The organism is Nonomuraea helvata (assembly GCF_039535785.1).
In the GTDB taxonomy this organism is placed as follows: domain Bacteria; phylum Actinomycetota; class Actinomycetes; order Streptosporangiales; family Streptosporangiaceae; genus Nonomuraea; species Nonomuraea helvata.
This window is the reverse complement of the sequence record NZ_BAAAXV010000008.1, coordinates 793060-849857: the sequence shown is the minus strand read 5'-3', so window position 1 is coordinate 849857 and position 56798 is coordinate 793060. Positions and strand designations below refer to the sequence as shown.

At 70.1% G+C, this 56798-nt stretch carries 52 protein-coding genes and 1 pseudogene (2 of these 53 only partly in view); 12 read left to right on the top strand and 41 right to left on the bottom strand.

Features of this window, described 5'->3' with window-relative positions; genetic code table 11:
• The 3 genes and pseudogenes from ABD830_RS31430 to ABD830_RS31420 form a co-directional block, all read left to right on the top strand.
• On the top strand, nucleotides 1-672 hold the 3' portion of the coding sequence (locus ABD830_RS31430; protein ID WP_344995323.1) for a PP2C family protein-serine/threonine phosphatase. 453 nt of this gene lie to the left of the window's left edge; the window shows 672 of its 1125 coding nt (coding positions 454-1125); its start codon lies beyond the left edge, outside the window; its stop codon occupies nucleotides 670-672.
• A 58-nt stretch (nucleotides 673-730) separates the two neighbouring features.
• Nucleotides 731-1894 carry a pyridoxal phosphate-dependent aminotransferase gene (locus ABD830_RS31425; RefSeq protein WP_344995320.1) on the top strand — a complete coding sequence of 388 codons (1164 nt, stop codon included), beginning with the start codon at nucleotides 731-733 and terminating at the stop codon, nucleotides 1892-1894.
• A gap of 86 nt (nucleotides 1895-1980) precedes the next feature.
• A pseudogene (locus ABD830_RS31420) lies at nucleotides 1981-4315 on the top strand (ATP-binding cassette domain-containing protein).
• 116 nt (nucleotides 4316-4431) lie between these two features.
• On the opposite strand, the gene ABD830_RS31415 reads toward ABD830_RS31420, so the two are convergent.
• Together ABD830_RS31415 and ABD830_RS31410 are read right to left on the bottom strand one after the other, a co-directional pair.
• Nucleotides 4432-5301 carry a hypothetical protein gene (locus tag ABD830_RS31415; protein WP_344995318.1) on the bottom strand — a complete coding sequence of 290 codons (870 nt, stop codon included), beginning with the start codon at nucleotides 5299-5301 and terminating at the stop codon, nucleotides 4432-4434.
• A 33-nt stretch (nucleotides 5302-5334) separates the two neighbouring features.
• Nucleotides 5335-6228, bottom strand: coding sequence for a S66 peptidase family protein (locus ABD830_RS31410; RefSeq protein ID WP_344995315.1), 894 nt, complete (start codon nucleotides 6226-6228; stop codon nucleotides 5335-5337).
• An 82-nt stretch (nucleotides 6229-6310) separates the two neighbouring features.
• Between ABD830_RS31410 and ABD830_RS31405 the strand changes: the two genes are divergently transcribed.
• Nucleotides 6311-7195, top strand: a complete 885-nt coding sequence (locus ABD830_RS31405; RefSeq protein WP_344995313.1) for a sulfotransferase family protein — start codon at nucleotides 6311-6313, stop codon at nucleotides 7193-7195.
• On the opposite strand, the gene ABD830_RS31400 is transcribed toward ABD830_RS31405, so the two are convergent.
• The 14 genes from ABD830_RS31400 to ABD830_RS31335 form a co-directional block, all read right to left on the bottom strand.
• On the bottom strand, nucleotides 7167-9053 hold the full coding sequence (locus tag ABD830_RS31400) for an ABC transporter ATP-binding protein (RefSeq protein ID WP_344995310.1): 1887 nt from the start codon (nucleotides 9051-9053) through the stop codon (nucleotides 7167-7169). The two genes, ABD830_RS31405 and ABD830_RS31400, sit on opposite strands and share 29 nt — an antisense overlap.
• Before the next feature lie 210 nt (nucleotides 9054-9263).
• Nucleotides 9264-10079 carry an enoyl-CoA hydratase/isomerase family protein gene (locus ABD830_RS31395; protein ID WP_344995307.1) on the bottom strand — a complete coding sequence of 272 codons (816 nt, stop codon included), beginning with the start codon at nucleotides 10077-10079 and terminating at the stop codon, nucleotides 9264-9266.
• A 150-nt stretch (nucleotides 10080-10229) separates the two neighbouring features.
• A complete protein-coding gene (locus ABD830_RS31390) occupies nucleotides 10230-10445 on the bottom strand; it encodes a helix-turn-helix domain-containing protein (protein ID WP_020547488.1) in 216 nt (71 codons plus the stop codon).
• 113 nt (nucleotides 10446-10558) lie between these two features.
• Nucleotides 10559-12157, bottom strand: coding sequence for an ABC-F family ATP-binding cassette domain-containing protein (locus ABD830_RS31385; RefSeq protein WP_344996044.1), 1599 nt, complete (start codon nucleotides 12155-12157; stop codon nucleotides 10559-10561).
• Nucleotides 12158-12272: 115 nt separating this feature from the next.
• A complete protein-coding gene (locus ABD830_RS31380) occupies nucleotides 12273-14855 on the bottom strand; it encodes an exo-rhamnogalacturonan lyase family protein (protein ID WP_344995304.1) in 2583 nt (860 codons plus the stop codon).
• Nucleotides 14852-15475, bottom strand: a complete 624-nt coding sequence (locus tag ABD830_RS31375; RefSeq protein ID WP_344995301.1) for a rhamnogalacturonan acetylesterase — start codon at nucleotides 15473-15475, stop codon at nucleotides 14852-14854. The genes ABD830_RS31380 and ABD830_RS31375 overlap by 4 nt, the downstream gene beginning before the upstream one ends.
• The gene (locus tag ABD830_RS31370) at nucleotides 15472-16371 is read right to left on the bottom strand and encodes a carbohydrate ABC transporter permease (protein ID WP_344995298.1); all 900 of its coding nucleotides are present in this window, start codon (nucleotides 16369-16371) and stop codon (nucleotides 15472-15474) included. Before ABD830_RS31370 ends, ABD830_RS31375 begins: the two co-directional genes overlap by 4 nt.
• Before the next feature lie 12 nt (nucleotides 16372-16383).
• A complete protein-coding gene (locus tag ABD830_RS31365; RefSeq protein ID WP_344995295.1) occupies nucleotides 16384-17355 on the bottom strand; it encodes an ABC transporter permease in 972 nt (323 codons plus the stop codon).
• 56 nt (nucleotides 17356-17411) lie between these two features.
• Nucleotides 17412-18845 (bottom strand): extracellular solute-binding protein, encoded by a 1434-nt coding sequence (locus ABD830_RS31360; protein ID WP_344995292.1) that lies wholly within the window; start codon nucleotides 18843-18845, stop codon nucleotides 17412-17414.
• Nucleotides 18846-18961: 116 nt separating this feature from the next.
• Nucleotides 18962-19591 (bottom strand): YesL family protein, encoded by a 630-nt coding sequence (locus ABD830_RS31355; RefSeq protein WP_344995288.1) that lies wholly within the window; start codon nucleotides 19589-19591, stop codon nucleotides 18962-18964.
• 124 nt (nucleotides 19592-19715) lie between these two features.
• Nucleotides 19716-20372, bottom strand: coding sequence for a DUF1961 family protein (locus ABD830_RS31350; RefSeq protein WP_344995284.1), 657 nt, complete (start codon nucleotides 20370-20372; stop codon nucleotides 19716-19718).
• 82 nt (nucleotides 20373-20454) lie between these two features.
• Entirely contained in the window at nucleotides 20455-21474 is a 1020-nt protein-coding gene (locus ABD830_RS31345; RefSeq protein WP_344995281.1) for a LacI family DNA-binding transcriptional regulator, read from the bottom strand.
• 189 nt (nucleotides 21475-21663) lie between these two features.
• Nucleotides 21664-22275 carry a Uma2 family endonuclease gene (locus ABD830_RS31340; RefSeq protein ID WP_344995278.1) on the bottom strand — a complete coding sequence of 204 codons (612 nt, stop codon included), beginning with the start codon at nucleotides 22273-22275 and terminating at the stop codon, nucleotides 21664-21666.
• A 105-nt stretch (nucleotides 22276-22380) separates the two neighbouring features.
• Entirely contained in the window at nucleotides 22381-23055 is a 675-nt protein-coding gene (locus tag ABD830_RS31335; protein ID WP_344995275.1) for an acVLRF1 family peptidyl-tRNA hydrolase, read from the bottom strand.
• 118 nt (nucleotides 23056-23173) lie between these two features.
• On the opposite strand from ABD830_RS31335, the gene ABD830_RS31330 reads away from it, so the two are divergent.
• Complete coding sequence (locus ABD830_RS31330; RefSeq protein ID WP_344995272.1) at nucleotides 23174-24199, top strand: EAL domain-containing protein; 1026 nt, start codon at nucleotides 23174-23176, stop codon at nucleotides 24197-24199.
• A gap of 3 nt (nucleotides 24200-24202) precedes the next feature.
• Here ABD830_RS31330 and ABD830_RS31325 read toward each other — a convergent pair whose 3' ends face one another.
• From ABD830_RS31325 to ABD830_RS31295, 7 genes are all read right to left on the bottom strand, one after another.
• The gene (locus tag ABD830_RS31325) at nucleotides 24203-24808 is read right to left on the bottom strand and encodes a response regulator transcription factor (protein ID WP_344995269.1); all 606 of its coding nucleotides are present in this window, start codon (nucleotides 24806-24808) and stop codon (nucleotides 24203-24205) included.
• On the bottom strand, nucleotides 24805-25947 hold the full coding sequence (locus tag ABD830_RS31320) for a sensor histidine kinase (protein WP_344995266.1): 1143 nt from the start codon (nucleotides 25945-25947) through the stop codon (nucleotides 24805-24807). Before ABD830_RS31320 ends, ABD830_RS31325 begins: the two co-directional genes overlap by 4 nt.
• Nucleotides 25944-26678, bottom strand: a complete 735-nt coding sequence (locus ABD830_RS31315; protein WP_344995263.1) for an ABC transporter permease — start codon at nucleotides 26676-26678, stop codon at nucleotides 25944-25946. The genes ABD830_RS31320 and ABD830_RS31315 overlap by 4 nt, the downstream gene beginning before the upstream one ends.
• Entirely contained in the window at nucleotides 26678-27562 is an 885-nt protein-coding gene (locus ABD830_RS31310) for an ABC transporter ATP-binding protein (RefSeq protein WP_344995260.1), read from the bottom strand. The genes ABD830_RS31315 and ABD830_RS31310 overlap by 1 nt, the downstream gene beginning before the upstream one ends.
• Nucleotides 27563-27657: 95 nt before the next feature.
• A complete protein-coding gene (gene hisG / locus ABD830_RS31305) occupies nucleotides 27658-28503 on the bottom strand; it encodes an ATP phosphoribosyltransferase (protein WP_344995257.1) in 846 nt (281 codons plus the stop codon).
• A gap of 63 nt (nucleotides 28504-28566) precedes the next feature.
• Nucleotides 28567-28830 carry a phosphoribosyl-ATP diphosphatase gene (locus tag ABD830_RS31300; protein ID WP_020547470.1) on the bottom strand — a complete coding sequence of 88 codons (264 nt, stop codon included), beginning with the start codon at nucleotides 28828-28830 and terminating at the stop codon, nucleotides 28567-28569.
• A 100-nt stretch (nucleotides 28831-28930) separates the two neighbouring features.
• Nucleotides 28931-29893: an acetylxylan esterase gene (locus tag ABD830_RS31295; protein WP_344995254.1), complete on the bottom strand. Its 963-nt coding sequence runs from the start codon at nucleotides 29891-29893 to the stop codon at nucleotides 28931-28933.
• A gap of 210 nt (nucleotides 29894-30103) precedes the next feature.
• Between ABD830_RS31295 and ABD830_RS31290 the strand changes: the two genes are divergently transcribed.
• The 4 genes from ABD830_RS31290 to ABD830_RS31275 all read left to right on the top strand — a co-directional run bounded on the left by ABD830_RS31290 (nucleotide 30104) and on the right by ABD830_RS31275 (nucleotide 34512).
• A complete protein-coding gene (locus tag ABD830_RS31290; RefSeq protein WP_344995251.1) occupies nucleotides 30104-31144 on the top strand; it encodes a LacI family DNA-binding transcriptional regulator in 1041 nt (346 codons plus the stop codon).
• A gap of 195 nt (nucleotides 31145-31339) precedes the next feature.
• The gene (locus ABD830_RS31285; protein ID WP_344995248.1) at nucleotides 31340-32596 is read left to right on the top strand and encodes an extracellular solute-binding protein; all 1257 of its coding nucleotides are present in this window, start codon (nucleotides 31340-31342) and stop codon (nucleotides 32594-32596) included.
• A 54-nt stretch (nucleotides 32597-32650) separates the two neighbouring features.
• The gene (locus ABD830_RS31280; protein ID WP_344995245.1) at nucleotides 32651-33559 is read left to right on the top strand and encodes a carbohydrate ABC transporter permease; all 909 of its coding nucleotides are present in this window, start codon (nucleotides 32651-32653) and stop codon (nucleotides 33557-33559) included.
• Nucleotides 33559-34512 carry a carbohydrate ABC transporter permease gene (locus tag ABD830_RS31275; RefSeq protein WP_344995242.1) on the top strand — a complete coding sequence of 318 codons (954 nt, stop codon included), beginning with the start codon at nucleotides 33559-33561 and terminating at the stop codon, nucleotides 34510-34512. Before ABD830_RS31280 ends, ABD830_RS31275 begins: the two co-directional genes overlap by 1 nt.
• A gap of 150 nt (nucleotides 34513-34662) precedes the next feature.
• Here the strand turns inward: ABD830_RS31275 and ABD830_RS31270 are convergent, their stop codons facing one another.
• The 12 genes from ABD830_RS31270 to ABD830_RS31215 form a co-directional block, all read right to left on the bottom strand.
• Nucleotides 34663-37050: a glycoside hydrolase family 2 protein gene (locus tag ABD830_RS31270; protein WP_344995238.1), complete on the bottom strand. Its 2388-nt coding sequence runs from the start codon at nucleotides 37048-37050 to the stop codon at nucleotides 34663-34665.
• A gap of 86 nt (nucleotides 37051-37136) precedes the next feature.
• Nucleotides 37137-38150, bottom strand: coding sequence for a LacI family DNA-binding transcriptional regulator (locus tag ABD830_RS31265; RefSeq protein ID WP_344995235.1), 1014 nt, complete (start codon nucleotides 38148-38150; stop codon nucleotides 37137-37139).
• A 191-nt stretch (nucleotides 38151-38341) separates the two neighbouring features.
• On the bottom strand, nucleotides 38342-40273 hold the full coding sequence (locus tag ABD830_RS31260) for a DEAD/DEAH box helicase (protein WP_344995232.1): 1932 nt from the start codon (nucleotides 40271-40273) through the stop codon (nucleotides 38342-38344).
• 305 nt (nucleotides 40274-40578) lie between these two features.
• Nucleotides 40579-40941 (bottom strand): metal-sulfur cluster assembly factor, encoded by a 363-nt coding sequence (locus tag ABD830_RS31255; protein WP_344995229.1) that lies wholly within the window; start codon nucleotides 40939-40941, stop codon nucleotides 40579-40581.
• Complete coding sequence (sufU, locus tag ABD830_RS31250) at nucleotides 40938-41375, bottom strand: Fe-S cluster assembly sulfur transfer protein SufU (RefSeq protein ID WP_344995226.1); 438 nt, start codon at nucleotides 41373-41375, stop codon at nucleotides 40938-40940. The genes ABD830_RS31255 and sufU overlap by 4 nt, the downstream gene beginning before the upstream one ends.
• A 2-nt stretch (nucleotides 41376-41377) precedes the next feature.
• The gene (locus tag ABD830_RS31245) at nucleotides 41378-42634 is read right to left on the bottom strand and encodes a cysteine desulfurase (protein ID WP_344995223.1); all 1257 of its coding nucleotides are present in this window, start codon (nucleotides 42632-42634) and stop codon (nucleotides 41378-41380) included.
• A complete protein-coding gene (gene sufC / locus ABD830_RS31240) occupies nucleotides 42631-43377 on the bottom strand; it encodes a Fe-S cluster assembly ATPase SufC (RefSeq protein WP_344995220.1) in 747 nt (248 codons plus the stop codon). The genes ABD830_RS31245 and sufC overlap by 4 nt, the downstream gene beginning before the upstream one ends.
• A gap of 5 nt (nucleotides 43378-43382) precedes the next feature.
• Nucleotides 43383-43703, bottom strand: coding sequence for a non-heme iron oxygenase ferredoxin subunit (locus ABD830_RS31235; protein ID WP_344995217.1), 321 nt, complete (start codon nucleotides 43701-43703; stop codon nucleotides 43383-43385).
• Nucleotides 43700-44821 (bottom strand): Fe-S cluster assembly protein SufD, encoded by a 1122-nt coding sequence (gene sufD / locus ABD830_RS31230; protein WP_344995214.1) that lies wholly within the window; start codon nucleotides 44819-44821, stop codon nucleotides 43700-43702. The genes ABD830_RS31235 and sufD overlap by 4 nt, the downstream gene beginning before the upstream one ends.
• Entirely contained in the window at nucleotides 44821-46233 is a 1413-nt protein-coding gene (sufB, locus tag ABD830_RS31225; protein ID WP_344995211.1) for a Fe-S cluster assembly protein SufB, read from the bottom strand. The genes sufD and sufB overlap by 1 nt, the downstream gene beginning before the upstream one ends.
• A complete protein-coding gene (locus tag ABD830_RS31220; protein ID WP_344996041.1) occupies nucleotides 46230-46928 on the bottom strand; it encodes a helix-turn-helix transcriptional regulator in 699 nt (232 codons plus the stop codon). Before ABD830_RS31220 ends, sufB begins: the two co-directional genes overlap by 4 nt.
• 91 nt (nucleotides 46929-47019) lie before the next feature.
• Nucleotides 47020-48240 (bottom strand): multidrug effflux MFS transporter, encoded by a 1221-nt coding sequence (locus ABD830_RS31215; protein ID WP_344995208.1) that lies wholly within the window; start codon nucleotides 48238-48240, stop codon nucleotides 47020-47022.
• Nucleotides 48241-48452: 212 nt separating this feature from the next.
• Between ABD830_RS31215 and ABD830_RS31210 the strand changes: the two genes are divergently transcribed.
• Both ABD830_RS31210 and ABD830_RS31205 read left to right on the top strand, forming a co-directional pair.
• Nucleotides 48453-49361, top strand: coding sequence for an ABC transporter ATP-binding protein (locus ABD830_RS31210; RefSeq protein WP_344995205.1), 909 nt, complete (start codon nucleotides 48453-48455; stop codon nucleotides 49359-49361).
• On the top strand, nucleotides 49358-50140 hold the full coding sequence (locus tag ABD830_RS31205; protein WP_344995202.1) for an ABC transporter permease: 783 nt from the start codon (nucleotides 49358-49360) through the stop codon (nucleotides 50138-50140). The genes ABD830_RS31210 and ABD830_RS31205 overlap by 4 nt, the downstream gene beginning before the upstream one ends.
• Before the next feature lies 1 nt (nucleotide 50141).
• Here ABD830_RS31205 and ABD830_RS31200 read toward each other — a convergent pair whose 3' ends face one another.
• Entirely contained in the window at nucleotides 50142-51344 is a 1203-nt protein-coding gene (locus ABD830_RS31200) for an MFS transporter (protein ID WP_344995198.1), read from the bottom strand.
• A gap of 112 nt (nucleotides 51345-51456) precedes the next feature.
• Between ABD830_RS31200 and ABD830_RS31195 the strand changes: the two genes are divergently transcribed.
• Nucleotides 51457-52371, top strand: coding sequence for an EamA family transporter (locus ABD830_RS31195; RefSeq protein WP_344995195.1), 915 nt, complete (start codon nucleotides 51457-51459; stop codon nucleotides 52369-52371).
• Nucleotides 52372-52659: 288 nt separating this feature from the next.
• Here ABD830_RS31195 and ABD830_RS31190 read toward each other — a convergent pair whose 3' ends face one another.
• From ABD830_RS31190 to ABD830_RS31170, 5 genes are all read right to left on the bottom strand, one after another.
• Complete coding sequence (locus tag ABD830_RS31190; RefSeq protein WP_344995192.1) at nucleotides 52660-53328, bottom strand: GntR family transcriptional regulator; 669 nt, start codon at nucleotides 53326-53328, stop codon at nucleotides 52660-52662.
• Nucleotides 53329-53372: 44 nt separating this feature from the next.
• Complete coding sequence (locus ABD830_RS31185) at nucleotides 53373-54299, bottom strand: ornithine cyclodeaminase family protein (protein WP_344995190.1); 927 nt, start codon at nucleotides 54297-54299, stop codon at nucleotides 53373-53375.
• Nucleotides 54300-54333: 34 nt separating this feature from the next.
• Entirely contained in the window at nucleotides 54334-55305 is a 972-nt protein-coding gene (locus tag ABD830_RS31180; RefSeq protein ID WP_344995187.1) for a proline racemase family protein, read from the bottom strand.
• A 64-nt stretch (nucleotides 55306-55369) separates the two neighbouring features.
• Nucleotides 55370-56371 (bottom strand): proline racemase family protein, encoded by a 1002-nt coding sequence (locus tag ABD830_RS31175; protein WP_344995184.1) that lies wholly within the window; start codon nucleotides 56369-56371, stop codon nucleotides 55370-55372.
• Nucleotides 56368-56798: the 3' end of a dihydrodipicolinate synthase family protein gene (locus ABD830_RS31170; RefSeq protein WP_344995180.1), read on the bottom strand. Its footprint extends 463 nt past the window's final position; only the last 431 of its 894 coding nucleotides appear in the window; the start codon falls outside the window, past its right edge — the gene reads right to left on this strand; it ends in the stop codon at nucleotides 56368-56370. Before ABD830_RS31170 ends, ABD830_RS31175 begins: the two co-directional genes overlap by 4 nt.

The following is a 56798-nucleotide window of genomic DNA, read 5'->3' as shown; positions in this document are numbered from 1 at the left end:
CCGATGGTGGGCGGCGACATGTACGAGGTGGCCGTCTCCCAGCACGGCACCCGCGTGCTCATCGCCGACGTGCAGGGCAAGGGACTGCCCGCGATCGGGACCGCGCTGGCGGTGCTGGGGTCGTTCAGGGAGGCCGCGTACCGCGAGGACACCCTGAACGGCGTCGTGGAGGCGCTGGAGAAGGCCGTGGTCAGGCAGAACACGTTCGCCGCCACCACCGGGGAGCCGGAGCGCCTGGTCACCGCCCTCGTGCTCGACATCGGCCCGGGACTGGGCGTCGAAGCGGTCAACTGCGGGCACATCGTCCCGTACATGATCCACTACGGCGTCGCGCGGCAGGTGTGCCTAGGGGAGCCGTCCGTGCCGCTCGGCGTGGCGGCGCTGACCACCGAGCCGCGGACGAGCGCGCGGTTCGCGTTCCCGCCGGGCGCGACGCTGGTGCTGTGCACCGACGGCGTCACCGAGGCCCGCGACCCAGGAGGCGCCTTCTACCCGCTGGCCGAACGCCTGCGCGCGTGGGCGCCCGACCCGCCCGACAGCCTCGCCCATGTGCTGGGCGCCGACGTGCGCGCCTTCACCAGGACGGACCCGCGCGACGACATCGCGATCGTCACCCTGCGCAGGCGGCGGGCGCGCGACGACCGGCCGCGGGGCGCCCGTACACCATCATGAACCGGCCACTCCGACGACGCGTACCTACACACATCCGGACATGTTCCATGGAGGTGTCGTGGAGCTCAGCCTCTTGCGGGCACAGGCCCACAGCCCGTCGTTCTTTTCACTGATGCGCGCCTCGTCGGGAGAGCGCGCGCCGGTCGACTTCTGCGTTCCGTGCAACCCGTACTTCCCGACCCCGGAGATCTTCGATCATCTTGGGAGGAACCTGGAGACGATCCTCAAGTTCTATCCGAGCGACGCGGGCACGATCACCGAGGAGCTCTGCGCCACGCTGGGGCTCCACCCCAAGACGGTCGCCATGGGCAACGGATCGACCGAGCTGATCACCTGGATCGACCATCTGCTGGTGCGCGAGAGCCTCGCGGTGCCCATCCCCACCTTCGGCCGGTGGACCGACCAGCCGCTGGAGACGGGCAAGCGGGTGGACATGTACCCGTTGATGGAGAGCCGCAACTTCACGCTGGACGTGAGCGACTACGTGTCGTTCATCCGCATGCGCGGCTCCCGGGTGGCGGTGATCTGCAACCCCAACAACCCCGACGGGGGCTACCTGCCCAGGCACGAGGTCCTGCGCCTGCTCGACGAGCTGATCGACCTGGATCTGGTGATCGTGGACGAGTCGTTCGGCGACTTCGTGGACGCCGAGCCGTACCCGGGGCTGGCGGCGGAGGCGGCGGTCCGGCCGAACGTGATCGTGCTGCGCAGCCTGGGCAAGAACTTCGGCCTGCACGGCATCCGCTGCGGCTACATGGTCGCGAACCCGGCGCTGGCCGCCCGCGTGCGCGACGCGCTGCCCAAGTGGAACCTGAACTCGTTCGCCGAGGTCGTGGTGTTCATGATGCGGCAGTTCATGCCCGAGTACCAGGACAGCCTCAAGCGGGTGAGCCACGACAGGCGGGCGATGTTCAAGCAGCTCAGCACCATGCCGGGGCTGTCGGTGTTCGCCTCGCAGGGCAACTTCCTGCTGATCAGGCTGCCGCCCGGGTACGACGGGGTGCCGCTCCGCGACCATCTGCTCAGCGAGCACGGCGTGTACGTCCGCGAGTGCGGCAACAAGCTGGGCACGACGAGCCGGTTCATCCGCCTGGTCGTGCGGCCGCAGGACGACGTGCGGCGGCTGCTCATCGGCATGACGCAGTTCCTGTACTCGGGCAGCCTCCACGAGGTCCCCGTGATCGGGCTGCACCACCGGCACGTCAACCCGCTGTCGGCCTAGGAGTCGTATAGCGTACGGTACAATGTACGGAACCCATGGAATGTCCGAGACGCGCTGTAGGCTGTCCCGGCTTTCCCCCGTACGGCATGAACATCAGACGATGGAAGGGTTCCGTGGCCGTCTCCAGCCGCCAGTCCAGCACCGCTCAGCACCGTGATCACAGCGCCGCCGACAGCCACGACCTCATCCAGGTCCGCGGCGCCAGGGAGAACAACCTCAAGGGCGTCTCACTCGACCTCCCCAAGCGCCGCCTCAGCGTCTTCACCGGCGTGTCCGGCTCCGGCAAGTCCTCGCTCGTCTTCGACACGATCGCCGCGGAGTCGCGGCGGCTGATCGACGAGACGTACACCGCGTTCATCCAGTCGTTCATGCCGAGCCTGGCCCGCCCCGACGTGGACGCGCTGCACAACCTCAGCGCGGCGATCATCGTCGACCAGGAGCGGATGGGCGCCAACCCCCGCTCGACGGTGGGCACCGCCACCGACGCGCACACCATGCTACGGCTCCTGTTCAGCCGGATCGGCGAGCCCTACGTCGGCCCCGCCTACGCCTTCAGCTTCAACCGGGCCGAGGGCATGTGCCCGCAGTGCGAGGGGCTGGGCAAGGCGTCGGAGATCGACGTGGACGCGCTGGTCGACAGGGAGCTGTCGCTGAACGAAGGGGCGATCAAGGTCCCCGGCTTCCCGGTGGACAGCTGGCAGTGGCAGGTCCTGGCCAACTCCGGCCTGTACGACCCCGCTGTCAAGCTGAAGGACTTCACCCCCGAGCAGTGGGAGGACTTCCTTCACAAGCCGCCCGTCAAGCTCAAGTACGGCACCAACAACTTCACCTACGAGGGGCTGGCCAGCAAGGTCAGGCGGACCTACCTCGGCAAGGACCTGGAGTCGATGCAGCCGGGGGGCGCGGGCGTTCGCCGAGCGGGCGATCAAGCTGACCGTCTGCCCCTCCTGCGGCGGCTCCCGGGTCAACGAGGCCGCCCGCTCGGCCAGGATCGACGGGCTGAACATCGCCGAGTGCGCGGCCATGCAGATCAACGACCTGTCCGGCTTCATCCGCGGCATCGGCAACGCCGCGGTCGGCCCGGTGCTGGACGGGCTGCACTCGACGCTGGACTCGCTGGTGGAGATCGGTCTCGGCTACCTGAGCCTGGACCGTGAGTCCGGCACGCTGTCGGGCGGCGAGGCGCAGCGGGTGAAGATGGTGCGGCATCTCAACTCCAGCCTCACCGACGTCACCTACGTCTTCGACGAGCCGACGGCCGGGCTGCACCCACACGACATCCAGCGGATGAACACCCTGCTGCTCCAGCTCCGCGACAAGGGCAACACGGTGCTCGTGGTCGAGCACAAGCCGGAGCTGATCGAGATCGCCGACCACGTGGTCGACCTGGGCCCGGGTGCGGGCACGGCCGGCGGGAGCATCTGCTACGCGGGCGACCTCGACGGGCTGCGCGCCTCCGGCACGCTCACCGGCCGCTATCTCGACCACCGGGTGAGCCTGCGGGACCGCTTCCGCGAGCCGGCCGGGCACCTGTCGATCGAGGGCGCCACCCTGCACAACCTGCGCGACGTGAGCGTGGACATCCCGCTCGGCGTGCTCACCGTGGTCACCGGCGTGGCCGGGTCGGGCAAGAGCTCGCTGATCCACGGCTACGTCGCGGGCCGCGAGGGCGTGGTCATGGCCGACCAGTCGCCGATCCGCGGCTCGCGCAGGAGCAACCCGGCCACCTACACCGGGCTGCTCGACCCGGTCCGCGCGGCGTTCGCCAAGGCCAACGGGGTCAAGCCGGGCCTGTTCAGCGCCAACTCCGAGGGCGCCTGCCCGGCCTGCAAGGGCATCGGCCTGATCTACACGGACCTGGCGATGATGGCCGGCGTGGCGTCGGTGTGCGAGGAGTGCGAGGGCAAGCGGTTCACGCCGAAGGTGCTGACGTACACGCTGCGCGGCAAGAACATCAGCGAGGTGCTCGCCATGCCGGTGGCCGAGGCCCGCGACTTCTTCACCGAACGGCAGGCCCGCACGATCCTCGACCGCATGGTCGCGGTCGGCCTCGGCTACCTGGGCCTGGGCCAGCCGCTCACCACGCTGTCGGGCGGCGAGCGGCAGCGGCTCAAGCTCGCCATCCACATGGCCAAGAACGGCACCACGTACGTGCTGGACGAGCCCACCACGGGCCTGCACCTGGCGGATGTGGACCAGCTCCTGGCGCTGCTCGACCGCCTGGTGGACGACGGCAACACGGTCATCGTGATCGAGCACCACCAGGCCGTCATGGCCCACGCCGACTGGATCATCGACCTGGGCCCGGGAGCCGGTCACGACGGCGGCCAGGTGGTCTTCTCCGGCACCCCCGGCGAGCTGGTCGCCACCGGCACCTCGCTCACGGCGATCCACCTGCGCGACTACGTGGCCAAGTCCTGACACCGTCCGGTCTCGCGCGCGGGGCTCCTCGTGCGAGACCGGAACCGCACCCCGCCGTTCCACCGGCCGGTTCCGCTCACCACGAGGGCGCGGCCGCCCAGGAACGGCGGGCGGTCTCAGACGGCCAGGCGGGCCAGGACGCGGGCGAACTCCGGCGGAGGCGCCACCACGAGCCGGGTCTGGCCGTCCTGCGCGACGATGTCGGCCCTGATGTGCGTCAGCCGCTGCCCGTGCCACCAGTACACCTGGGAGCTGAGCCCGTCCGTGCGTGCCGCGTGCACCCGCAACCGCTCGATCGCCCGTACCACCCCGATCCCGTCCACCGGGTGCACGAGGAGCGTGTACGGGTCGGGCAGCACCACGAGCACCCCGTCGGAGGGGACCGGCAGGTACTCGCCCAGCCACCGCAGATGGGTGGCGGCCGACGGCGTCATGGCGGTCAGCCGGGTCACCGGCGTGCCCGACAGCTCGATGGACTCGACCTCCAGCCGCTCCTCGCGGCGGACGTTCGCGACGGCCAGCTCGAGCGCCTGCGCGGTGGGCACGGGCCAGCACCCGGCCTGCTCGGGCCGTACGGCGCGCGAGCCCACGAAGAGCAGCTCCACCAGGTCGGCGTTGAGGTGGCGGCCCACCACGCGGGTCAGGTCGGCCACCTCGTCCACGGCCTCCACGCGGGTCCGGATCAGCGACCCGGCCTGCTCGAGGTCGCAGACGTCCAGCCGCTCCCCCGCCGTGGCCACGGCGTGCGACAGGTGCTCGGAGACCAGCGTGGGCCAGTCCTCCCTGGCCCGGCGCCCGGCCTCACGGCGCAGCCCCGTGAGCCTGACCACCAGCTCCATACCGCCACGGAGCGTCACGGAGCCGCCGTCAGGGGCGAACTCGAAGGAGAACCCGAGGGACTCGGCGACGAGCGCGAGCAGCGAGTCGAGATCGACGTCCTCGACCGGCCGGCGTGAGGGCTCTCGGTGTCGCCTGAACAAGCTCACGCGCCATGTCCCTTTCTGTCGGATTCGTCCCTTCTACCTTGCCTGCTCCCCATCACCGACAATGGCAGCTAGGGAGCACGATTCGGTATCGATAACCCCAAGTCTCCCCAGCCACACGCTCATCTGCGGTGACCCGTGCCCCACCGGAAGTCCCGCGAGGACGGGGACTCCGAGCCCGCAGAGCCGGTCCTCGAGCACCGGGTACGGGTCGCCGCAGTCGACCCACGAGCCGAGCGCGATCCCGCGCACCCCGTCGAGCGCCCCCGACTGCAGGAGCTGGGTGAGCATCCGGTCGATCCGGTACGGCTCCTCCCCGATGTCCTCCAGGAACGCGAGCTTGCCCGCGAACGACGGCTGCCACCGCGTGCCGCACATCGAGGCCAGCAGCGACAGGTTCCCCCCGGCCAGCACGCCCTCGGCCCGCCCCTGGACCAGCGCCCGCTCGCCCCGGACCGGCTCCTGCGCGCCGAACAGCGCCGCCTGCAGGCTCTGCCAGCTACGCGGCTCGGGCCCCTTCTCGCCGGCCACGATGTCGCAGGCCGGCATCGGCCCGTGCAACGTGGAGACGCCCAGCTCGGCGGCGAACGCGTTGTGCAGCGCTGTGATGTCGCTCGACCCGAGGAGGACCTTGGGCCCCGCCGCCCGCATGGCGTCCCAGTCGAGCAGGTCCAGGAGCCGGGCGGCGCCGTACCCGCCCCTGCAGCAGAACACCGCGGAGACGGCGGGGTCGCACCAGGCGGTCTGCAGGTCGGCGGCCCTGGCGGCGTCGTCGCCCGCCAGGTAGTCGAGCCGCTGGCGGTCGAGCGCGTGCGCGCCGACCACGACCTTCAGCCCGAGGCCCTCCAGGTGCTCGACGCCGCGCGTGAGCAGCGCCGCGTTGGGCGGGCCCGACGGCGAGACGACCGCGACGGTGTCACCGCGTCGCATCGATCAACTCCTCGATTGGCTCGTTCGCGTGGAAACGATTGGCTCATCCACGTGGAAAACGGTGTCACACTTGTGCTCCAGTATGCGACTTCCGCCCCACATACTCGTGGTCAACGGCATCAAGGTCCGCCGGCCGGTCTTCCTGGTCGGAGCGCCGCACTCCGGCACGGACCTGCTCGCCCGCGCCCTGAAAAGATCCCCCGGCTTCCACGTGACGATGGGCCGCGCGAGCGTGGCGCACGTGGTGTACGCCTTCGCCCGCAAGCCGTCCATCGGCCAGACCTCCGGCGCCGTACGCGTCATGCGCGACGCGCTCGCCGAGTCGTGGCAGGTGCTGCCCGGATCCTGCGGCTGGTGCGCCGAGCCGTGCAGGGACGCGGGCGGCGTCACCGGGACCGGCCCCTGCGTGTCCACGAGCGAGGTCACCAGGTTCGGGGACGGCAGCCCCGACCTGCTCTACAGCGCTCCCGTGCTGCTCCAGGCCTTCCCCGACGCGCGGTTCGTGCAGCTCATCCGCGACGGCAGGGACGTGGTGGCGGGCATGCTCGCCGATCCGGCGTGCCTGGCCTGGTTCAAGCCGGCGATGCTGTCGGAGCAGACCGAGTTCCCCAACGCGTTCCTCGGCGTCAACAAGGACGAGCACCTCGAGCGGTGGAAGGGCATGCCGGCGGCGGGCAAGAGCGCGCTGCGCTGGCGCAGCGCCGTCCGCCTGAGCGCCGAGCTGCGCAGGACGCTGCCCGAGGAGCAGCTCCTGACGCTGCGCTACGAGGAACTGCTGGAGAAGCCGGCGCAGTCGGTGGCCACGCTGGCGGAGTTCCTGGAGACGCGGGTGTCCAAGGTCGTCCTGTACGACACCGCCGTCCCCAAGGTCGGCGCCTGGCGCACCAAGCTCAGATCAGCCGACCTGGAGCTCGTGGAGAAGGTGGCCAGGGAGGAGCTCAAGCGCCTGGGCTACCTGAAGAGGTGAACTGGGTGCGGTAGAGCTCGGCGTAGAGGCCGCCGCGGGCCAGCAGCTCCTCGTGGCGCCCGCGCTCGGCGATGCGGCCCTCGTGGATCACGAGGATCTCGTCGGCCTCCCTGATCGTGGAGAGCCGGTGCGCGATCACCAGCGAGGTGCGGCCCTCCAGCGCGGTCTTCAGCGCCACCTGCACGGCCGCCTCCGACTCCGAGTCGAGGTGGGCGGTGGCCTCGTCGAGCACGACCACGCGGGGCGCCTTGAGCAGCAGTCTGGCCAGGGCGAGGCGCTGCTTCTCGCCTCCGGACAGCCGGTAGCCGCGGTCGCCGACGACCGTCTCGAGCCGGTCGGGCAGGCCCTCGATGAGGTCGCCGATCTGCGCGGCCCTGAGAGCCTCCCAGATCTCCTCGTCGCTCGCCTCCGGCCTGGCATAACGGAGGTTGGCTCCGATCGTGTCATGGAAGAGATGAGCGTCCTGCATGACCACTCCGACGGTGTCGCGCAGGGAGGCGAGGGTGGCGTCGCGCACGTCGAGCCCGTTGAGCCGGACCGCGCCCTCGTTGACGTCGTACAGGCGGGACACCAGTGACGTGATGGTCGTCTTGCCCGCGCCCGAGTGGCCGACCAGGGCGACGAGCCGCCCCGGCTCGGCGGTGAACGAGATGCCCTTGAGGACGGGGTACGACGGGCCGGTGTCCTGCCTGGCCACCGACTCCAGAGAGGCCAGCGAGACCTCCTCGGCGGCCGGGTAGCGGAAGCGCACGTCGTCGAACTCGATGGTCACGGGCCCGTCGGGAACGGCGGTCGCGCCGGGCCTCTCCGCCACCATGGGCTTGAGGTCGAGGATCTCGAAGACCCGGTCGAAGCTCACGAGGGCGGTCATCACGTCGACGTGCACGTTGGACAGGGACGTGAGCGGGCCGTACAGGCGCATCAGGAGCGCGGCCAGGGCCACCAGCGTGCCCAGCTCGAAGACGCCGGAGACCGACAGCACGCCGCCGATGCCGTACACGAGGGCCGTGGCGAGCGCGGCGACGAGCCCGAGCGCGACCCTGAACACCGTGCCGTACATGCCGACCGTCACGCCCACGTCGCGCACCCTGGCGGCCCGGTGGCCGAACACCTCGGCGTCGTCCTCCGGGCGGCCGTAGAGCTTGGCGACCATCGCGCCGGCCACGTTGAACCGCTCGGTGGTGACCGAGCTCATCTCGGCGTCGAGCTGCATCTGCTCGCGGGTCAGCGCCGACATGCGCCGCCCGACGAACTTCGCGGGCACGATGAAGATCGGCAGCAGCACCAGCGCCACCAGCGTCACCTGCCACGACAGCGCCAGCATCGCGCCCAGCACGAGCACCAGGCTGACCACGTTGGAGACCACGGACGACAGGGTGCTCGTCAGCGCCCGCTGCGCGCCGATCACGTCGGTGTTGAGCCTGCTGACCAGCGCGCCGGTCTGGGCCCGCATGAAGAACGCCACCGGCATGCGCTGCACGTGGTCGAACACCTCGGTGCGCAGGTCGTAGATCAGGCCCTCGCCGATGCGCGCGGAGAACCACCGCTGCACCAGCGTCAGCCCGGCGTCCACCAGGGCCAGAGCGCCGATCGTCACGGCCAGGCCGACCACGACGCCCGGCCGCCTGGCCAGGATGCCGTCGTCGATGATCGCCTTCATCAGCAGCGGGTTGGCGATCACGATCACCGCGCCGGCCACGACGAGCAGCAGGAACGCGGCGATGTGCGTGCGGTGCGGCTTGGCGTAGCGCATGATGCGGCGGACCGTGCCGGGCCGCAGCCGCTGCTTGGCCACCGAGCCGTCGCGCCGCAGGGACGCCATCATGTGGGGACCGAAGCCCCCTCCCATCATCGTCATTCGGGGGATCCTTCCTCCTCCCCCGGACTCAGCGCCGCCGTCGCGCCTGGCGATTCCCCCGTCCGCTCACCGCGAAACCCGCCCCTGGCCCACACAACGGACCCCACGCCACAAAGGCGGCAAACCCTCCGGCCCTCTTACCCCGTCAGGGACGGAAGCCACGCGACCGCCCCCGCCCCCGAGGAGGGACACGTGCCTGCGTCGACCGGGTCAGCCGAAGATGGCTTTGATGCGGGCCGCCTGTTCGAGCCCCTCGACGACGCTCTGCTCCTCCAGGGTGCGGCCCTGCGCCCCCTGGAGGAGTCGCTTCGTCGCGACCGCCGCGTCCCGGTTCACGGCTAGCAGCTGCGCGACCTTGTCTCGTACCGCTTGATGCAGGTCGCCCCCGGCGACCACTTGCTCGGCGAGGCCGATGCGCATGGCCTCGTCCGCGTGCACGGTCCTGGCGGTCAGGCAGATGTCGATCGCCTTGGCCAGGCCCACCAGCTCGACCAGGGGCTTGGTCCCCGTCAGGTCGGGCACCAGGCCCAGTGCGGGCTCCTTCATGCAGAAGGAGACATCGTCGGCCACGATCCGCAGATCACAGGAGAGCGCGAGCTGGAACCCCGCACCGATCGCGTGCCCCTGCACTGCGGCGATGGAAACGATCTCCGGGCGGCGCAGCCACAGGAATCCCGCCTGTGCCTGCCGGATGCGCTGCTCGAAGGTTGCGTCGTCGCTCTTGGCCGCCGAGCTGAACGAGCCCTGTCCGGGCACCCCCTCAGATGTGAACATTCGCAGGTCGATCCCTGCCGAGAAGGACGGTCCCTCACCTTTCACGACGACTACGCGCACCTGCTCGGGCAGGCTCTCGCCGATCCGAGCCAGCGCCGACCATGTCGCGAACGTCTGAGCGTTGCGCTTTTCCGGCCGGTCCAGCGTGATCGTCGCTATCTCACCGTCCACCTCGAAGCGGACTCCGCCCTCCGCCGCAACGGAGACCTCATCCGCATACCCCCCGCGCTGCCGCGCCTGCGCTCCCGCCATCGCCCGCTCCCTTCAGTCCTGGTCGCGCAAGGAGTGCGCGCCCAGTGGGCTGACCGTCGCGCCCGAGCCTACAGAATATCGTTCTGGCCCGGGCGCGACGGATGGCTGACTAGGGACGGGCGGCTGCGGTCGCACGTTCCGAGGCGGCCGTCAGCGCTTGGACTTGCCTCGGGTCGCCCCGCCGCGCCCGCGCAGAGTCACGCCGGACTCGCTCAGGATGCGGTGGATGAACCCGTAAGACCGACCGGTAGAAGCGGCCAGGGCGCGGATGCTCTCGCCCGCGGCGTAGCGCTTCTTGAGATCGCCGGCCAGTTTTTCCCGGTCGGCCCCGGTGACCCGGGTGCCCTTCTTCAGTGTCTCGGCCACGAGTACCTCCTGTAGTGCCGGACTTCCGCAGCGTTACTCCGCCATGATCAGTCATTTCAGCGGGATCGGCTACCTACTCCACGGGAAAAGATCCGTACCCACTCAAATTAAGATCAGGCAAGTGCCACAAGATCGGAAAATTCGTCGCTCCATGCGTCTTCAGTTCCGTCAGGTAGCAAGATCACCCTATCCGGTGACAGGGCGTCAACGGCACCCTCGTCATGTGTGACTAGGACGATTGCTCCTGAATACGACCTCAGAGCATTGAGAACCTGCTCGCGACTGACCGGATCGAGGTTGTTCGTGGGCTCGTCGAGAAGGAGGACATTGGCGCTCGAGAGCACCAGGATCGCCAGCGCCAGCCGGGTCTTCTCGCCACCCGACAGCACTCCGGCGGGCTTGTCGACGTCGTCGCCCGTGAACAGGAACGAGCCGAGCACCTTGCGCAGCTCGGTGTCGGTGAACTGGCCGCCGGCCGACTGCATGTTCTCCAGGAGAGTGCGGTTCGGGTCGAGGGTCTCGTGCTCCTGGGCGTAGTAGCCGATCTTGAGGCCGTGGCCGGGGCGGATCTCGCCCGTGTCGGGCGTCTCGATGCCGCCGAGCAGGCGCAGCAGCGTGGTCTTGCCGGCGCCGTTCAGGCCCAGGATGACGACCCGGTGACCTCGGTCGATGGCCACGCTGACGTCGGTGAAGACCTCCAGCGAGCCGTACGACTTGGACAGATCCTCGGCCGTGAGCGGGGTGCGCCCGCACGGCTGCGGCTCGGGGAAGCGCAGCCTGGCCACTTTGTCGCTCACACGCTCTTCCTCGGTGCCCGACAGCAACCGGTGCGCACGCCGCATCATGTCCTGGGCGGCCTTGGCCTTGGTGGCCTTGGCCCGCATCTTGTCGGCCTGCGCGAGCAGCGCACCCGCCTGTTTCTCGGCGTTGGCGCGCTCGCGCTTCCTGCGCTTCTCGTCGGTCTCGCGCTGGGCGAGGTACGCCTTCCAGCCGACGTTGTAGTGATCGATCACCGATCGGTTGGCGTCCAGGTGCAGGACCTTGTTGACCGTCGCTTCAAGAAGACCGACGTCGTGGCTGATGATCACCAACCCACCTTGATGGGATCGCAAAAAATCACGAAGCCACCCGATTGAGTCGGCATCTAGGTGGTTTGTCGGCTCGTCGAGAAGGAGAGTTTCCGCCCCGCTGAAAAGAATTCGCGCCAATTCCACGCGCCTGCGCTGGCCCCCGGAAAGCGTTTGCAACGGCTGCGACAGCACGCGGTCCGGCAGCCCGAGACTGGAGGCGATGGAGGCCGCCTCGGACTCGGCCGCGTATCCGCCCAGGACGTGCATCTGGTCCTCGAGCCTGCCGTACTGCCTGACCGCCTTCTCCCGGGTGCGGTCGTCGGCGGAGGACATGCCGAGCTCGGCCTGACGCAGCTTGCGCAGCACCTCGTCCAGGCCGCGCGCCGACAGGATGCGGTCGCGGGCGAGCACCTCCAGGTCACCGGTGCGCGGGTCCTGAGGGAGGTAGCCCACGTTGCCGGTGGTGGTGACGGTGCCCGCGGCCGGCAGGCCCTCGCCCGCCAGCACCTTGGTCAAGGTCGTCTTGCCGGCGCCGTTGCGGCCGACGAGCCCGATCTTGTCGCCCGGATTGACCCGGAACGAGGCTTTCTCGATGAGCAGCCGCGCACCTGCGCGCAGCTCGATGTCACTGGCGATGATCATATTGGCGGAACACTCCCGAGCTAGGAAAACGGAGGATTGGGGCGTGCGACGCCAGATCAATCGGGAGTATGCATAGACATCAGTGTAGGGCCCCGGCCGGGAGCCCCACCTCTGGTTACCGCCCTGCCAGGTGCTTGCCGATCAGGGCCAGGTTGTGGATGGCGGCCAGGCCGTACTGGCTGGCGTCGTTCGTGCTCACGAACGGCGCCTCCCGCACGGGAGAGAGCACGTGCGGCCCGTCCACCGGGGTCAGGCGCCAGTCCTTCTGCCGTTGCAACCCGTTGCGGTTGAGCTGGTCGCCCTCGTCCACGGAGAACTTCCGCCACGCCCAGGCCGCCAGCTCGGCGTCCCCGGTGCGGGCGGCCGCGTACGCGGTGAGCCTGCTGTGCGCCTGGATCAGCGAGATCCCGCTCAGCCGCTCCCCCACCTCAGCCTCCTGCAGCTCGGGTGTCGCGAGGTAGAGCCGGCAGTACTGCAGCCACGCCTGCTCGAACCCCGGCACGTCCAGGTCGAGCGCGATCAGCTCGGCGCACATCTCCGGCAGCCCGAACAGCGAAGACAGGTGCGAGACGGAGATCTTGTCGCGCGAGGTGTCGAACCGTCCGGTCGCCAGGTCGAGCCGGGCCTCGCCGGTCAGGAAGCCGTGCGGCAGCGCCCCGATGTCGGCCATCGTGCCCAGCAACCGGTCTCTGGCCCGCTCGTCGCCGTGCCGCTCCCAGCGCGTCAGCCACGCGGCGGCCAGCGACCCCCAGTCCGTCCCGAGGCCGACCGACAGCGCCGACGGGTCCGGGGTGTAGACGTCCTCGCGTACCTTGCGCGTGGGGTCGATCACCACGAACGTCTCCTCGGGCGTGCTCAGCTCGTCCAGCAGGTCGCCCGTGCGCTCGTCGGCCGTCAGGTAGTAGTAGAACCGGCGGTAGGCGGCGTTGGAGATGCGCAGCTGCTTGCAGCTGCACCCCCAGTGCTGCACGTTGTGCCTGGTGCCCAGGCCCTTCCACCTGCCGGCGTGGTAGACGTCGACCTCGCCGGTGTGGCGGGTCATCGACTCGGCGAAGCGGAAGACGTCCGATCGTCCCGTGCGCAGATACTGCAGCCACAGCCACAGGTCGGGCGAGAGCTCGGAGTTGTCCCAGGCGTAGCCGCCCACGTCGTAGCGCCAGGTGTGGCGGTCCGGGTCGTAGGTGTGCATCACGTCGCCGTAGTCCCAGAAGCCGTACCACCTGCGCTGCTCGCGTTCGCGCACGTACAGGTCGAACAGGAAGTCCAGGCGGTCCTCGATCTCGGCGTGCGCGGGCGTGGAGCGGTCGGGCAGCTCCCACACGCCGAACACGCCGGCCTCGCGCATGCGCGAGGGGCTGACAGCCAGCAGTCCCGGCCGGTCCATCGCGGCCGCGTGCTCCGCGATGGCCCGCGACGCCGGCGTGGCGTCGTGGGCGCGCAGGGTCAGCTCGTGCGTGCGGGCCACGCCGTGGGCGTCGCCGAAGCCGGGCTCGTAGTCCTCGTACGTGACCTCCAGGCCCTCGAGCTGCTCGGCGAACGTGTCCTGGCCCATGCCGTCGTGGTAGAAGCGCACGTCCATGGCCGGCGCGGACGGCGACCACATCCAGACGGTCACGGTGGCCAGGTCGGTGGCCGCGTTCCTGATGTCGAGGCGGGTGGGGTGCAGGCGCCAGAAGTCGCGCAGTCCGAAGCCGAGGCCGCCGCTGACACCGCCGACGTAGCCGTACCCGGCCGAGCGGGTCCCCGAGGGGATCGTCACCCAGGCGTGGCCCGGCGCGGTGCGCTTGCGCAGCGTGAAGCCGTCGGCGGAGCTCTGGTCGAGCGTGTAGTCGTTCCAGGCGGGGATGAGGTGCAGGCGGCCGGCCACCTCGGGGTCGATCTCGCCGGCCGGCCGGCCCTCGACCTGTGCCCGGCGTGCGGGCTCGCCGGGGTCGCGGCGCAGCCCGGTCAGGCCGCGTACGGCCTCGGTGAGGAAGCCGCCGCTGCCGGCCAGGCGTACGTGCCGGTCGTGGAGGTCGTCGCGCATGACCACGTCGGCGCGGAGCCCGAGCCCGGCCAGGAAGTCGCGCTCGGGGTCGCCGTCCCAGACGAACGTGTGCATGATCCGCACCTGTTCGGCGCCCGCGTGGAAGTACAGGCGCACGGTGAACGGCAGCCAGTCGCCGTGCCTGCCCTCCAGCCGGACCACGGCACGCAGCGGCCCGTCCTGCTCGACCGTGACCGCGGCGACCTGCCCGGTGCTCTCCGAGCGGGCGACCGCGCCGCCCTCGTCGGGGGTGGGCTCGCTCTGGCGGAGGCTGACCAGGCGGACGTCCCTCGCGATCTCGCGGCTCCCGCGCGAGATCGAGCGGGCCAGCGTGCCGCCGGACTCCTCGATCGCCCAGGTGACCACGCCGGTGCTCACGGTCAGCACCCCGCCCTCATGGGCCACGGTGACCGGGGTGGCCGCGGCGGCGGGCTCGCGTCCCGGCTCGACGCGGTACGAGTACGCGGCCGGCTGCGCGCCGATGGCGTGGGCCGACCACTTGACCGAGCCGTCCGGCCAGGTGGCGGTCACCCAGCTCTGCACGGGCACCTCGCGCCCGTCCGCGTCGGCCAGCGCGAACGGCGCGTCCCGCTCGACCGTGCCGCGCGGCCACGGGACCCCCCAGGTCACCCCCTGCTCGCCCGGTCGGTCCAGCCAGCGGAGTGCGGTCATCGGAGGATCTCCTTCAGTCGTTCGGCGACGATCGCGGCCACCTCGTCGGCGCCGCGGAAGCTGAAGTGGGTGTCGTCGGCCACCCCGTCGGGGTAGAGCGGATGCCGTCCCGGCGGGAAGTGCGTGAACAGCGCCTTGGAGCCGCCGGGGCCGAGCCGCTCGTACAGCTCGGTCGTGGCGGCGGTCAGGTCGATCAGCGGCACGCCCTCGGCGGCGGCCAGCGCGCGCACCCGGTCGGGACAGTCGCCGTGCGTGGGCACCAGCCGCTCCCCCTCGAACCTGCGCCGCTGCACCGGCGTGCACAGCACCGCCAGCGCCCCCGCCCCGCGCGCCTCCTCGACGAAGGCGCGCAGGTTCTCCTGGTACGGGATCGCGGGATCCTTCTGGTCGTTGTGCCCGAACTGGATCACGACCGTGTCTCCGGGCACGACCTCGAGCATCAGCGCCGCCCACAGCCCCTCGGCCCGGTGGCTGGCCGTGGTGGCGCCGCCCTTGGCGAGGTTGCGCACGGGCACGCCCACGTACGGGCCGAGCTGGGCTCCCCACCCGGACATGGGCGCCTCCCAGGCCGGGCACGAGGCGACCGTCGAGTCACCGGCCAGCAGGATGGCGCGGGTCACTCCTTGACGCCCCCGATCAGCACGCCCTTGGTGAAGTGCTTCTGCAGGAACGGGTAGAAGAACAGGATCGGCAGCGTCGCGATCACCACGACGGCGAACTTCAGCCCCTGCTCCGGCGGCACGAACGTCCTGTCCATGTTCGCCAGCGCGTCAGCCTGATCGGCGCTGGTCAGCTGCCGTACCAGGATCTGCAGCGTCCACTTGCTGGGGTCGCTGATGTACAGCAGCGGCGACATGTAGTCGTTCCAGATGCTCACCGCGTAGAACAGCGCGAAGGTCGCGATGATCGGTTTCGACAGCGGCAGGACGATCTTGAAGAAGACGCCCATCTCGTTGCAGCCGTCGATGCGCGCCGCCTCCTCCAGTGCCTGCGGCAGCTCCTGGAAGAAGCTCTTCACGATGATCAGATAGAAGGGATTGATCGCCAGCGGCAGGATCAGCGCCCAGTAGCTGTCCAGCAGCCCCATGTCGCGCACCACCAGGTAGGTGGGGATCATGCCGCCGGAGAAGACCAGCGTGAAGATCACCAGGTTGAGCACCAGCGTCCGGCCCGGCAGGTACCGCTTGGCCAACGGATACGCCATGGTGAACGTCAGCACCAGCTGCACCACCGTGCCGACCGCCGTCACGACGATGGTCGTGAGCAGCGCGCGGACGAAGGTGGGGGTGGAGAAGATGAACTTGTACGTGTCCGTGACGAACTTCTCCGGCCACAGGAAGAACGGCCGCGCGGCGATCTCCGACTCGCTCGCGAAGGACCCTGCCAGCACGTACAGCAGCGGCAGCACCGTGATCAGCGCCAGGCCGACGAGTACGGCGACGTTGATCACGTCGAACACCCGGCTGCCCACGGTGCTGTATTCGGTGTTCAGCTTCTTGTGCTTCATGCTGTTCATATCCAGGGCCCCCTAGAGCAGTCCACGCTGGCCGAGGCGCTTGGCCAGCCAGTTGGAGCCGAAGATCAGGATGCAGCCGACGACGCCCTTGAAGAGGCCGACGGCGGTGGAGTAGCTGATAGCGCCCTGGGTGATGCCGGTGTAGTAGACGTAGGTGTCGAACACGTCGGCCACCGAGCGGTTCAGCGAGGTGGTCATGAGCCAGATCTGCTCGAAGCCCGTGTCGAGCAGGTTGCCCGAAGTGAGGATGGCCATGACGACGATCGTGGGGCGGATGGCCGGCAGCGTGACGTGCCAGAGCTGGCGGAAGCGGCTGGCGCCGTCCATGCGTGCCGCCTCGTACAGCTGCGGGTCCACACCCGCCAGCGCGGCGAGGTAGATGATCGTGCCCCAGCCGGTCAGCTTCCACAACTGCTGCAGGATGATCAGCGGCCGGAACCACTCCTCCTGCGCGATGTAGTCGATCTTCGCGGTGTCGCCGAGTATGTCGCGGATCCATCCGGCGAGCACCCCGTAGTCCGCGGAGAACAGCAGATATGTCAGGGACGCGACGATCGTCCAGGACAGGAAGTGCGGGATGTACATCACCGACTGGACCGAACGCTTGAGCACGTTGATCCGCAGCTCGTTCAGCAGCAGCGCGACGACGATCGGCGCGGGGAAGATGAAGACCACGGTCAGGAGCGCCAGGAACAGCGTGTTGAACATCAGCCGGCCGAAGTCCGGCCCGGTGAACAGGTCCTGGAAGTGCTGGAAGCCGACCCAGGGGCTGCCGGAGTAGCCGAGGAACGGCAGGAAGTCCTGGAAGGCGATGGTGATGCCGTACATCGGCAGGTACTTGAAGAGCGCGAAATAGACGACACCCGGGATGAGCATCAAGTAGAGCCAGCGGTAGCGCGCCAGGGACGCGCCCAATCCCGGCCTCCGGCGTCGGCCGGGCTTGCTCGCCGCCCTCGCGGGAGGCGGCGCCAGGTCGGTGGCCACAGCGGCCTCCTTTCATGTGAGGGGCCCGGGCACGCGGCCCGGGCCCCTCAGGCGGATCAGTTGGTGCCGAGCTTGGAGACCAGGTCGTTGATCTCGGTGGCGACCTGCGTGCCGCCGGCGTCGTACCAGCGCTTGATCTCGGCCTTCAGCTGCTCTTCGTTGATCTCGCCCGACAGGTACTTGATCCGGGCGTCGGGGATGATGTCGTCGAGCTGCGCGCCCTTGGCGACGGCTGTGGGCGAGACCACGGGCAGCGCCGGGTTGTTCACCGCCGTCTTGAGGTCCTCGTTCATCAGGTCGAGGCCCAGCTTGATCATGTCCTTGTACGGCTGGCCGGACGGCGTGCGCGCGTAGGCAAGGCCGCCGTACGTCGTGTCGCCCTTGAAGCCGAGCTGGGTGAAGGCCTGGTCGACGTTGTCCTGGACGACTCGGACCGCGGGGTCGGTCTCGTTGATCAGCGCGGCGGTGTCGCCCTCGGCCTTGAAGTTGCGCCCCTCGATGCCGTTCTGGACCAGGACCTGGCCTTCCTTCGTCCCCAGCTTGTCCAGGACCTTGAGGATGTTGTCGAGGTCCTGCTCGGTCCGCACGTTCTGCTTGGAGATCGCGATGGCGTCGTTGTAGCCGGTGAACGGCAGGGAGAACTTCTGGCCGTCGGAGCGCTTGAGGTTGCCGACCATGGCGACCCTGTCACCGTAGTTCTTGTCGCCGTCGTCCCTGAACTTGTCGAGCAGCGCCCTGGAGCGGACGTTCACGTCGATGATGATGCCGCCCTTGCCCTGGAAGAACGGATCGTCCCACTTGGCCGTGTCGTAGCTGGCGAAGTCGGGGTTGACCAGGCCCTCGTCGATCATCTTCTTCAGGAACTTGTTGGCCTCGAGGAACTCGGGGGTGTCGAAGCCGGGGACCAGCTTGCCGTTGCGCTCGCCCCAGCCGTTCGGGGCGCCGAACCAGGTCTCGAGCGTGTCATAGGGGCTGGAGCTGGCGTACTTGCCGGGCCACTTGGGGATGATCAGGCCGTAGGTGTCCTTCTTGCCGTTGCCGTCGGGGTCCTTCTCGGTGAACGCCTTGGCGATGGTGTAGAGGTCGTCGACGCTCTCGGGCAGCTTCAGGTCGAGCTTCTCCAGCCAGTCCTTACGGATCATGACCGCCGAACGCAGCATGGGCCGCATCCGGGGGATGGTGTAGGACTTGCCGTTGATGGAGGCGTTGAGCACCCGGAGCTTGTCCGTGGGCTTCAGGTTCGGGTACTTGTCCAGCTTGTCGGTCAGGTCCCAAAACGCCCCGGCCTGCGCGGCCTTGACGAACGCCGGGCCGTGCGGGTCCACGACCATGAGTTGCGGCACGTTGCCCGAAGCCAGCGTGACGTTGACCTTGTCGGCGTACTCGGCGTTGGGAACCCAGGTGATCTGGAGCTTCTTGCCGAGGAACTTCTCGACCGCCTGCTGCATCTCCCCCTTCGGGTCGGGCGCGGCGCCGAACAGCTTGGTCATGATGGTCACCGTGTTCGGATCCGCGGCGGGCGCGTCACCGCCTGAGCAGGCCGAAGCGGTGAGTGCAGCCGTTAGCGTTAACACCCCGGCAATGAGACGCCGGCGACGGGATGCGCTCATGAGTTCCCTTTCGAATGCAATTGCGCCTCGTTCTCCGCGAAGAAGCGCTGGCAGAGCCACGTATTGAGGTAGATCCACGCGCCGAAGCTGATCAACGGGGCGAGGATGGGCGCCGCCGAGGTCGCGTAGGCGATGGCTAGGAGCGCTAGCAGCAACAGCACGGACGAGGCCGGACGCATGAGCGCTAGCTGTGCGGCCTTGGGCCAGTAGGCCCGTAGCGGCAGATCGTAGTGCGCGTAGAGCGGCCCTACGTACGCTCCCACACCGGCCAGTGCGATGAGCGCCACGAAGGTCGCGATCCGCAACGCTCCCATGCTGGGCCCGAGTGCGGAGAGGTACAGATAATTGCCGACCAGGACGGCGGTCAGCGCCGCGGCCGGCAGGACCAGCAGCGAAGCCCGGACGAACTCCCGTCGGTAGACGGTCCAGAATTCGGGCCAGGCATGAAACGTTTCATTGCGAGCATGCCGCCGAGCCAGCGTGTAAGCGGCCACAGTGGCAGGCCCGAGCCCGAGAACCACACCGCCGGCGAGCGTGAAGACAAGCCACAACAGGTTCAGGCGGACCGCCCACATAAGCTCTGAGCAGGCAGCTTGGATCCTGATCGACATGGCGGGATGATTCATCCGGCACCACCTCTCGTGGCATGTGCACGGATACGGGGGTGGGGTTGTTGCACCGTGGTTCCTGGCCAGTTACAAGCCAGTGAACGGCGGGTTGGTGTGAAATTAGTGTTGAATCGACTCAAAGTCAATGACGATAGACCCGGAGATTTGCGTACTCTCCGATCAGCGGCGCCATCTGCCGAAACCCGATCTTGCCTCCTGCCAGGGCGGAGCCGCCGACAGAGCCGTCGTCCTGCCACCGGAACGAGACCAAATCGTTGACCGCGAACGTGATCGTCCCGGCCTTGACCTCGAGGCGCATGGCGTACGGGCCTTCGGCGTCGAGCACCGCCGGGAGCGGGTCGGGACCCTGCGCGACCAGGTGGAAGCCGTGGCTCTTGCGCAGGTTGCAGGTGTGCAACGAGCGTTCCGAGGCCCACATGCGGCGGAAGTAGGAGACGTGGTAGGCGTCGATGTCGCCGTGGTGGTACTGGTCGTAGGGGCCGGTGCGCGCCGCCAGGCCGGGGTCGAACAGGTCCTCGCCGTTCCTGCCCCTGGCGTGGAAGAACATGATGGCCAGGCCAGGCTCTCTCATGGGCCAGAAATCCCATTCGATCCGCACGTCGGCGGGGAACTCCTCGGGGCACCAGAGGACCAGGTTGGCCGCCTGGCCGTCTGAAGGCGGTCTCAGACTCTCCAGGCGCAGGCGTCCCTGGGGGAAAGACGTGGCGCCGTCCCCCTCCATGCGGAAGCCGGCCAGGTCAGCGGGGGTGGCCAGGGGATTGCGATAGAGCTCGGTCAAGGGGGCTCCTACAGGGCGCTCGTCCGGTTCAGGGCAGGCGGCAGCGCCGGATGAAACGGTTCATGGAAAGACGGTGCCGGCGTCAGGCGTCGCGGCGCAGCGCGCTCGACTCGCGGATCACCAGGTCCGGCTGGAAGATGACCTGCCTGTGCCGGTGCTGCTCGGGGTCCGCGACCTCCTCGAGCAGCAGGTCGATGGCCGTACGTCCGAGCAGCTCACGCGGCTGCCTGACGGAGGACAGCGGGACCGCTGCCGCCGCGGCGAAGTCGATGTCGTCGTACCCGATGATGGCCAGGTCCTCGGGCACGCGGAGTCCGTGCGTGGCCATGGCCTGTAAGAAGCCCAGCGCCATCATGTCGTTCGCGCAGAACGCCGCGGTGGGGCGCTCCTCGGGGGGCAGGGCGGCCACGCGCTCGCCGACGGCCCGGCCCTCCGCGACGGTCAACGTCGGGGACGTGGAGGTGAGCAGCTCGACGGCGCCGTCGGCGGCCGCGACGGCGCTGCTGACGCCCGCGTGCCGGTCCGCCACCTGTCTTATGGACGTCGGCCCTCCGACGAAAAGGATCTTCCGGTGCCCCCTCTCGATCAGGTGGGCGCCGGCGATCTGCCCGCCGAGCCGGTCGTCGACCGCCACCGAGCACTGCAGCCCGGTCGCCGGGCTGTCGACCAGCACCACGGGCGTGCCGCGGCCGGCCAGCTCCTCCAGCCAGGGGCTCTCCATCTCGACGGGAGTGATCAGTATGCCCATGACCCGCTGCTGTTCGAGCTGGTCGAGGTGGCGGCGCTCGCGGCCGGGATCGCCGGCGCTGTTGCAGAGCACCACCATCGAGTCGTGGTCGTCGGCCACCGACTCGGCGCCCTGGGCCACATCGACGAAGAACGGGTTGGAGACGTCGAGCACGACGAGGCCGACCGTGCGGCTGCGGCCCACCCGCAGGTGGCGGGCCACCTCATTGCGGACGAAGCCGAGTTTCTTGATCGCTTCGAAGACGCGTTCGCGGGTGGCAGGCGACACGATCTCCGGACGGTTGAGCACATTGCTCACCGTGCCCACAGAGACTCGCGCCAGCTGCGCGACCTCCTTGATGTTTCTGGTCGCCATCGATCCTCACGAGGCCGTGCTGCTCTTGGATGCAGAAAACGCTGGTGGACCGCTGGGCGCGGCCCATGGTGAACTCTGGCATCATAGCGGCATTCAAGATTTTTTTGAATCGTCTCAAACTCTCAAAGCGGTCACGAGGGGCCGTGAGGGGACGATGTTGCCTCAGCGAGGTCGTGACTCCGACGGGCCTTAAAGCTTGGAGAAGACAGCGGTGTCGAGGTCGAAGCCGATCGGGTCGGGGATGTGCACCGTGGATCCCATGGCGACGCGGGTAACGGTCTGGTATTCGCCTTCTTTGGCGTCGCTGAGCACGGTGACGGTGGGCGGTGCGGCGATCGGGTCCACCAGAAGCATGACGGGAACGCCGCCTGCGGCGTACATGGGAGGCTTCTTCACCCGATCGTCTTCGGCGCTGCTCGGCGAGACCACCTCGGCCACCATCAGCAGACCCGAAGACAGCAACTCCCGGTCGCCCCAGCGACGGCAGTCGGGCGGGGCGACCACGAAATCGGGCTCGACCGGGGTCCGCGGTCCATCGATGCAGACATCCACATTGCCTGCGAAGCCGTCCCAGCCGCGTTGAACGAGGAGGGGGAGCAACGCACGGTAGATCAGCATCGCGATTCTCGCATGCTCGGGGGTGCCGACGGGGCTCACGATCAATCTCCCATCGATGACTTCGGTGCGGAGGCCGGGAAGGGGCGGCAGCGCGTCGAACAGCTCGCGGGCTGTGGAGGGTAGCGGTACAGCGTCGGTCTCCGGCGTGAGCCTGCAGGAGCGCCTGCGTGATGCCATGACCATGGTGGGCTCCCTACGTGTTCGTACAGACACGTAGAGTATCGCATGGCCGGACGGCCGGACAGCCGATGAGGACAGCCGCCCGATGTCACAACGGAACCCTCGAGATCACCCCGGAGAGCTGACGCCGGGAGGATCCACCACGCGAACGCGGACGGCGCGGAAAGTAGCCGGCGTGTCGCGGAGCACGGCCAGCCTCGGATCCGGGACCACCAGGAAGGGCTCCGTCTCCAGCGCGAGCAGCGGGGCGAGACGCCGGTCGTCGCGCAGGGCGTCCACGGCCCGGCGGTCCCCGCCCAGCACCACCCCGTCCAGCTCCTCCAGGTGCGGCGTCAGCACCCGCACCGCGGTCTCCACCGCGTCGTCGTACGCCTGGGCCGCCTGGTTGCGCCGTCGCCGGGCGAAGCGCTGCTGCGACCACCCGCCCGCCGCCGTGCGCCCCTGCACGAGCCGCGACCCCACCTTGGAGGCCACCAGCGACGCCCCGGAGAAGACCCCGGCCGCGTAGCCCCCGAGCCGCACCAGGAACACCCCCACCCGCCGCTCCGCCCGCGCGTGGGCGACGAGCCGGGTGACGTGCGGCGGCCCCGGCGGCGTCATGGGCGGGAACGGCACGTGCAGCTCGGCCAGCGCCCCGTCGGCGGCCTCGAGCCGCACGAGCCGGTCGTCACCGGAGGCCGAGAAGGGCCCGTGACGGTCCGCGAACCCGTCGATCCACGGATGCAGGCGCTCCGGCGGCACCGTCACCCACCGGCCGCCGCCCCTGGCCGGACGCGCACTCATGCCCCGAAGGCTAACGGAACGCGGCCGTTCCCCGGCCCCCGCGGAGCCAAAACGAAATGTCGGTTAATTCTGGCTCGCGGGGCTTCTACGCCCCCTGTGGTTACAGCAGCATCTGAACGTGTCCTCCCTGCTCACCAGCCCCGTGGTGGATCTCGACACCGGGGCGGTCATCGCCCACCCGGCGGTCGTCGACTCCACGGGAACGCTCAGGGCGGCCCCGCTGCCCATGGTGCTGGAGCTGCCCGTCGGGATCGTCCTGGCCGGCGCGGGTGCGCTGGCCGCGCTGCACGAAGCCCTCAGAAGGGCGGGCAGGCATCCGCGCGAGGCCATCCTGCTGCTGACCGGACCGTGCCGGGAGCAGGACCGCCCGCTGCTGAAGGTCGGGCTCGACGGCCTGCGCACGATCGGCTACCTCCTCGGCTTCGCCGACGTCGGGACGGTCGGCGCGGCCCTCGATCTGGCCACGGAGGCGGGCCCGTACCTGCTGGCCCTGGACCCCGAGCTGGTCGCGCGCATCGCGGGCGACCACCGCGCGTCGGCGGTGGCGCGGGCGGTGGTCACGCTGGCCCGCGGCATCGGCGCCCACGTGCTCGCGCCGGGCGTCGAACGCGAGCCGCAGCTCGCGGCGGCCCGCGGCCTCGGTGTGCGCCTCGCGCACGGCCCCCTGCTCGCCCCCGGACCCGACGGCAAGGTACGGGTGCCGCTGCCCGTCACCGACGAGCCCGCCGCGGTCATGCTCGGCCCGCGCGTCCAGGAACTGCTCATCCCGGCGGTGACGCTGCCCGCGGAGGCCAAGGCGGAGGAGGCCGTGGCGGCGTTCGGGCAGGAACCGACGATCACCAGCGTGATCCTGGTGGACGAGTTCCAGCGGCCCAAGGGCAGCCTGGACAGGAGCCGCTTCCTGCTGTCGTTCGCGGCCCGCTACGGGCACGCCCTGCACGGCCAGAAACCGGCGCGGCGGCTGGCCGACCCGCCGCGCACGGTGCCGCGGACGACCCCGGTGATCGCGGCCATGCAGGCCGCGGGCAGGGACACGGCCCGCGTCTACGACGACCTGGTCGTCACCGACGAGATGAACCGCTGCCTCGGCATCGTCCGCGTCTCCGACCTGATCAGACAGGTGACCTCGAGCAGAGGCCACTAGCTGCTAGAGCCACCCTTGCGCCTTGGCGCGCTGCACGGCCTCGATGCGGTTGCGGGCGTGCGTCTTCTGGATGGCCGACGACAGGTAGTTGCGCACGGTCCCCTCCGACAGGTGCAGCTTGAGCGCGATGTCGCCGATGGTCGAACCGTCCGCCGCCGCCCCCAGCACGTCCCGCTCCCGGCCCGACAGCGGGTTCGGCCCCGCGCTGAGCGCGGCCGCCGCCAGGCCGGGGTCGATCACGCGCTCCCCCGCGTGCACCCGCCGGATGGCCGCCGCCAGCTCCCTGGCCGGGCTGTCCTTGACCAGGAACGCCGACGCCCCCGCCTCCATGGCGGTACGCAGGTAGCCGGGCCGCCCGAACGTCGTCAGGATCATCACCCGGCACCCCGGCACCTCCTGGGTGATCTTCGCGCAGGCCGCGAGACCATCCATGCCGGGCATCTCGATGTCCAGCAGCGCGATGTCGGGCCGGACCTCGGCCGCGACCGCGACCGCCTCGACCCCGTCGGCGGCCTCGCCGGCCACCTCGATGTCGGGCTCCAGGCCCAGCAGGGACGCCAGCGCGCCGCGTACCATGCCCTGGTCCTCGGCCAGCATCACGCGGATCACTCGCACGTCTCCGTCCCGGCCGGGACCAGCACCCGCAGCCGGTGGCCGCCTCCCGGCACGGGGCCCGCCACCACCGTGCCGCCCGCGCCCGCCACCCGTTCGTGGAGCCCGCGCAGTCCGCTGCCCATCTCGTACGGCCCGTCGCCGCCTTTTCCGTTGTCCACGATCTCCAGGGTGGCCTGCCGGCCGTCGTACGTCACCTTGATCTCGCACCGCGTGGCCCGCGCGTGGCGCACGACGTTGGTGGTGCCCTCGCGTACGGACCAGCCGAGCAGCCCGTCGAGCAGGCCGGGCAGCGGCGTGCCCGAGACGCGCACCTCGGCCTGGACGCCCGCCGCCCGTAACACGGACCTGGCGCCGTCGAGCTCCTCGGGCAGGCTGCGCTGCCGGTAGCCGGTGACGGCCTCGCGCACCTCCTCCAGCGCCTTCCTGGCGACGGACTCGATGTCGGTGATCTCCTTGTGCGCCTGCGGCGAGTCCTCGGCCAGCCGCCCGGCCAGCTCGCTCTTGAGCACGATCAGCGACAGGCTGTGCCCCAGCAGGTCGTGCAGGTCACGGGCGATGCGCAGCCGCTCCTCGGTGGCCGCCAGCCGGGCCACCTCGTCCTGCGCCTCGCGCAGCTTGACGGAGAGCACCCTGGTGTTGCGCACACTGATGAACAGCACGCCGAGCGTCAGCACCTGCAGGCCCAGCACGATCATCGTGTCGGCCTCGGTGTGGTTGAGCAGTCCGCCGCCGACGACGACCGCCAGGCTGGCGAGCACTCCCCAGACCGCCCACACGGCAGGCAGCGTGAACGCGTACAGCACGACGCAGTAGACGGGCAGGCTCAACCAGGAGCCGCCGAAGGCGAGCGCGCCCGTCACGCCGAGCACGCTGGTCACCACGAGCAGCGGATAGGTCCAGCGGCTGCGCTCGAAGAAGCTCCTGTTGGCCACCACCGTCGCGAGGAAGGCAGAGATGAAGACTACGAGCAGCACCGCCGCCCAGACCGCCCGTGCCCCGGTCATGGCACCCGACACGAGTTCGGTGATGGGGAACACCAGGTAGATCAGGCCAAAGGAGACCCCGAGCAGCCGCCGCCTGCGCGACGGCTTGCCCTCGGCGTCCCCGAAGCTGATCTTCTCGGCGAAACTCATGCTCGTACGGTAGCCCGCCGGTACAGGAAGACGGCAGCGGCTCCCAGCGCGACGCCCCATCCGGCGACGACCAGCAGGTCCGTCATGGGCAGGCCGTGGCCGGCGGCGAGGCTCTGGCCCAGCCGGGCGTAGTGGAAGGAGGGGGTGAAGTCCGCGATCGTGCGCAGGGTGTCGCCGAACACCTCGGGCGGGAACCACAGCCCGCCGGCGATCGCCAGCGCGAACATGCAGAGCATCGCGGCCGGCTGTGCCGCGTCGGCCGACAGCACGGAGCCGATGGCCAGCCCCAGCGCGACGAACGGCAGCACGCCCAGCCACATCGCGAGCAGCACGGACGCCCACGTGCCCGGCGACAGCGACACGCCCTGCTGCACCACCGCGACCACGCTCACCAGCACCAGCGAGGGCAGCACGAGCAGCATGGCGGTGGCCAGCTTGGTCGCGATGATCACCCAGTTGGGGAGCGGGGTGATCTGGAGCTGGCGCAGCCAGCCGGACTGCCGCTCGGTGGCCCACGGCACCGCCGTGCTCATCATGGAGGAGGCCAGCGCGCCGTAGGCGGCCATCGAGACCATCAGGATGACGCTGTACCGCACGCCGCCCGCGTCGGTCTGCTTGCCGTAGATGTTGGCGTTGATCACGTAGAGCAGGACGGGGAAGGCGACGACGAAGATGAGGTAGCGCCGGTTGCGCAGCATCCTCAGCGCCTCGGTCTTGGCGTAGTAGAGCATCAGGACTCCTTGGTGAGGGCGAGGAAGGCGGCTTCGAGGTCGGCGCCGGAGACCTTCAGCTCGCGCACGTCGAGCGTGGTGCCCCGGTAGAGCCCGGCGAGGGTGGCGTCGGTGTCGGTGGTGTGCAGGGTGGCGGTGCCGGCGACGACCTCCACGACGGTGACCTCGGGCAGCCGGTCGAGGCCGGCCGCGGGCTGGTCGCCGAGGGCGAAGCTGACGGTGTGGCCGCCGGCCGCGGCCTTGATCTCGGCGGCGGTGCCGTCGGCGGCCAGCCGCCCCTTGGCGATGACGATCACCCGGTCGGAGTGCTCGTCGGCCTCCTCCAGGTAGTGGGTGGCGAACAGCACGGTCCTGCCGTCCGCCGCGTAGTCGTGCATGCCGGCCCAGAACCGCAGCCTGGACTCCACGTCCATGGCGGCGGTCGGCTCGTCGAGCAGCAGGATCCTGGGCGCCCCCGCGATGGCCAGGGCGAATCTGACGCGCTGTGACTGGCCGCCGGAGAGCTTGTTCGCGCGGCGGCCCGCGAGGTCGGTCAGGTCGGCCAGCTTGAGGATCTCCTCAAGGCCGAGCGGCCGGGGGTAGAGCCGGCGTACGAGGTCGATGAGCTCCTTGACGGACAGCTCGGGGATGAGCGCGCCGTTCTGCAGCATCGCGCCCATCTCGCCGGCCCTGACCGCCTGGTCCGAGGTGCGGCCGTGGATGGAGACCGTGCCGCGGGTGGGCTTGAGCAGGCCGAGCAGCAGGTTGATGGAGGTCGACTTGCCGGCGCCGTTGGGGCCGAGCAGGGCCACGGTCTTGCCTGGCTCGATGGCCAGCGAGAGGTCGTCGACGGCGAGCACGTCCCCGTAGTGCTTGCTGACGTGGTCGAACACGATGGCGTTCATGAGAAGAACGCTATGGGCGGGGATGTGCCGGGGCTAGTGTGTTCCCTCCGGCGTTGGCCATGACATTTGTCAGACCGGCGCCGGAGGGCGAGGGCTCACAGGCGGCAGGCGTAGATGTCGGTGACCAGGATGGCCCGCGCGCCGATGTCCCAGAGCTGGTCCATCACCCGCTGGTGGCCGTGGCGGCGGACCATGGCCCGCACGGCGACCCAGCCCTCGCGGTGCAGCGGCGAGACCGTGGGGCCCTCCATGCCGGGCGTGAGCGCGATGGCCTCCTCGATGCGCTCGGCGCGGATGTCGTAGTCCATCATGACGAAGTCGCGGGCGTGCACGACGCCCTGGAAGCGGCGGACGAGCTGCTCGACGCCCGGCGTGTCGGGCGAGCTCTGCTGCTTGATCAGCACGGCCTCCGAGCGCATGATCGGCTCGCCGAACACCTCGAGGCCGACGTTGCGCAGGGTGGTGCCGGTCTCCACGACGTCGGCCACCGCGTCGGCCACGCCGAGCCGGATGGCGGTCTCGACGGCGCCGTCCAGCTTGATCACGCGGGCGTCGACGCCCTGGTCGGAGAGGTACTTGTCGAGCAGGCCCGCGTAGGAGGTGGCGACGCGGCGGCCGTTGAGGTCCTCGGCCGAGGTCATCGTGCCCGCCGCGGCGGCCAGGCGGAAGGTGGAGGCGCCGAAGCCGAGCGGCATGATCTCCTCGACCGGCGCGCCGGAGTCGACCAGCATGTCCCTGCCGGTGATGCCGACGTCGAGCGTGCCCTCGCCGACGTAGACGGCGATGTCGCGGGGGCGCAGGAAGAACAGCTCGCAGCCGTTGGCCTCGTCGACGACGACGAGCTCCTTGCTGTCCCTGCGGGGCCGGTAGCCGGCCTCTTTGAGCATCTGCTGGGCGGCCTCGCTGAGCGCGCCCTTGTTCGGTACTGCCAGACGCAGCATGTTCAGGTCCTCGAATTGTCTCGCGGTTGCTTCTCCAGGGCTTGGTGGCGGGCGCCGGGCGCCCTAGAGATGCTTGTAGACCTGGTCGAGGCCGATGCCCTTGGCGATCATGAGCACCTGCACGTGGTAGAGGAGCTGCGAGATCTCCTCGGCTGCCCTGTCGTCCGACTCGTGCTCGGCGGCCATCCAGCTCTCGGCGGCCTCCTCGACGACCTTCTTGCCGATGGCATGGACGCCTGCGTCGAGCGCGGCCACGGTGCCCGAGCCCGCGGGCCGGGTCCTGGCCTTCTCTGACAGCTCGGCGAACAGCTCTTCGAAGGTCTTCATGGTCTCTCTCGTAGGTTGGCTGACGTGCGGTCAAGCCTAGTCTGCGCGAGAGGGTGACGCCGCCCCGCGTCCGCCACGCGAGACGGCGCCGTCCCCTCGCTCAACCGAGCGCTTTCCGCGCCCTCGCGATGCGCTCCATGGCCTGCGCGGACTCGCCGCCCTCGTGCCCGTTGTACGGGTAGACCCTGATGTCCTTCTCGCCGGTGTAGTGGTTGTAGGCGGCGAACACCGTGGACGGCGGCGTGATCAGGTCCGCCAGCCCGACCGAGAACAGCGCCGGCGTGGTGGCGCGGGCGGCGAAGTTGACGCCGTCGAAGTACGCCAGGGTCTCGAAGACCGGCTCCACCCGCTCCTTGAACGTCTTGCAGTAGGTGGCGATCTCGGCATAGGGATGTTCGCCGGTGATCTCGGTGGCGTGCCTGATGTGGCACATGAACGGCACGTCGATGAAGGCGCAGGCGAGGCCGGGCACCAGCGCCGAGGCGGCCAGCGCGATGGCCCCGCCCTGGCTGCCGCCGCTGACGGCGACCGCGCCCACCATGGGGTGCGACCTGGCGGCCTCGACCGCGCGCACGGCGTCGGTGTAGAGCCGCCGGTAGTAGTAGGCGTCCGGGTCGTGGATGCCGCTGGTCATGACGCCCGGCGTGGTGGGTCCGGTGCCGGGGTAGGGGTCGGGGGTGTCGCCGCGCCGCCATCCGCCGGCGCCCTGGCCCCTGCTGTCCATGACGAAGACGGCGTAGCCGTGGCTGGGCCAGAGCAGCCAGTCGATCGGCAGCCCGCGGCCGCCGCCGTACCCCTGGTACTCGACCACGCACGGCACCGGCCCCGCGACGTGGCGCGGGAGGAGGAACCAGCCCTTGATCGGGTGGCCGCCGAACCCGGCGAAGGTGACGTCGTACACGTCGGCGACGGTCAGCGGGGACGGCACAGGGGCGAACTCGGCGGCGAGGTCGTGGGCGCGGGCCTCGGCGAGCGTACGTTCCCAGAAGGCGTCGAAGTCGGCGGGCTCGGTGCGTTCGGGGAGGTACTCGCGCAGTTGCGCGAGCGGCATGTCAACGAACATCTGGACTCCATAAGACACGGGGATCGGCTGACATGCCATCACCAAACCCGTTCAGTGGCAATGGCAGTCCCTCCTCCGTTACTGAACCGCTTCATGTGTGCCTGGCGCATCGCCCCTGGTGACGGCCTGGTGGCCTTCGGCGGCGGAATAGGGCAGGGTGGCGCACAATACCGCTGATACGGTTCAGTCGGGTCGCGAGAGGAGCACGGGGTGAAGAGGCCAACGATCGCCGACATCGCCAAGCGGGCCGGCGTGTCCAAGGGCGCCGTCTCCTATGCCCTGAACGGCCAGCCCGGCGTCTCCGCGGAGACCAGGGCGCGCATCCAGGCGATCGCGCAGGAGATCGGGTGGCGCCCCAACCTGGCCGCGCGCTCGCTCAGCGGCGCCAGGGCCGACGCCATCGGCCTCGTCCTGTGCCGCCCCGCCCGTTTCCTCGGCGTGGAGCCGTTCTTCATGGAGATGATCAGCGGCATCGAGGACGAGCTGGCGGCCAGCTCGTGCGCGCTCATGCTGCAGGTGGTGCCCGACCACGAGACCGAGATTGCGGTCTACCGGCGCTGGTGGGGCGAAGGCAGGGTGGACGGCGCGATCCTGGTCGACCTGCACGCCGACGATCCACGGGTGCCGGTGGTCGAGCGGCTCGGCATGCCGGCGGTCGTGACCGGGCACCCGTCGGGCGCCGGCTCGCTGCCCGCGGTCTGGTCGGACGAGGTGGCCGTGTTGCGCGAGGTCATCGAGTATCTCGCGGCGCTCGGCCACCGGCGCATCGCCAGGGTGGCCGGGCTGCCGGCGCTGCTCCACACCAGGATCAGGGACGAGGCGTTCTCGGAGATCTGCGCCGAGCTGGGCGTGAGCGAGCATCCGGTCGCCCACACCGACTACACGGGCGAGCAGGGCGCCCGGGCGACCCGGCGGCTGCTCAGCTCCCGGGCCAGGCCCAGCGCGATCGTCTACGACAACGACATCATGGCGGTGGCGGGGCTGTCCGTGGCCCAGGAGATGCGCCTGGACGTGCCCGCCGACCTGTCGATCGTGGGCTGGGACGACTCGCCGCTCTCCCAGGTGGTGCGGCCGTCGCTCACGGCGGTGACCCGCGACATCCCCGCCTCCGGCGCGCACGTCGCGCGGACCCTGCTCCGGCTGATCGAGAGCGGGGAGACGGGGAGCCTGGAGGGGCCGCCGGCGCGCCTGCTGCCCCGGGGCAGCACCGCTCCCGCAGGCCGTGACCGAACCGTTTCACGGGCCATGTAGCCACAGGTCAGCGGCGCTGCGAGGGGAAACATTTTCGCAACCTCGCAGGCTGGCTATTGTAACTTATCCGTTTAAGTGGTGAGATCCCTACACCATAGAAATTGGGCACCGGTCGTGGGGATGCCCTCGCACATCCGCACGCCCCGCCAACAGGGAGCCCCGGCGCCCATCCGACCGATAGATCGGATAGCCCCCATGCGACGAACGATGGCAGCGTGCAGCACGGTCCTGCTGACGGTCGTGAGCGCGGCCTGCGCCACGAGTGGCCAGACGGAGACCAAGCAGGCAGACCAGAACGCCCCCCAGGCCCTGTCCTTCTGGTCCACGGGCGGGGACGACGAGACCGCGACCTTCCAGAGGGCGGCCGACCTCTATCACCAGAAGCATCCGAACGTGACGATCAAGGTGCAGACCCTGGCGTGGAGCGACGCGTACGCCAAGCTGCTGGCGGCGGCCACCAGCCGCAGCGGACCCGACATCATCTCCGGCGGCATGACCTGGACCATCCAGTTCGGCACCAGGGGCGCGATGGTGGATCTGCGCAAGTACGGGGCCGACTCGCTCAAGGCACAGGCGCTGCCCGCACAGTGGGAGTCGGCCATCTCCCCCGACGGCTCGGTGTACGGCGTGCCGCTGGACATGTCGACCATGGCCCTCTATTACCGCACCGACCTGCTGGAGAAGGCCAAGATCGAGCCGCCCAAGACCTGGGACGAGCTGACCGCGGCCATCGACAAGCTCAAGGCCGCCGGCGTGAAGAAGCCCTACAGCCAGGACTGGGGCAACCTGGACTGGATCGGCTACTTCAACTACCTCTACCAGGCGGGCGGCTCGTTCTACACCGCCGACTGCAAGCCCTCGCTCGACACCCCGCAGGCCGAGCAGGCGCTGAAGTACTGGGTGGACCTCTACCGCAAGCACGGCGCGCCAACCGCCACCGTGGAGGGCTCCGACGCGCTGGACACCGGCACCGCGCTGGTGGTGGCGGGCAACTGGATCGCCAAGGGCATCGACGTCAACAAGCCGAAGCTGAAGGGCAAGTGGGCGATGACCACGATCCCCGCGGGCCCCGCCGGGCCGACCGCCTTCATCGGCGGCCGGGCGATCGGCGTGACCTCCTTCAGCAAGTACGTCCAGACCGGCGCCGACTTCGTCACGTTCATGTACAGCGACGAGGCCATCGCGGCGATCGCGGACGAAGCCAAGAAGCGGAACATCTCCTACATCTCGCCGCGCCCCGACAAGATCGTGGACGGCTCGGTGTTCACGCCCGAGCAGGCGAAGGTGTTCGAGGCCTCGATCAAGACCGGCAAGGCCGCCCCGGGCTGCCCCGGCTGGGACGAGAGCGCGCCGGACGTGGCCAAGCAGCTCCAGTCGGCCATCCTCGGCAAGTCAGACGCCAAGACTGCGCTGGCGGAAGCCGCCAAGGTCATGGCGCGTAACGCCGGATAGCCGCCCGCCGGGACCGGCGCGCCCGGTCCCGGCTGTCCGACCCAGGAGTCTGATATGGCCGACATCCCCATGCGCAGCAGGTTGCGCCGCTACGGCACCTCGTACGCGATGCTGCTGCCCTTTCTCGCGCTGTTCGCGGGGTTCCTGCTCTGGCCGCTGGCCAACTCGCTCTACCTGAGCTTCACCAAGTTCGACGGGATCAATCCCGCGGTGTTCACCGGTCTGGACAACTTCGTCCAGCTGGCGCAGGACGCCAGGTTCCGCCACGCGCTGGGCAACACCGCCCTGTACGTGGTCGGGTCGGTCGTGCTCGGCACGCTGCTGTCGCTCTGCCTCGCCCTGGCGTTCAACGGCACCGGCTGGCTGCACCGGATCATGCGCACCGTGTTCTTCCTCCCCTCGGTGACCTCTTCCATCGCGCTCATGCTGATGTGGAAGTGGGTCCTGTTCCCCAGCGACGTGGGCCTGGCCAACACGATCGTGGGCTGGTTCGGCGGCAACGCCGTCGCCTGGCTGGCCACGCCGGCGCTGGCGATCCCGATCCTGGTGCTGATGTCGGTGTGGGGCGGCATGGGCTACGGCATGGTGCTGTACGTGGCCGGGCTCGGCTCGATCCCCGAGGAGTACTACGAGGCCGCCAAGATCGACGGCGCGTCCACCTGGCGGCAGTTCCGTCACATCACGCTGCCGCTGCTGCGCCCCGTCACCACGTACGTCGTGGTGACCGGCCTGATCGGCGCGTTCCAGGTGTTCGAGGCCGTCTACATCGTCTTCTCGACGGGGGCCAACACCGTCGGCGGCGTGCTCGACTCGGGCCTGATGATCGTCCCCTACCTCTACGACCAGGGATTCACCCACTTCAGGCTGGGCTACGCGTCGGCGATCGCCTGGGTGCTCTTCCTGATCATCTTCGTGCTGAGCCTCGTCAACCTGCGCGTGGGCCGCGCCATGAAGGAGCTGTGATGGCCGTCGCGCCGATGGACACTATCGCCCCGGTCCAGCCGCCCGAGCACCGGGCGGAGACCGGTGCGAGCCGGAGCTCCCGGATCAACAGGCATCTGCTGCGCCTGCCGTTCTACCTGCTGTCGCTGACGATGATCGCGCCGTTCTACTGGCTGCTCATCACGGTGTTCAAGCCGCCGAGAGAGCTGGCCCAGACGCCGCCGTCGTTCGTGCCGAAGTCCCCCACGTTCGACAACTTCTACGACCCGGACTGGACCGGCCAAGGGGTCACCGGCCACCTGCAGGGCATCTTCCAGCGCTATCAGGTGGACCTCGGGTTCTGGCGGTTCCTGTTCAACAGCCTCTTCATCACCACGGCCATCACCGTCGGGTCGCTGCTGATCTGCTCGCTGGCCGCGTACGTGATCGCCAAGCACGACATCAAGGGCCGCCGGACGATCTTCCTGATGATCGTCGCCTCGATGATGGTGCCCTGGCAGACCACGCTGATCCCCAACTACGTGATCATGCGGAACCTGGGCTGGCTGGACAGCTACGCCGCCTACATCGTCCCGGCGCTGGCCAAGGCGTTCGTGCTCTTCTTCCTGGTGCAGTTCCTGCAGTCGATACCGAACGAGCTGATCCAGGCGGCCAGGGTGGACGGCGCCGGCGAGTGGCGGATCTGGTGGAAGATCGTGCTGCCGCTGCTGCGGCCGGCGCTCGCCGCGATGTCGATCTTCATCGTGCTCGCGGAGTGGAACAACTTCCTCTGGCCGCTCATCATCGTGCAGAGCGACGAGATGGCCAACGTCCCCGTCGCGCTGGCCAGACTCAACTCCTATTTCGCGGGGCCCGACCACCAGGGCGCGATCATGGCGGGCGGACTGATCGCCTCGGTCCCGACGATCGTCTTCTTCCTGATCTTCCAGAAGTACTTCACCAGAGGCATCGCGCTCAGCGGCCTGAAGGGCTGACCCGGTGCGCTTGGAGCAGCTCCAAGAGGCTCCCTGTCCACCGGGAACCCGTCAAACTGCTCGAAGCGCCCGCCGGGCCGCCGGTGGCCGATCACATCGAGGTAGGTGTCGAGCAGCTCCAGCACCCGCTCATGCTCATCACCACATCATTCACACAGCGTCGTTGACACAGCGCAGCACCGGCGCGCGGACCAGGGCCCGCTCGTCCAGCCCCGCCGTACTGATCAGGAACTCGGCCCGCTCGCCGGGCAGCAGCGTGACGAGCTGGTCGTCGACCTCGGCGTCCGGGTCGAGCCGGTCGGGGAAGACGGCCAGGTCGCGCAGGAGCGTACGGGCGGTGACCGTCAGCCGGAGCCCGTCCGCGGTGGGCTCGGCCGCCGTGTCGTAGCGCGGCTCCGGCAGGCGCAGGTCCCGGTCGGGCGCGAAGAACCACAGCGCCCGGCCCACCGGCTGATCGCTGATCTCGACGGCGACCAGCTCGCCCGCCGGGTCGCCCGGCTCGGCGACGGACGCGGCCAGCGGCAGGGTGACGGCCGTACGCGGCGGCACGTCCAGCTCGAAGGGCTGCGCCGCGAGCGTGGTGCCGTCGAAGCCGTGCCGTACGGCCCGCGCAGAGGCCCGCCACGGCCGTCCGGTGTCGTTGACGGCGACCACCGCCAGGCCGCCGTCGCGCGGCTGCACGGTCAGCAGCCGGTCGGCGTAGGCCCTGCGCAGCGCGTGGAACAGCGGCTTCTTCCTGCCGTCCCCGTCCACGGCCGACCACGAGGTGACCGGCCAGCAGTCGTTGAGCTGCCACACCACGCTGCCCGCGCAGTGCGGCCAGAGCGACCTGAAGTGCTCCACCCCGAGCTGGATGGCACGTGCCTGGTTGACCTGGGTGAGATAGTGCCAGTCGTCGAAGGTCTCCGGGACGGGGAAGTACGGCTTGAGCCCGGCGGCCAGCTTGAGGTTGCCGTCGATGGCCTTCTGGTGGTGCAGCAGACCGCGGGAGTCGGGCAGCAGCGGCTCGTCGCTGATCGCCCTGCGGATGGTGGCGTACGCGGCAGGGCCCTGGAAGCCGAACTCGGCGGCCATGCGGGGCCGGTAGTCGCGGTAGACGGCGTAGTCGCGCTGGTTCCACACGTCCCAGATGTGCATGGTGCCGTGGCCCGGGTCGTTGGGCGGCAGGTCCATGGAGCCCGAGTAGGGGCTGCCCGGCCAGTACGGGCGGGTGGGGTCCAGCTCGGCCACGATGCTCGGCAGCAGCTCGAGGTAGAAGTGCCCGCCCCAGCTGCGCCCCTGGAGTGAGTCCTGCCAGCCCCAGTCGACGTAGCCCTCGATGTTCTCGTTGTTGCCGCACCACAGGACCAGGCTCGGGTGCGCGCTCAGCCTGGCGACCTGCTCGCGCGCCTCCGCCTCCACCTCGGCCCTGATCGGCTCCTCCTCGGGGTAGGCGGCGCAGGCGAACGGGAAGTCCTGCCAGACCAGCAGGCCGAGCCGGTCGCACAGCTCGTAGAAGTCCTCGCTCTCGTACAGGCCGCCGCCCCACACCCGGATCAGGTTGACGTTCGCCTCGCACGCCTTGGCGAGCCTGGCGGCGTAGCGGTCGCGGTCGACTCTGGTGGGGAAGCAGTCGTCGGGGATCCAGTTGACCCCCCTGACGAACACGTCGGCGCCGTTGACGGCCAGCGTGAACGCGCCGCCCTCCGTACGCAGGCTCACCTCGCGCAGGCCGATCTCGCGGCGCCACACGTCGTCGCCGGCCCGCACCTCGAGCTCGTGGAGCGGCTGCTCGCCGTACCCTCTCGGCCACCACAGCTCCGGGTCGGGCACCTCCAGCGTGATCACGGCCTCGCTCCGGCCCTCCGGGATCACGGCACGCCCCGACACGCCCTTGATCGCCGCGGTCACCTCGACGGCTCCCGCCTTCTCCACCTCGACGTGAACGTCCACCCTGGCGGTGCCGTCGCCGAGGGTGACGAGCGGCCGCACCGCGGCGATCCTGGCCCCGCTCCACTCGTGCAGCCCGATCGGCTTCCAGATGCCGGCCGTGATCAGCGTCGGTCCCCAGTCCCAGCCGAAGTTGCAGGCCATCTTCCTGATGAACTGGTAGGGCTGGGTGTAGGCGCCGGGCCGGTCGCCGAGCTCCTCCTTCAGCCGCTCGGCGTACTCGAGTGCCGACCCGAACGTGACCGTCAGCCGGTTGGTCCCGGCCCGCAGCGCGTGGCGGACGTCGAACCGGTAGGAGCGGTGCATGTTGGCGCTCTCGCCCACCCGGACGCCGTTGAGCTCGATGGCGGCCACGGTGTCGAGCCCCTCGCACACCAGGTCGGTGCGCTCGTGCTCGGTGCCGGCCCACGAGAACTCCGTCTCGTAACACCATTCGGTGCGTCCGATCCAGGCCAGGCGGGTCTCGTTGTCATCGAGATAGGGATCGGGGATCAGCCCCGCGGCGAGCAGGTCGGTGTGCACGCAACCGGGCACGACGGCCGGGGCCCGCACGTCGCCGCTCGCCGAGCGGACGGTCCAGGCTTCATGCAGGGGTCGGAACGGGGTCATCAACCCTCCGGGCTCGAGCGGCGGAGATTGACATCGCATCACTAAACCCGTTTAGTTGCAATGCCGATCATGAGGTTTCTGCGCGGTCAAACAGCGGGCGGGGCGGTGCTGCCCCTGGAGACGAGGCACGGGTCGCCCTGACGCGTGTCGGCCACCTGGCGGCCCTGGACCAGGTCGAGCAGGGACCGGGCGGCATGGGCGCCGTAGGCGGCGATGTCCCTGCTGACCGCCGTCAGGTGCGGCCTCGCCAGCAGGCACAGGGCGGAGTCGTCCCAGGCCACGACGGAGAGCTCGCCGGGCACCGAGATCCCCGCCTCGCGGGCGGCGGCGGTGCCGGCGACCGCCATCACGTCGTTGTCGTACACGATGGCGGTGGGCCTGTCAGGTCTGCGCAGGAGGTCGAGCGTGGCGCGCTCGCCGCTCTCGCCGCTGTAGTCGGCGTACACGGTGATGCTCTCCACGCCCAGTCCGGCGGCCGTCTCGCGCATGGCGGCGGTCCTGACGCCGGTGTGCATGAGCTCCTCCGGGCCCGCGACCCTGGCGATCCTGCGGTGCCCCAGCCCGGCCAGGTGCTCGACGACGGCGGCGAGCGCGCCGCCGTCGTCGATCCAGACGGCGGGCAGCCGCCCCGTCCTCTCGGGACCGCCGATGACCACGGCGGGCAGCCGCAGCTCCTCGAGGACGTCGATCCTGGCATCCTCGGTACGCAGGTCCACGACGAACACCCCGGCCACCCGGTGCTGCGCCCACCATTTCCGGTATATCGCGATCTCGGCCTCGTGGTCCTCGGTCATCTGCAGCAGCAGCCCGACGGACGCCGCCGACAGCGTGGCCTCGATGCCGGAGATCAGCTGCATGAAGAACGGCTCCAGCCCCAGCGTGCGCGCCGGCCGGTCCACGACCAGCCCCAGCACGTCGGGCCGCCCGTCGAACAGGGCCCGCGCGAGGCTGTTGGGCTGCCAGCCCAGCTCGGTGGCGATGGCCTGGATGCGGCGGCGCGTCTCGCTGGAGACGCCGGGACGGCCGTTCAGCGCGAACGACACCGCCCCTTTCGAGACGCCGGCCCTGCGTGCGATGTCGTCGATGGTGGGTCGCTTCATCGGCCGTTCCTTGGGATTTACCGGTTCATGTCTGCCGCCAGCGCGACTCTACGCCAAACGACACTGCCCGCCGCACTCCCCTTGGCGGGGAGGCGGCGGGCAGTTCGACGATCCGGCACCGGACAATCAGACCCAGGAACGTGACGCCCGGGCGTCACGCCGTAACGCGCGCCGTCAGGCCGAGCCCAGGGTCAGCGGTCGAAGCGGCGACCCGAGTTGCGGCGGTAGCCGCCGCCGCCGTTGCCGCGCTCGTCCGAGCGGCCGCCGCCGGCGCGGTAGCCGTCACGCGGGCCGTCGGCGCGGTAGCCGCGCTCGCTGCGGTCGGCCGAGACCGGGCGGCCACGGTCACCGTAACGCGCGCCCCGGTCGTCGGAGCGGAAGCCACCGCGCGGGCCGCGGTCGTCCTGGCGGACCGGCCGGTCGTCGGAGCGGTACCCGCCGCGCGGGCGCCCGTCGCGGCGACGGTCGTCGCCGAAGGTACGCGGCTCCGGCGAACGCCCGAACGGCCGCTCGCCATCGGCGTGCCGACGGGGACGACGGTCGTCACCGGACGCGAACGGCCGGTCGCCGTCCTCGTGGCGGCGCGGCCGACGGTCCTCGCCCGAACCGGGCCCGAACGCGCGCTCCCCGTCCTCGTGACGCCGAGGACGGCGGTCACCGTCGAAGTCGCGGCGCGGACGACGGTTGCGGCGCTCGCCGGGCCCGCCGTCGCGGCGCTGGCGGAGCGGCTTGCGGACGTCCGGCTCCCAGACCGGGATGGCCTCGCCGCTCGGCGTGCGGGCGCCGGTCACCTCGGCCACCCGCGGGTGGCCGGGCGTGGCCTTCAGCCGGAACGGGTGGATCCCGGCACGCCGGGTGAGCGCGTCGGTGGAGCGGCGCTCGCTGGGCAGCACCAGCGTGACCACGGTGCCCTTCTCCCCGGCGCGGGCCGTGCGGCCGCCCCGGTGCAGATAGCTCTTGTGGTCCTGCGGCGGGTCCACGTGCAGCACCAGGCTGATGTTGTCGACGTGGATGCCGCGCGCCGCGACGTCGGTGCAGACGAGCACGTTGACGGCGCCCTCGCGGAACTCGGCGAGGATGCGGGTGCGCTGGTTCTGGCGCTTGCCGCCATGCAGGCCGCCCGCCTTGACGCCGACCCTGGCCAGCTGCTTGCAGAGCCGGTCGACGCCGTGCTGGGTGCGGACGAAGATGATCGTACGGCCCTCGCGGTTGGCGATCTCGGCGATGACGTCGAACTTCTCGTCACGCGTGACCTGCATCACGTGGTGCTCCATGGTGTCGACCGGCGAGGTCGCCGGGGCCACGGAGTGGGTGATCGGGTCCTTGAGGAAGCGCTGCACCAGCTTGTCGACGTCGCCGTCGAGCGTGGCCGAGAACAGCAGCCGCTGCCCGTCGGTGGGCGTCTGCGCGAGCAGGTCGGTCACGACGGGGAAGAAGCCGAGGTCGCACATGTGGTCGGCCTCGTCCAGGACGCTGACCTCGACGTCGGAGAGCGAGCACTCGCCCTGCCGGATCAGGTCGCCCAGGCGGCCGGGGGTGGCGATGACGATGTCGACGCCGCGCCGCAGCGCCTCGATCTGCTTGCCCATGGACATGCCGCCCACGACGACCTTCATGCGCAGGCCCAGGCCGCGGCCGAGCGGCTCAAGGGCGTCGTGCACCTGGAGGGCGAGCTCGCGGGTGGGCACGAGGATCATGGCGCGCGGGTGGCCGGGGGCCGGCTTCACGCCCGCGATGCGGGCCATGGTGGGCAGTCCGAACGCGAGCGTCTTGCCGGAGCCGGTCTGGCCGCGGCCGAGCACGTCGTTACCGGCGAGCACGTCGGGGATGGTCGCGCTCTGAATGGGGAACGGGCTGTCGATGCCCTGCTTGGCCAGTCCGGTGATGAGCGGCTTGGGCAGGCCGAGCAGTTCGAACTCGGACGGGCCCCGCTCGGGAGCGGCCTCGCGCGAGCCGGAGCCCGCAGCCTCGGCGTCCACTGCGCCTGCGTTCTTTGAGCCTGCGTTCACTGGGCCCGCGCCCGCCGAGCCGCCGTCCACCGGGCGGGAGTCCGCGGAGGCGGAGTCAGCCGAGCCGGGGGCGGTCTCGTCGAACGCGGGCATGACAGCGTCAAGCGTGGTCACGAAAGTCGTGCCTTTCCGTCGAAGTGGCGCGTCACTTCTGCGAAAGGACGAGCCGGGGCGTACGGCACTGGCCGTACAGGGGTCAGGGCGCCCGCCATCGGGGCGGGCCAATTCTCTCAACACGTGAGGGGGACGCACCGGCGCCGGCCGCAGGCGGCGCTAGACGCGCAATGAGGCGTCAGGTACATCTGTTACCAACGCCGGGGATGTTATCGGAAATTCCCGGGATGGGTCCGGACCTTCCGAAACCCTCGATGGCATGCTGAAACGGCTGACGCTTACGCCAGCCGTGACAGCGAAAATGATCAGACGTTGAAGCCTAGCATACGGAGCTGTTCGCGCCCCTCGTCGGTGATCTTGTCCGGGCCCCATGGCGGCAGCCAGACCCAGTTGATCTTGACGTCGGACACCATGCCGTCGAGCGCGGAGTGCGCCTGGTCCTCGATGACGTCGGTCAGGGGGCAGGCCGCGCTGGTCAGCGTCATGTCGATGGTGGCCACCGGCTGCCCGCCGTCAGGGCCGGGGTCGAGGTTGAGGCCGTAGATGAGGCCCAGGTCCACGACGTTGATGCCGAGCTCGGGGTCGACGACGTCCTTGAGCGCCTCCATGACCTCTTCGACGTTCGCCTCGCCGTCGAAACCCGTCGGAGTCTCCACAGGCTTGCTCATCGGGCACTCCTCACAACCGCATCCTTGTAGGCCATCCACGACAGCAGCGCGCACTTGACCCGCGCAGGGAACTTGGCCACGCCGGAGAACGCGACCGCGTCGCCGAGCACGTCCTCGTCCGCCTCCACCTGCCCCCTGCCCTGCATGAGCCTGGTGAACTCGTCGACCACGGAGAGCGTCTCCTCGACCGTCGAGCCGGTGGCCAGCTCGTGCAGCACCGAGGCGGCGGCCTGGCTGATCGAGCAGCCCTGCCCGTCGTAGGAGACGTCGAGGACCTTGCCGCCGTCGCCCACCTTCACCCTGAGGGTGATCTCGTCGCCGCACGTGGGGTTCACGTGGTGAACCTCGGCGTCGTACGGCTCGCGAAGCCCCCGCCCCTGCGGGTGCTTGTAGTGTTCCAGGATCAGCTCCTGGTACATCGACTCGCCGATCATGGCTATGCGAACACCTTCTGAACGTGGTGGAGGCCGCGGACCAGGGCGTCGATCTCGCCCGTGGTGTTGTACAGGTAGAACGACGCCCGCGTGGTCGCCGGTATTCCGAAGCGCAGGTGCAGGGGGCGCGCGCAGTGGTGACCGACGCGTACGGCGACGCCGAACTGGTCGTCCAGGATCTGCCCGACGTCGTGCGGGTGTATGCCTTCCAGCGTGAACGAAACCGTGCCGCCCCGGCCCTCGAGCGAGTCGGGCCCGATGAGCCGCAGGGTGGGCACCTCGCGCAGGGCGTCGAGTGCGTAGGCCGTCAGCGTGCGCTCGTGCGCCTCGATGGCCTCCATCCCGACCTCCGTGAGGTAGTCGACGGCCGCGCCGAGCCCGATGGCCTCGACGATCGGCGGCGTGCCCGCCTCGAACTTGTGCGGCACCGGCGCGTACGTCGAGTGGTCCATCCAGACCGCCTCGATCATCTCGCCGCCGCCCAGGAACGGGGGCATGGCGTCGAGCAGCTCGGCCTTGCCCCACAGCACGCCGATGCCCGAGGGACCGACCATCTTGTGGCCGGTGAAGGCCACGAAGTCGGCGCCCAGCTCGGCGACGTTCACCGGGTGGTGCGGCACGGACTGGGAGGCGTCCAGCGCGATCAGCGCGCCGACCTCGTGCGCCCGCCTCGCCACCTCGGCGACCGGGTTGACGGTGCCGAGCACGTTGGACTGGTGGGCGATCGAGACGATCTTCGTCCGCTCGGTGATCACCGACGGGTCGTAGTCGAGCCGTCCCTCGTCGGTGACGCCGAACCACTTCAGCGTCGCACCGGTGCGCTGCGCGAGCAGCTGCCACGGCACGATGTTGGAGTGGTGCTCCATCTCGGAGATGACGATCTCGTCGCCGGGGCCGAGCGTGAAGCGCGGGTCGGTGTTGATGGGGTTGCCGAAGGCGTACGCGATGAGGTTGAGCGCCTCGGAGGCGTTCTTGGTGAAGATCACCTCGTCGCGCGACGGCGCCCGGACGAACGCGGCGACTCTGTCGCGGGCGCTCTCGTAGGCGTCGGTCGACTCCGCGCCGAGCACGTGCATGGCCCGCCCGACGTTGCTGTAGTGCAGCGCCAGGTGGTCACGCATGGTGTCGATGACCTGGTTGGGCTTCTGGGAGGAGTTGCCCGAGTCGAGATAGACGAGCGGGCGCCCGTCGGGCAGCTCGCGGGAGAAGATCGGGAAATCCTTCCTGATCTTCTCCACGTCAAAGCTGATCTGAGTCATGCACTCGCCTTCGTGTACTGCTCGTAGCCCTCGGCCTCGAGCTTCTCGGCCAGCTCCGGCCCGCCCTCCTCGACGATCCTGCCGCCCGCGAAGACGTGCACGAAGTCCGGCTTCACGTAGCGCAGGATGCGGGTGTAGTGCGTGATCAGCAGCACGCCGGTGTCGCCGGAGGCGCGGAAGCGGTTGATGCCCTCCGACACCACGCGCAGCGCGTCGACGTCGAGGCCGGAGTCGGTCTCGTCGAGCACCGCGATCTTCGGCTTGAGCAGCTCGAGCTGGAGGATCTCGTGGCGCTTCTTCTCGCCGCCGGAGAAGCCCTCGTTCAGGTTGCGCTGGGCGAAGGCGGCGTCGATGGACAGGGCGTCCATGCCGTTCTTGAGGTCCTTGGCGAACTCGCGCAGCTTGGGCGCCTCGCCGCGGACGGCGGTGACGGCCGAGCGCAGGAAGTTCGAGACCGAGACGCCGGGGACCTCGACCGGGTACTGCATGGCCAGGAACAGGCCCGCGCGGGCCCGCTCGTCGACCGACAGCTCCAGCAGGTCCACGCCGTCGAGCAGCACCTGGCCGCCGGTGATCGTGTACTTGGGGTGACCGGCGATCGCGTAGGCGAGCGTCGACTTGCCCGAGCCGTTGGGGCCCATGATGGCGTGGGTCTTGCCCGACTGGACGGTCAGGTTGACGCCGCGCAGGATTTCCTTGTCCTCGACGGCGACATGCAGGTCGCGGATCTCAAGGGTGGACATTGGCTTTATGACTCCTTCGAGAGCGAGACGAGGACGTCATCGCCGTCGATCTTGACTGTGTAGACGTTCACGGGCTGGGTGGCGGGCGGGCCTGTGGGCTTGCCGGAGCGCACGTCGAAGCACGAGCCGTGCAGCCAGCACTCCAGTGTGCCGTCGTAGACCTCGCCCTCGCTGAGCTTCACCTCGGCGTGGGAGCAGACGTCGTGCAGGGCGTACACCTCGTTGCCCTTGCGCACGAGCGCCACCGGCGTCTCGCCGACCTCCACCCCGATGACACCCCCGTCGGGGATGTCGTCGAGCTTGCACACCTTCTCGAACGAACTCATCGCGCGAGCTCCGCCTCCACGGCGCTCAGTACGCGCTCGCGGATCTCCTCGACCTGGATCTTCTCGATGAGCTGGCCGAGGAAGCCCCGGATGACCAGGCGGCGGGCCTCGTCGTAGGGGATGCCGCGGGCCTGGAGGTAGAAGATGTGCTCGTCGTCGAGCCGGCCGGAGGCGGAGGCGTGCCCCGCCCCGGCGACCTCGCCGGTGAGGATCTCCAGGTTGGGCACCGAGTCGGCGCGGGCGCCGTCGGTCAGGATGAGGTTGCGGTTGAGCTCGTACGTGTCGGTGCCCTCGGCCTCGACCCTGATGATCACGTCGCCGATCCAGACGGCGTGCGCGTCCTCGCCCTGCAGGGCCCCGCGGTAGTCGACGTTGCTCTTGCAGTGGGGCTGCGAGTGGTCGACCAGCAGGCGGTGCTCCAGGTGCTGCCCGGCGTCCACGAAGTAGACGCCCGACATGTCGGCGTCGCCGCCGGGGGCGGTGTAGGACACGTTGGGCGACAGGCGTACGAGGTCACCGCCGAGCGTCACCACGAAGCTGCGGAACGTCGCGTCCTTGGCCAGCTGGGCGTGGTGGTGGGAGACGTGGACCGCGTCGTCGTCCCAGTCCTGGAGGCTGACGACCCTGAGCGAGGCGCCGTCGCCGACGATGAACTCGATGTTGTCGGCGTAGACCGCGCTGCCCTTGTGGTCGAGCACGACCACGGCCTCGGCCAGCGGCTCCACCTTGACCACGATGTGGCCGTACGCGGCGCCGTCACCGGAGCCGGTGAGCGTGAGCACGGTCGGCTTGGAGGTGACGGCCTCGCGCGGCACCGTGATCACGGTGGCCTTCTCGAAGCTGTTCCACGCCTGGGCGCTGACCCGGTCGGTGGGCATGAAGGCCTTGCCGACCCGGGCGTCGTCGCGGCCGACCGTCTCGACGGTGACCTCGGGCGCCGCCTCGACGTCCACCCGGACGTGACCGACGGCCTCGGCCTTGCCGTTGTGCAGGCCCTTGAGGCGGGAGAGCGGCGTGAAGCGCCACGCCTCCTCGCGCCCGGTCGGGACCTCGAAGTCGCCCAGCTCGTAGGACGCCTTCTCGTGCAAGGTCGACAGGGGCTTCTCGTTCAGGCCCATCAGCCGACGGCTCCTTCCATCTGCAGCTCGATCAGCCGGTTGAGCTCGAGCGCGTACTCCATGGGCAGCTCACGCGCGATCGGCTCCACGAAGCCGCGCACGATCATCGCCATCGCCTCGTCCTCGTCGAGCCCGCGGCTCATGAGGTAGAACAGCTGGTCCTCGCTGACCTTGGAGACCGTGGCCTCGTGGCCCATCTTGACGTCGTCCTCGCGGACGTCGACGTACGGGTAGGTGTCGGAGCGGCTGATCTGGTCGACCAGCAGGGCGTCGCACTTGACGGTGCTGGCGCTGCCGTGGGCGCCCTCCTCGATCTGCACGAGACCGCGGTAGGAGGTGCGGCCGCCGCCGCGCGCCACCGACTTGGAGATGACGCTGGAGCTGGTGTTGGGCGCCAGGTGCACCATCTTGGAGCCGGCGTCCTGGTGCTGGCCCTCGCCCGCGAACGCGACGCTCAGCGTCTCGCCCTTGGCGTGCTCGCCCATCAGGTAGACGGCCGGGTACTTCATCGTGACCTTGGAGCCGATGTTGCCGTCGATCCACTCCATGGTCGCGCCCTCGTACGCCACGGCGCGCTTGGTGACCAGGTTGTAGACGTTGTTCGACCAGTTCTGGATGGTCGTGTAACGGCAGCGGGCGTTCTTCTTCACGATGATCTCGACGACCGCGCTGTGCAGCGAGTCGCTGGAGTAGATCGGCGCGGTGCAGCCCTCGACGTAATGGACGTAGCTGTTCTCGTCCACGATGATCAGGGTCCGCTCGAACTGGCCCATGTTCTCGGTGTTGATCCGGAAGTACGCCTGGAGCGGGATCTCGACCTCGACGTTCGGCGGCACGTAGATGAACGAGCCACCGGACCACACGGCGGTGTTGAGCGCGGCGAACTTGTTGTCGCCCACCGGGATGACCGAGCCGAAGTACTCCTTGAAGAGCTCCTCGTGCTCCTTCAGGCCCGTGTCGGTGTCGACGAAGATGACGCCCTTCTCCTCGAGGTCCTCACGGATCTTGTGGTAGACGACCTCGGACTCGTACTGGGCGGCGACACCGGCGATGAGGCGCTGCTTCTCCGCCTCGGGGATGCCGAGCTTGTCGTAGGTGTTCTTGATGTCGGCGGGCAGCTCGTCCCAGGAAGCGGCCTGCTTCTCGGTGGAGCGCACGAAGTACTTGATGTTGTCGAAGTCGATGCCGGTGAGGTCAGAGCCCCAGGTGGGCAGCGGCTTGCGGTCGAACAGGCGGAGGCCCTTCAGGCGAAGGTCGAGCATCCACTCCGGCTCGTTCTTGAGAGCGGAGATGTTGCGGACGACCTCCTCGGACAGGCCTCGCTTGGCCGCCGCGCCCGCGGCATCCGGGTCGGCCCAGCCGAACTTGTAATTCCCGAGGCCTTCCAGCTCCGGGCGGTCGGTGACAGTCACCTTCCGGTCTCCTTGCTCTTGTCTCTATGTGCGGATTCACCCAGCGACTGTGGGCTCACATGTGTCGTGCAGACCCCGTCGCCGTGAGCGATCGTGGCCAGGCGCTGCACCGGGGTGCCGAGCAGCTGCGCGAACGCCTCCGTCTCGGCCTCGCAGAGCTGCGGGAACTCCGCAGCCGCGTGTGCCACCGGGCAGTGATGCTGGCAGAGCTGGGCACCGCCGGACTTGGCCTTGCTGGCCGAGGCCGCGTACCCCTCTGCCGACAGCGCCTGCGCCAGCACCTGAACGCGCTGGTCCGCCGGCACCGTCCGCATGGCCGGCTCCAGCCGCCTCAGCAGGCCCGAGACCTGCGAGCGGGCGAAGTCGGCCACCGCTTGCTCTCCCATGTGCTCGCCGATGTAGCGCAGCGCGCTCTCGGCGAGATCGTCATAGGCGTGCACGAAGGCACTGCGCCCCGCGTCGGTGATGGCGAACAGCTTGGCCGGCCGTCCACGTCCGCGCTGCCCGCGCGGCCTCACCATGCGAGGCTCTATCATCCCGTCAGCGAGCAGCGCGTCGAGGTGACGGCGGACGGCGGCGGGCGTGAGCCCGAGCCGCTCGCCCAGCGCGGCGGCCGCGACGGGACCATGCTCGAGGATGAGCCTGGCCACGCGGGCACGCGTGGTGCGCTCGCTTCCCGGCTCGATCCCTGGCATGTTTTTCACAACATCAGTGTGCCGTAATTCCTTCCCGCTTCACAAACGGATCTGAGCAGCTCGAGGATGGAATTTCTCACGCAGGGTAGGCTTACCTAACTTTCCTCAGGAAGGTGAAGACCAGGGTCGAGCAGAGGATGAGCCCGAGCATCACGCAGGCCATGGGCACGGCGCTGCCTGCGCCGACGAGGCCGACCAGCGGGGCCGCGCAGGCGCCCAGCGCGAACTGCATCACCCCGAGCAGGGCCGAGGCACTGCCCGCGACCTGCGCCGGCTGGCTCGCCAGAGCCAGCGCGCCGGTGCCGGGCATGACGAGTCCCTGGCCGAGCATGATGACGAACAGCCCGCCCACGATGCCCCACAGGCCGAGCCCGGTGAGCGCGGCGGCCAGCAGCAGCGAGGCGCCGGTCAGCGCGACGACGAGCCCCGTGACCACCAGGGTCACCGGCGGCACCCGTCCCGACAGCCGCCCGCCGAGCTGGGCCATGGCGGTCAGGCCGAAGGCGTTGAGCCCGAAGATGAGCGAGTACTGCGCGGGCGTGGCGCCGTACACCTCCTGGAGCACGAACGGCGAGCCGGAGATGTAGCCGAACATCGCCGCGAACGCCAGCCCCGCGGTGAGCGCGGAGCCCATGAAGGCGCGGTCGCGCAGGAGCTTCCAGAACGTGCCCACGGTGTGCTTGAGCCCGCCGCTCTCGCGCTCGGCCGCGGGCAGCGTCTCGCGCACGCCCGACAGCACCAGCATCAGCAGCGCCACCCCGGCCACGCTGAGGGCCACGAACACGCCGCGCCACGAGGTGAAGGCCAGCAGCTGCGCGCCCGCGATGGGCGCGAGGATCGGCGCCAGGCCGCTGACCAGCATGAGCGTGGCGAAGATGCGGGCGATGGCGGCGCCGTCGTACAGGTCGCGGACGACCGCCCGCACGATGACCAGGGCCGCGCCGCCCAGCATGCCCTGCAGCAGGCGGAACGCGATCAGCATGGGCACCGAGGGCGCGAACGCGCACAGCAGCGAGGCCACCATGAACCCGGCCACGCCCACCATCAGCGGCGTTCTCCTGCCACGCACGTCGCTCACCGGTCCGGCGATCACCTGGCCGACCGAAACCCCGATGAGGCAGGCGGTGAGGGTGAGCTGGACCTGCGCGGGCGAGCTGAGCATCTCGGAGGTGATGGCGGGCAGCGCCGGCAGGTACATGTCGATGGAGAGCGGGCCGATCGCCGACAGGGCCCCCAGGATCACCAGCAGCAGAGTGCGGCGATCCCTCCTCTGCTCGACGACGACGGCGGTCGTGACTTCTGCCACGGACATGCGTGATCCCTCTCCCTCGCGGCCGGCGGCCCACGAGGGCCGAGGGATCAAACCAGGTTCCGGTCCTCCGAATTCCCGGTCATCAGATATTTCTCACGAGCGGGTCAAGGGCGCTCCAAATCAGGTCATATCTTTCCAGCGTCCGCCCAGGACGTACTTCTGGGGCTCACCTGCGGCCCGGACCGCGTGACCCAGTCCCTAAACTCGTGGCCATGGAATCCCCAGCCGTCGAGATCATCGACCTGGTCAAACGTTACGGCGGCAGCACCGCCGTGGACGGCCTCACGCTGCGCGCCGCGCGTGGAGCGGTCACCGCCGTGCTCGGGCCCAACGGCGCGGGCAAGACGTCCACGGTGGAGATCTGCGAGGGGTTCCGCAGGGCCGACGCGGGCACGGTCCGCGTCCTCGGGCTCGCGCCCACGCTGCCGGAGCTGCGGCCACGGGTGGGGATCATGCTCCAGTCGGGCGGCGTGCCGCCGGCGATGCGCTGCGGCGAGTGGCTGCGGCTGGTCTCCCGCTTCTACGCCCATCCGCTCGACGCCGGGGCCCTGCTGTCACGGCTGGGGCTGGCCGATCACGTACGCACCCCGTACCGGCGGATGTCGGGCGGGCAGCAGCAGCGGCTGTCACTGGCGGCGGCCGTCGTCGGGCGGCCCGAGCTGGTCTTCCTCGACGAGCCGACGGCCGGGCTCGACCCGCAGGCCCGGCACGCCTGCTGGGAGCTGGTGGGCGAGCTGCGCGGGGCGGGCGTGTCGGTCGTGCTGACCACCCACCACATGGACGAGGCCGAGCGCCTGGCGGACCACGTGGTGATCATCGACAAGGGCCGGGTGGTGGCCGAGGGCACCCCGGCCTCACTGACGGGGGCCGAGCGGCAGCTCCGCTTCCGCGCCCGGCCGGGGCTGGCGCTGGAGGAGCTGCTCAACGCGCTCCCCGCGGGCAGCGCGGCCAAGGAGTCGCCCGCCGGGCACTACATCATCGAGGGCCAGGTGGGCCCCGAGCTGCTGGCCACGGTGACGGCCTGGTGCGCGGCGGAGGGCGTCACAGCCGACGACTTGCGCATCGAGCGCCGCACCCTGGAGGACGTCTTCCTCGAGCTGACGGGCAGGGAGTTGCGATGACAGGCACTGGGGAGGTCGCACTCGACTTCACCCCCGCGCCGGGGGCCGCGCCGTTCCCGCGCATGGTCCTCGCCCAGGCGGGCGCGGAGATCCGGGCGATGCTGCGCAACGGCGAGCAGCTGCTGCTCACCATGGTCATCCCGGTGCTGCTGCTGGTCGGCTTCTCGCTGGCGCCGCTGGTCGACGTCGGGGGCGGCCGGCGGGTCGACTTCCTGGTGCCGGGCGTGCTGGCGCTGGCCGTCATGTCCACGGCCTTCACCGGCCAGGCCATCGCGACCGGCTTCGAGCGCCGCTACGGCGTGCTCAAGCGGCTGGGCGCGACCCCGCTGTCCAGGGCCGGGCTCATGCTCGCCAAGACGACCGCCGTCGTGGTCGTGGAGGTCATCCAGGCCGCGGTGATCGTGGCCGTCGGGCTGGCGCTCGGGTGGCGGCCGCACGGATCGTTCCTGAGCGCGGCGCTGCTGATCGTGGTCGGAACGGCGGCCTTCAGCGGGCTGGGGCTGCTCATGGCGGGCACCCTGCGCGCGGAGGCCACCCTGGCCGCGGCCAACCTCGTCTACCTGGTCCTGCTGGGGGCCGGCGGGGTGATCTTCCCGCTGTCGAAGTTCCCCCACGGCATGCGGCAGGCCCTGGAGGTGCTGCCCATCTCGGCCCTGACCGGCGGCCTGCGCTCGGTGCTCGGGCAGGGCGCCGCCCTGCCCCTGGTCCCGCTGGCGGTGCTCGCCGCGTGGGCGGTTCTGACGCTGGGCCTGGTCTCGCGCACGTTCCGCTGGGAGTAGTTCACTGCGGCTGCGGCTGGGCGGCCTGCGAGCGGCCGTAGCGGCGCCTGGTGAGAGCGGCCACCGCGGTCAGCGGGATCGCGGCGCCGGCCGCCAGGCCGAACAGCAGGGCGTAGCTCCCCCGCTCGGCCAGCGGCCCGGCCGCCCACGACGAGACCGCGCTGCCCACGAAGAGCGCGCAGGCGAAGAACGCGATGGTGGTGCCCCTCGCCTCGGGCACCACCGAGGTGGCCCACGTCTGCAGCGATGAGTGCAGGAACGACCAGCCGCCCCCGAGCAGCAGCGCCGTGACGGCCACGGTGGGCATGCTGACGTGCACGGAGACGATCGCGAACCCGGCGCTGAGCTGCGCGCCGCCCACCGTCATCAGCGCGGGAGCGGGCCAGCGCCCCGCCAGCCGCTTGACGAGCTTCGAGAACAACCACAGGCCCAGTCCGTACGCGGTGATGGCGAGCCCGGCCACGGCCGCGGCGTACCCCGTGTGCTCCAGCGCGGTGGCCAGGAACGGCATGGCTCCGAGCATGATCGCGCCTTCGACGAAGGCCAGCCCGAACACCAGCAGCGCCCAGCCGTGCCCGAGCACCGCGCCCAGGTACCGGGCGGTCCCAAGTGCGGCACCGTCCAGGCGGAGACGGGGCGGCTCAGGCAGCGAGCCGAGCGTGAGCGCGCAGGCCAGGGCGCAGGCGGCGGGCACGGTGAAGGCCACCCGCCAGTCCACCAGGCCCGCGACCACCCCGCCCAGCCCGGTGGCCAGGGCCGTGCCGAGCGCCGCTGCGGCCATCAGGTCGGTCAGCGCGCGCTGCCGTACCGAGGGCTGGACGGTGTCTCCCACGTACGTCAGCCCGGTGGGGATCACGGCGCCGAAGCAGGCGCCGGTCACCACCCTGGCCACCACCAGCGCCCCGAGCACCGGCATCAGCGCCGAGACCACGCCGGCCAGCGCCGCCCCGAACAGCGCCACGCGCATCACCCGAACCCGCCCGAACCGGTCCGACAGCAGCCCCCACACCGGCTGCGTCAGCCCGTAGGCCAGGTAGTAGCCGCTGGCGGCCGCGACGGCGGCGGAGAGCGGGACGTCCAGGTCCACCGCGATGAGCACGAGCATGGGGCTCACGGCGAAGCGGTCGAAGCTGCTGACGAAGGAGGCCACGGACAGGGCCAGCGGCGGCCGGGCGAGGCTCACGGGCAAGGCGGGCGATTTCATGCGTCCAATGTTCCAGAGACAGGAGTAACAGCTTATGTCGGGAATGTCATGACGCCTCAGTACGCTCTGACCGTCGTTCCCTTGCGTCCCCTTGCGTCCGATGAGGAGTCCCGTGACCGCCTTCGCCCTCGACGATCCCTTCGATCGCCGCTCCGGCCTTCCCCGGCCGGGAAGCCTGCTGCGCACCGCCGCCGACTCGATCCCGCCCTCCGGGCTCGTCCTGCTGGCGATCTTCTCGGTGCAGCTGGGCGCCGGGTTCGCGAAGGAGCTGTTCGCGGCGCTGCCGCCGAGCGCGGTGGTGTTCCTGCGGATCACGGCCGGGGCGCTGATCATGGGCTCGCTCGTCCGGCCACGGCTGAAAGGCCTGGCCTGGCGCGACTGGGCGGTGGGGATCGGGTTCGGGGTGACGCTCGCCCTCATGAACCTGGTCTTCTACGAGGCCCTGTCGCGGCTGCCGATGGGGATCGCGGTGGCCATCGAGTTCCTCGGGCCCTTGGGCGTGGCCGTGGCGGCCTCGCGGCGCAGGATCGACCTGCTGTGGGTCGGGCTCGCGGGCGCGGGCGTGGCGCTGCTCGCGCCCTGGGGGCAGTCGGCGTCGGTGGACTGGCTCGGCATCGGGTTCGCGATGGTGGCGGGGGTCTGCTGGGCCGGGTACATCCTGCTGTCGGCGGCGGCCGGGCGGCGCTTCCCCGGCACGAGCGGGCTGTCGTTCGCGATGATCGTGTCGGCCGTCGTGGTCGCTCCCGTCGGCATCACGACGGGCGGGACGCAGCTGCTGCAGCCGGAGCTGCTGCTGATCGGGCTCGGCGTGGGGCTGCTGTCGTCGGTGATCCCGTACTCGCTGGAGCTGCACGCGCTGCGGCGGATGCCCAAGCACGTGTTCGGCATCCTGATGAGCCTGGAGCCGGCGGTGGCGGCGGTGATCGGGGTGCTGCTGCTGAACGAGGTCCTGCACGTGCAGCAGTGGACGGCGATCGTCTGCATCGTGGCCGCCAGCCTGGGCTCCACCCGGCGGCGCAAGCTCTAGCAGGAGTGGCGTGCCGCCGCGCGCCCGTGGGATGGGGTCTCGGGCGCGCGGCGGGGGGCTCGGCTCTCGGTGGGCGGGGTGTGCCGAGCCCATGGAAGGTCAGCGGAGTGCGGGTGTCCGCTTGACCAGGCATACGCCATCCACCGGAATCGGTGGTGGCCGGTCCGCTGGGGACCAGGACGACGGGGCCGCCGGCGGACGTCCTCGGCGTCGCTCATCCGGCCCGCATCGAGATTACCGCGATCGACGCCTTCGCGATCCCCAAATGTCAGAACTTAGGGCGCTGTTTCAGTGTTCGGCCCAAATGCCGCGTACATGCCCGATGTGTTCGACCATGATGTGGCCGACGGCCCCGCTGTCGCCGTTCTTGAGCGCGTCGAGCAGCTGGAGGTGCTCCCTGGCCGAGTCGGCGAGCGTGCCGCGCTCGGCGAGCTGGGACAGGCCGTAGAGCCTGGCCCTGTTGCGCAGGTCGCGCACCACCTCCACCAAGTGGCCGTTGCCCGCCAGGGTCAGCAGCTCGACGTGGAAGCGCAGGTCGGCGTCCACGTACGCGAGCAGGTCGCCGCCCTCGGCGGCCGAGACGATCTCCTCGGCGATGGGCCTGAGCCGTTCGAACTCCTCCGCCCGCGAGCTGTCGGCCAGCCTGGCCACGGTGGGCACCTCGATGAGCTGGCGGATCTCGGTGAGCTCGTCGAGATCGCGGTCGGACAGCTCGGTCACTCTGAAGCCCTTGTTGCGCACCGCCTCGACCAGGCCCTCCTTGGCGAGGTCGAGCATGGCCTCGCGGACCGGCGTGGCCGAGACGCCGAACTGGGCGGCCAGCACCGGCGCGGAGTAGACCACCCCCGGCCGCATCTCACCGGTGATCAGCGCGGCACGCAACGCCTGCGACACCTGTTCGCGCAGGCTCTGCCGCTCTCCCACCATCGGCAGGTCGAGCCGCTCCTCGGCAGCCATCCGCCCATCCCTTCCCTGATCAAAAGAAGCCTGCTCACCAGCCGTCATGAGATCCACGCCTCGTAAGCGGCGGCCGCGACCACCAGGTCCTCCCACGCCATGCCCGTGCTCTTGAACACGCGCGGCGCGGTGCCGGTGACGACCCTGCCCGCCACGAGGTCGGCGAGGTTTCCGGCGAGATGACCAGCGGTGATCGTACCCTCGTGGATCGGGATGAGCACATCCCCCGCTTCCTCGAGGGCGGCCGCCCTGGCCTCGACGACCACGGTGGCGCGGGCGACGAGGTCGCCGTCGAGCTCACGGGCGCCGGGCTCGTGCGAGCCGACCGCGACGACGGTGACGCCGTCGCGGGCGAGCTTACCCGGGAACAACGGCTCCCTGGCCGTCGTGCAGCACACCACGATGTCGGCCGCTGCCACTGCTTCCCGAGACCCGGCGCGCGCGGTCAGGCCGAGCGCCCGGCAGCGGCCGGCCAGCGCCTCCGCGCGGCCCGGGTCGCGCCCGATCACCGTCACGTCCGCCACGGGCCGCACCTCCCGCAGCGCCAGCACGTGCCCCCACGCCTGCGGCCCGCTCCCGAACACCACCAGCCGCCGGGCCTCCCCGGAAGCCAGGTGGCTGACGGCCAGGGCGGAGACGGCGGGGGTGCGGAGCGAGGTGAGCGCGATCCCGTCCAGGGCCGCGAGCGGGGTCAGGGTCTCGCCGTCGAACAGCAGGTACGTCCCCTGGATCCGGGGCAGCCCCCGATCGGGGTTGGCCGGCGCGATGGTGACGGCCTTCACCCCCGCGTACCGCCCGGCCGCGGCGGGCATGAGCAGGAGCTGTCCGGCGGGCACGTCCACGATCGGCCGCTGCGGCGTGGCCTCGGGATCGAGCCCCGCCCGGAGCGCGTCCTCCAGGATCCGCACGGCCCGTCCCATGGGCACCAGCCGCTCCAGCGTCGCGGCGTCGAGATACGGCAACCCGGTCATCGCAGTGCGAACCCCATTCCTAACGGCAAACCGGTCATCGCAGTGTGAACCCCAGTCCCAGCGGGTCGTCGGGATCGAGCTCGAAGGCGTGCCGTCCGGTCCGGTACGCCATGCCCTCGATCTCCGGCACGACCCCCTGGTCCAGGACCTCGGCCACCCGCGCGCGGAAGGTGCTCCCGACGATGCTGTCGTGGATCAGCGGCCCGCGCAGCCCCGCGTCGTGCAGCAGCGCCAGCCGGGCCGCCGTGCCGGAGCCGCACGGCGAGCGGTCCACCTCCCCGTCGGCGAACACCGTCACGTTCCGCTGGTGGGCCACGCCGTCCATGTCCGGCAGCTCGTCGTAGAAGATCACGCCGTAGACGCCGGACAGCCGGTCGTCTGACGGGTGCCGGGTGGCCGGGTGGCCGACCAGGTCGGCCTTGATCCGGCGGGCGTGGCCGATGAGCGCCGTCAGGTGCCCGGGCTCCACGGACAGGCCCAGCGCCCGGGCGGGCACGGACACGTAGATGGCGCCGCCGTACGAGACGTCGACCTTCGTCCCGCCGGCCGCCACGTCACGTGCCAGCACGTACGACGGCACGCTGACGAACGTCACCCCGCGTACCCGCCCACCGGAGCAGCGCACCCGCGCCGTGACGCGCCCGGACGGCACGTCGACGACCACGTCCGTCTCCCCGTCGGGATCCGCCGCGACCAGCCCCTCGTGCACGGCGTAGGCACCCAGCGCGATGGTGCCGTGGCCGCAGGCGGTGGAGAAGCCGTCCTTGTGCCAGAACAGCGCCCCGAACAGGGCCCCGGGGTCGTCCGGCGGGACGAGGAAGCAGCCGTACATGTCGGCGTGCCCGCGCGGCTCGTGGCACAGCAGCCGCCGCACGTCGTCGAACTCGGGCTCCGCCATGGCGGCGGCCCGCCGGGAGAGCACGTCGGCCCCCGGGACCTCGGGCACGCCGCCGGTGACGATCCTGAACGGCTCGCCGCCCGTGTGATAGTCGACTGTCGAAATCATGGTTCCGGCTTCGCCGAAACCATGATCAAGATGCTGCGTTGATTGGTTCATTCGCTCCGCTCGCTCACAACTCGAATCCGGCGGGGAACGGGTCGCGCGGGTCGAGGAAGTACTGGGCGGTGCCGGTGATCCAGGCCCGGCCGGTGATGGACGGGAGGACGGCCGGCGCGCCGCCCACGGTGGTCTCCTCCAGGACCCTGCCGATGAACCGGGTCTCGATGAACGACTCGTTCACGAAGTCCTGGCCGACCGGCAGCTCCCCGCGGGCGTGCAGCTGCGCCATGCGGGCGCTGGTGCCGGTGCCGCACGGCGAGCGGTCGAACCAGCCCGGGTGGATGGCCATGGCGTGCCGGGAGTGGTGGGCGTCGGAGCCGGGTGCGGCGAAGTAGACGTGGTGACAGCCGCGGATGCGGTCGTCCTCGCGGTGCACGGGCTCGTCGGCGGCGTTGATGGCCTCCATGGTGGCCAGGCCGGCGGCGAGGATCTCGTTCTTGGCCCTGCGGTCGAAGGGCAGGCCGTAGGAGTCGAGGTCGACGATGGCGTAGAAGTTGCCGCCGTACGCCAGGTCGTACGGGATCTCCCCGAAGCCGGGCACCTTCACGACGGCGTCGAGCCGGTCGCAGTAGGAGGGCACGTTGCGCAGCGTCACCGACATGGCCTGACCGTCCTCGACGGCCACGTCCACCTCGACGAGCCCGGCGGGCACCTCCAGGCGCACGGTGGTGACCGGTTCGACGACCTCCACCATGCCGGTCTCGACGAGCACGGTGGCCACGCCGATGGTGCCGTGCCCGCACATCGGCAGCAGCCCTGACACCTCGATGAACAGCACGCCGTAGTCGGCGTCCGGCCTGGTGGGCGGCTGCAGGATGGCGCCGCTCATGGCGGAGTGGCCGCGCGGCTCGGTCATCAGCAGGGTGCGGATGTGGTCGAGGTTGTCGCGGAAGTAGACGCGCCGCTCGGCCATGCCGGCGCCGGGGATCACGCCGATCCCGCCGGTGATGACGCGGGTCGGCATGCCCTCGGTGTGGGAGTCGACGGCGTGGAAAACGCGCTTTGTCCTCATCGCAGCCCTTCTGCCAGTGCCTTCTCGGTCGCCGCTCGCACGATAGCGGCCTGCTCGTCCGTCAGCGGCTGCCTGGGCTGCCTGCACGGCCCGCCGTGGCGGCCCGCGATGTCCATGGACAGCTTGATGGCCTGGACGAACTCGGTCTTCGAGTCCCAGCGCAGCAGCGGGTGCAGGGTCCGGTAAAGGGGCAGCGCCGTCTCCAGGTCTCCGGCGACCGCCGCGCGGTAGAGCGCGACGTTGGAGGAGGGCAGCGCGTTGGGGTAGCCGGCGACCCAGCCCACCGCACCGGCGACGGCGAGTTCCAGCAGCACGTCGTCGGAGCCGACCAGCAGGTCCAGCTCGGGAGCCAGCTCGGCGATCTCGTACGCCCTGCGCACGTCCCCGCTGAACTCCTTGACCGCCACGATCAGCCCCTCCTCGTGCA

Coding starts and splice junctions, on each gene's coding strand:
- ABD830_RS31410 (WP_344995315.1), bottom strand. CDS start 6,228: ATGCGACGCGGTGACACCGTCGCGGTCGTCTCGCCGTCGGGCCCGCCC.
- ABD830_RS31405 (WP_344995313.1), top strand. CDS start 6,311: ATGCGACTTCCGCCCCACATACTCGTGGTCAACGGCATCAAGGTCCGC.
- ABD830_RS31400 (WP_344995310.1), bottom strand. CDS start 9,053: ATGACGATGATGGGAGGGGGCTTCGGTCCCCACATGATGGCGTCCCTG.
- ABD830_RS31395 (WP_344995307.1), bottom strand. CDS start 10,079: ATGGCGGGAGCGCAGGCGCGGCAGCGCGGGGGGTATGCGGATGAGGTC.
- ABD830_RS31385 (WP_344996044.1), bottom strand. CDS start 12,157: ATGATCATCGCCAGTGACATCGAGCTGCGCGCAGGTGCGCGGCTGCTC.
- ABD830_RS31380 (WP_344995304.1), bottom strand. CDS start 14,855: ATGACCGCACTCCGCTGGCTGGACCGACCGGGCGAGCAGGGGGTGACC.
- ABD830_RS31370 (WP_344995298.1), bottom strand. CDS start 16,371: ATGAACAGCATGAAGCACAAGAAGCTGAACACCGAATACAGCACCGTG.
- ABD830_RS31360 (WP_344995292.1), bottom strand. CDS start 18,845: ATGACCAAGCTGTTCGGCGCCGCGCCCGACCCGAAGGGGGAGATGCAG.
- ABD830_RS31355 (WP_344995288.1), bottom strand. CDS start 19,591: ATGAATCATCCCGCCATGTCGATCAGGATCCAAGCTGCCTGCTCAGAG.
- ABD830_RS31345 (WP_344995281.1), bottom strand. CDS start 21,474: ATGGCGACCAGAAACATCAAGGAGGTCGCGCAGCTGGCGCGAGTCTCT.
- ABD830_RS31340 (WP_344995278.1), bottom strand. CDS start 22,275: ATGGTCATGGCATCACGCAGGCGCTCCTGCAGGCTCACGCCGGAGACC.
- ABD830_RS31335 (WP_344995275.1), bottom strand. CDS start 23,055: ATGAGTGCGCGTCCGGCCAGGGGCGGCGGCCGGTGGGTGACGGTGCCG.
- ABD830_RS31320 (WP_344995266.1), bottom strand. CDS start 25,947: ATGAGTTTCGCCGAGAAGATCAGCTTCGGGGACGCCGAGGGCAAGCCG.
- ABD830_RS31315 (WP_344995263.1), bottom strand. CDS start 26,678: ATGCTCTACTACGCCAAGACCGAGGCGCTGAGGATGCTGCGCAACCGG.
- ABD830_RS31310 (WP_344995260.1), bottom strand. CDS start 27,562: ATGAACGCCATCGTGTTCGACCACGTCAGCAAGCACTACGGGGACGTG.
- hisG (WP_344995257.1), bottom strand. CDS start 28,503: ATGCTGCGTCTGGCAGTACCGAACAAGGGCGCGCTCAGCGAGGCCGCC.
- ABD830_RS31300 (WP_020547470.1), bottom strand. CDS start 28,830: ATGAAGACCTTCGAAGAGCTGTTCGCCGAGCTGTCAGAGAAGGCCAGG.
- ABD830_RS31295 (WP_344995254.1), bottom strand. CDS start 29,893: ATGTTCGTTGACATGCCGCTCGCGCAACTGCGCGAGTACCTCCCCGAA.
- ABD830_RS31285 (WP_344995248.1), top strand. CDS start 31,340: ATGCGACGAACGATGGCAGCGTGCAGCACGGTCCTGCTGACGGTCGTG.
- ABD830_RS31280 (WP_344995245.1), top strand. CDS start 32,651: ATGGCCGACATCCCCATGCGCAGCAGGTTGCGCCGCTACGGCACCTCG.
- ABD830_RS31275 (WP_344995242.1), top strand. CDS start 33,559: ATGGCCGTCGCGCCGATGGACACTATCGCCCCGGTCCAGCCGCCCGAG.
- ABD830_RS31270 (WP_344995238.1), bottom strand. CDS start 37,050: ATGACCCCGTTCCGACCCCTGCATGAAGCCTGGACCGTCCGCTCGGCG.
- ABD830_RS31265 (WP_344995235.1), bottom strand. CDS start 38,150: ATGAAGCGACCCACCATCGACGACATCGCACGCAGGGCCGGCGTCTCG.
- ABD830_RS31255 (WP_344995229.1), bottom strand. CDS start 40,941: ATGAGCAAGCCTGTGGAGACTCCGACGGGTTTCGACGGCGAGGCGAAC.
- sufU (WP_344995226.1), bottom strand. CDS start 41,375: ATGATCGGCGAGTCGATGTACCAGGAGCTGATCCTGGAACACTACAAG.
- ABD830_RS31245 (WP_344995223.1), bottom strand. CDS start 42,634: ATGACTCAGATCAGCTTTGACGTGGAGAAGATCAGGAAGGATTTCCCG.
- sufC (WP_344995220.1), bottom strand. CDS start 43,377: ATGTCCACCCTTGAGATCCGCGACCTGCATGTCGCCGTCGAGGACAAG.
- ABD830_RS31235 (WP_344995217.1), bottom strand. CDS start 43,703: ATGAGTTCGTTCGAGAAGGTGTGCAAGCTCGACGACATCCCCGACGGG.
- sufD (WP_344995214.1), bottom strand. CDS start 44,821: ATGGGCCTGAACGAGAAGCCCCTGTCGACCTTGCACGAGAAGGCGTCC.
- ABD830_RS31220 (WP_344996041.1), bottom strand. CDS start 46,928: ATGCCAGGGATCGAGCCGGGAAGCGAGCGCACCACGCGTGCCCGCGTG.
- ABD830_RS31215 (WP_344995208.1), bottom strand. CDS start 48,240: ATGTCCGTGGCAGAAGTCACGACCGCCGTCGTCGTCGAGCAGAGGAGG.
- ABD830_RS31210 (WP_344995205.1), top strand. CDS start 48,453: ATGGAATCCCCAGCCGTCGAGATCATCGACCTGGTCAAACGTTACGGC.
- ABD830_RS31205 (WP_344995202.1), top strand. CDS start 49,358: ATGACAGGCACTGGGGAGGTCGCACTCGACTTCACCCCCGCGCCGGGG.
- ABD830_RS31200 (WP_344995198.1), bottom strand. CDS start 51,344: ATGAAATCGCCCGCCTTGCCCGTGAGCCTCGCCCGGCCGCCGCTGGCC.
- ABD830_RS31190 (WP_344995192.1), bottom strand. CDS start 53,328: ATGGCTGCCGAGGAGCGGCTCGACCTGCCGATGGTGGGAGAGCGGCAG.
- ABD830_RS31185 (WP_344995190.1), bottom strand. CDS start 54,299: ATGACCGGGTTGCCGTATCTCGACGCCGCGACGCTGGAGCGGCTGGTG.
- ABD830_RS31180 (WP_344995187.1), bottom strand. CDS start 55,305: ATGATTTCGACAGTCGACTATCACACGGGCGGCGAGCCGTTCAGGATC.
- ABD830_RS31175 (WP_344995184.1), bottom strand. CDS start 56,371: ATGAGGACAAAGCGCGTTTTCCACGCCGTCGACTCCCACACCGAGGGC.